At 67.4% G+C, this 57671-nt stretch carries 47 protein-coding genes and 3 pseudogenes (1 of these 50 running past the window's edge); 18 read left to right on the plus strand and 32 right to left on the minus strand.

All coding sequences use genetic code 11. From position 1 onward, the window contains the following. The 4 genes from AB0J95_RS20990 to AB0J95_RS21005 all read right to left on the minus strand — a co-directional run. Nucleotides 1–5594: amino acid adenylation domain-containing protein (locus AB0J95_RS20990; RefSeq protein WP_364760014.1), on the minus strand; the 5594-nt coding region annotated here is incomplete at its 3' end. Nucleotides 5595–5602: 8 nt separating this feature from the next. Further along, nucleotides 5603–5815, minus strand: coding sequence for an MbtH family protein (locus AB0J95_RS20995; RefSeq protein ID WP_364760017.1), 213 nt, complete (start codon nucleotides 5813–5815; stop codon nucleotides 5603–5605). Nucleotides 5816–5832: 17 nt separating this feature from the next. Next, on the minus strand, nucleotides 5833–6831 hold the full coding sequence (locus AB0J95_RS21000) for a M28 family peptidase (protein ID WP_364760020.1): 999 nt from the start codon (nucleotides 6829–6831) through the stop codon (nucleotides 5833–5835). Nucleotides 6832–6841: 10 nt separating this feature from the next. Then, nucleotides 6842–8806, minus strand: coding sequence for a fatty acyl-AMP ligase (locus tag AB0J95_RS21005; protein ID WP_364760023.1), 1965 nt, complete (start codon nucleotides 8804–8806; stop codon nucleotides 6842–6844). Between the two features lie 307 nt (nucleotides 8807–9113). Here AB0J95_RS21005 and AB0J95_RS21010 point away from each other — a divergent pair, with 307 nt between their 5' ends. Together AB0J95_RS21010 and AB0J95_RS21015 are read left to right on the plus strand one after the other, a co-directional pair. Continuing rightward, the gene (locus tag AB0J95_RS21010) at nucleotides 9114–9887 is read left to right on the plus strand and encodes an alpha/beta fold hydrolase (RefSeq protein ID WP_364760025.1); all 774 of its coding nucleotides are present in this window, start codon (nucleotides 9114–9116) and stop codon (nucleotides 9885–9887) included. Then, nucleotides 9877–13125, plus strand: a complete 3249-nt coding sequence (locus AB0J95_RS21015; protein WP_364760028.1) for an amino acid adenylation domain-containing protein — start codon at nucleotides 9877–9879, stop codon at nucleotides 13123–13125. The genes AB0J95_RS21010 and AB0J95_RS21015 overlap by 11 nt, the downstream gene beginning before the upstream one ends. Nucleotides 13126–13199: 74 nt before the next feature. On the opposite strand, the gene AB0J95_RS21020 is transcribed toward AB0J95_RS21015, so the two are convergent. From AB0J95_RS21020 to AB0J95_RS21035, 4 genes are all read right to left on the minus strand, one after another. Next, nucleotides 13200–14156 carry a streptomycin biosynthesis protein gene (locus tag AB0J95_RS21020; RefSeq protein ID WP_364760031.1) on the minus strand — a complete coding sequence of 319 codons (957 nt, stop codon included), beginning with the start codon at nucleotides 14154–14156 and terminating at the stop codon, nucleotides 13200–13202. A gap of 87 nt (nucleotides 14157–14243) precedes the next feature. After that, the gene (locus AB0J95_RS21025; RefSeq protein WP_364760034.1) at nucleotides 14244–15203 is read right to left on the minus strand and encodes a sporulation-delaying protein SdpB family protein; all 960 of its coding nucleotides are present in this window, start codon (nucleotides 15201–15203) and stop codon (nucleotides 14244–14246) included. Then, nucleotides 15191–15757, minus strand: a complete 567-nt coding sequence (locus AB0J95_RS21030) for a hypothetical protein (protein WP_364760037.1) — start codon at nucleotides 15755–15757, stop codon at nucleotides 15191–15193. The genes AB0J95_RS21025 and AB0J95_RS21030 overlap by 13 nt, the downstream gene beginning before the upstream one ends. Before the next feature lie 10 nt (nucleotides 15758–15767). Then, nucleotides 15768–15926, minus strand: a complete 159-nt coding sequence (locus AB0J95_RS21035) for a hypothetical protein (protein ID WP_364760040.1) — start codon at nucleotides 15924–15926, stop codon at nucleotides 15768–15770. Nucleotides 15927–16134: 208 nt separating this feature from the next. Here AB0J95_RS21035 and AB0J95_RS21040 point away from each other — a divergent pair, with 208 nt between their 5' ends. Then, nucleotides 16135–19152 (plus strand): BTAD domain-containing putative transcriptional regulator, encoded by a 3018-nt coding sequence (locus AB0J95_RS21040; protein ID WP_364760043.1) that lies wholly within the window; start codon nucleotides 16135–16137, stop codon nucleotides 19150–19152. Nucleotides 19153–19190: 38 nt separating this feature from the next. Here the strand turns inward: AB0J95_RS21040 and AB0J95_RS21045 are convergent, their stop codons facing one another. Next, nucleotides 19191–19490, minus strand: a complete 300-nt coding sequence (locus tag AB0J95_RS21045; RefSeq protein WP_364760046.1) for an isochorismatase family protein — start codon at nucleotides 19488–19490, stop codon at nucleotides 19191–19193. Nucleotides 19491–19673: 183 nt separating this feature from the next. Here AB0J95_RS21045 and AB0J95_RS21050 point away from each other — a divergent pair, with 183 nt between their 5' ends. Continuing rightward, the gene (locus tag AB0J95_RS21050; RefSeq protein ID WP_364760049.1) at nucleotides 19674–20006 is read left to right on the plus strand and encodes a hypothetical protein; all 333 of its coding nucleotides are present in this window, start codon (nucleotides 19674–19676) and stop codon (nucleotides 20004–20006) included. Nucleotides 20007–20316: 310 nt separating this feature from the next. On the opposite strand, the gene AB0J95_RS21055 is transcribed toward AB0J95_RS21050, so the two are convergent. Beyond that, a protein-coding gene (locus AB0J95_RS21055) for an IS3 family transposase (RefSeq protein WP_364760052.1) occupies nucleotides 20317–21482 on the minus strand; the annotation gives its coding sequence in 2 pieces (ribosomal slippage) (nucleotides 20317–21195 and nucleotides 21198–21482; 1164 coding nt in all). A 51-nt stretch (nucleotides 21483–21533) separates the two neighbouring features. Here AB0J95_RS21055 and AB0J95_RS21060 point away from each other — a divergent pair. Beyond that, nucleotides 21534–21703, plus strand: a pseudogene (locus AB0J95_RS21060) (transposase); the annotation flags it as partial. Nucleotides 21704–21719: 16 nt separating this feature from the next. Here the strand turns inward: AB0J95_RS21060 and AB0J95_RS21065 are convergent. Continuing rightward, entirely contained in the window at nucleotides 21720–22199 is a 480-nt protein-coding gene (locus AB0J95_RS21065; protein ID WP_364760055.1) for a hypothetical protein, read from the minus strand. A 294-nt stretch (nucleotides 22200–22493) separates the two neighbouring features. Between AB0J95_RS21065 and AB0J95_RS21070 the strand changes: the two genes are divergently transcribed. Continuing rightward, nucleotides 22494–22910 carry a hypothetical protein gene (locus AB0J95_RS21070; RefSeq protein ID WP_364760058.1) on the plus strand — a complete coding sequence of 139 codons (417 nt, stop codon included), beginning with the start codon at nucleotides 22494–22496 and terminating at the stop codon, nucleotides 22908–22910. 502 nt (nucleotides 22911–23412) lie between these two features. Here AB0J95_RS21070 and AB0J95_RS21075 read toward each other — a convergent pair. The 3 genes and pseudogenes from AB0J95_RS21075 to AB0J95_RS21085 form a co-directional block, all read right to left on the minus strand. Continuing rightward, complete coding sequence (locus AB0J95_RS21075) at nucleotides 23413–23856, minus strand: hypothetical protein (protein ID WP_364760061.1); 444 nt, start codon at nucleotides 23854–23856, stop codon at nucleotides 23413–23415. 537 nt (nucleotides 23857–24393) lie between these two features. Further along, nucleotides 24394–24798, minus strand: a pseudogene (locus AB0J95_RS21080) (hypothetical protein); the annotation flags it as partial. A 746-nt stretch (nucleotides 24799–25544) separates the two neighbouring features. Further along, on the minus strand, nucleotides 25545–25940 hold the full coding sequence (locus AB0J95_RS21085) for a helix-turn-helix domain-containing protein (protein WP_364760064.1): 396 nt from the start codon (nucleotides 25938–25940) through the stop codon (nucleotides 25545–25547). Between the two features lie 85 nt (nucleotides 25941–26025). On the opposite strand from AB0J95_RS21085, the gene AB0J95_RS21090 reads away from it, so the two are divergent. Both AB0J95_RS21090 and AB0J95_RS21095 read left to right on the plus strand, forming a co-directional pair. Further along, nucleotides 26026–26790: an SDR family oxidoreductase gene (locus tag AB0J95_RS21090; protein ID WP_364760067.1), complete on the plus strand. Its 765-nt coding sequence runs from the start codon at nucleotides 26026–26028 to the stop codon at nucleotides 26788–26790. A gap of 182 nt (nucleotides 26791–26972) precedes the next feature. Further along, the gene (locus tag AB0J95_RS21095; protein ID WP_364760070.1) at nucleotides 26973–27230 is read left to right on the plus strand and encodes a tetratricopeptide repeat protein; all 258 of its coding nucleotides are present in this window, start codon (nucleotides 26973–26975) and stop codon (nucleotides 27228–27230) included. Nucleotides 27231–27475: 245 nt separating this feature from the next. Here the strand turns inward: AB0J95_RS21095 and AB0J95_RS21100 are convergent, their stop codons facing one another. Next, a complete protein-coding gene (locus AB0J95_RS21100; protein ID WP_364760073.1) occupies nucleotides 27476–30394 on the minus strand; it encodes a glycoside hydrolase family 48 protein in 2919 nt (972 codons plus the stop codon). A gap of 944 nt (nucleotides 30395–31338) precedes the next feature. Between AB0J95_RS21100 and AB0J95_RS21105 the strand changes: the two genes are divergently transcribed. From AB0J95_RS21105 to AB0J95_RS21120, 4 genes and pseudogenes are all read left to right on the plus strand, one after another. Continuing rightward, the gene (locus tag AB0J95_RS21105; protein WP_364760076.1) at nucleotides 31339–33093 is read left to right on the plus strand and encodes a glycoside hydrolase family 6 protein; all 1755 of its coding nucleotides are present in this window, start codon (nucleotides 31339–31341) and stop codon (nucleotides 33091–33093) included. Nucleotides 33094–33104: 11 nt separating this feature from the next. Beyond that, a complete protein-coding gene (locus AB0J95_RS21110; RefSeq protein ID WP_364760079.1) occupies nucleotides 33105–34406 on the plus strand; it encodes a glycoside hydrolase family 6 protein in 1302 nt (433 codons plus the stop codon). Between the two features lie 753 nt (nucleotides 34407–35159). Further along, nucleotides 35160–36491, plus strand: a pseudogene (locus AB0J95_RS21115) (alpha-L-fucosidase); the annotation flags it as partial. A gap of 136 nt (nucleotides 36492–36627) precedes the next feature. Next, nucleotides 36628–36993, plus strand: coding sequence for an RICIN domain-containing protein (locus AB0J95_RS21120; RefSeq protein WP_364760082.1), 366 nt, complete (start codon nucleotides 36628–36630; stop codon nucleotides 36991–36993). A 424-nt stretch (nucleotides 36994–37417) separates the two neighbouring features. On the opposite strand, the gene AB0J95_RS21125 is transcribed toward AB0J95_RS21120, so the two are convergent. From AB0J95_RS21125 to AB0J95_RS21140, 4 genes are all read right to left on the minus strand, one after another. Beyond that, complete coding sequence (locus AB0J95_RS21125; protein ID WP_364760085.1) at nucleotides 37418–37570, minus strand: hypothetical protein; 153 nt, start codon at nucleotides 37568–37570, stop codon at nucleotides 37418–37420. Continuing rightward, on the minus strand, nucleotides 37540–37761 hold the full coding sequence (locus AB0J95_RS21130; RefSeq protein ID WP_364760087.1) for a helix-turn-helix domain-containing protein: 222 nt from the start codon (nucleotides 37759–37761) through the stop codon (nucleotides 37540–37542). Before AB0J95_RS21130 ends, AB0J95_RS21125 begins: the two co-directional genes overlap by 31 nt. Before the next feature lie 264 nt (nucleotides 37762–38025). Then, nucleotides 38026–38898 carry a cytochrome c biogenesis CcdA family protein gene (locus AB0J95_RS21135; RefSeq protein ID WP_364760090.1) on the minus strand — a complete coding sequence of 291 codons (873 nt, stop codon included), beginning with the start codon at nucleotides 38896–38898 and terminating at the stop codon, nucleotides 38026–38028. A gap of 1 nt (nucleotide 38899) precedes the next feature. Next, nucleotides 38900–39475 carry a redoxin family protein gene (locus AB0J95_RS21140; RefSeq protein ID WP_364760093.1) on the minus strand — a complete coding sequence of 192 codons (576 nt, stop codon included), beginning with the start codon at nucleotides 39473–39475 and terminating at the stop codon, nucleotides 38900–38902. A 326-nt stretch (nucleotides 39476–39801) separates the two neighbouring features. Between AB0J95_RS21140 and AB0J95_RS21145 the strand changes: the two genes are divergently transcribed. The 3 genes from AB0J95_RS21145 to AB0J95_RS21155 all read left to right on the plus strand — a co-directional run bounded on the left by AB0J95_RS21145 (nucleotide 39802) and on the right by AB0J95_RS21155 (nucleotide 42869). Further along, nucleotides 39802–40518, plus strand: coding sequence for an MIP/aquaporin family protein (locus AB0J95_RS21145; protein WP_364760095.1), 717 nt, complete (start codon nucleotides 39802–39804; stop codon nucleotides 40516–40518). A gap of 6 nt (nucleotides 40519–40524) precedes the next feature. Beyond that, a complete protein-coding gene (locus AB0J95_RS21150; RefSeq protein ID WP_364760098.1) occupies nucleotides 40525–40818 on the plus strand; it encodes a hypothetical protein in 294 nt (97 codons plus the stop codon). Between the two features lie 290 nt (nucleotides 40819–41108). Beyond that, nucleotides 41109–42869: a DUF1996 domain-containing protein gene (locus AB0J95_RS21155; RefSeq protein WP_364760101.1), complete on the plus strand. Its 1761-nt coding sequence runs from the start codon at nucleotides 41109–41111 to the stop codon at nucleotides 42867–42869. Nucleotides 42870–43144: 275 nt separating this feature from the next. On the opposite strand, the gene AB0J95_RS21160 is transcribed toward AB0J95_RS21155, so the two are convergent. The 9 genes from AB0J95_RS21160 to AB0J95_RS21200 form a co-directional block, all read right to left on the minus strand. Then, nucleotides 43145–43987, minus strand: a complete 843-nt coding sequence (locus tag AB0J95_RS21160) for a GNAT family N-acetyltransferase (RefSeq protein WP_364760104.1) — start codon at nucleotides 43985–43987, stop codon at nucleotides 43145–43147. A gap of 698 nt (nucleotides 43988–44685) precedes the next feature. Next, nucleotides 44686–45975: an ArsB/NhaD family transporter gene (locus AB0J95_RS21165; RefSeq protein ID WP_364760107.1), complete on the minus strand. Its 1290-nt coding sequence runs from the start codon at nucleotides 45973–45975 to the stop codon at nucleotides 44686–44688. Nucleotides 45976–45985: 10 nt separating this feature from the next. Beyond that, nucleotides 45986–46432 (minus strand): CBS domain-containing protein, encoded by a 447-nt coding sequence (locus AB0J95_RS21170; protein ID WP_364760110.1) that lies wholly within the window; start codon nucleotides 46430–46432, stop codon nucleotides 45986–45988. 27 nt (nucleotides 46433–46459) lie between these two features. Further along, nucleotides 46460–47665, minus strand: a complete 1206-nt coding sequence (locus AB0J95_RS21175; RefSeq protein ID WP_364760113.1) for a cation:proton antiporter — start codon at nucleotides 47663–47665, stop codon at nucleotides 46460–46462. Between the two features lie 577 nt (nucleotides 47666–48242). Next, entirely contained in the window at nucleotides 48243–48389 is a 147-nt protein-coding gene (locus tag AB0J95_RS21180) for a zinc-binding dehydrogenase (protein WP_364760116.1), read from the minus strand. A gap of 497 nt (nucleotides 48390–48886) precedes the next feature. Beyond that, nucleotides 48887–50077: an RNA polymerase sigma factor gene (locus AB0J95_RS21185; protein WP_364760119.1), complete on the minus strand. Its 1191-nt coding sequence runs from the start codon at nucleotides 50075–50077 to the stop codon at nucleotides 48887–48889. Nucleotides 50078–50079: 2 nt separating this feature from the next. Continuing rightward, nucleotides 50080–50451, minus strand: coding sequence for a YciI family protein (locus tag AB0J95_RS21190; RefSeq protein ID WP_364760122.1), 372 nt, complete (start codon nucleotides 50449–50451; stop codon nucleotides 50080–50082). An 87-nt stretch (nucleotides 50452–50538) separates the two neighbouring features. Further along, the gene (locus AB0J95_RS21195) at nucleotides 50539–50970 is read right to left on the minus strand and encodes an SRPBCC family protein (RefSeq protein ID WP_364760125.1); all 432 of its coding nucleotides are present in this window, start codon (nucleotides 50968–50970) and stop codon (nucleotides 50539–50541) included. A gap of 67 nt (nucleotides 50971–51037) precedes the next feature. Continuing rightward, nucleotides 51038–51964 (minus strand): TIGR03086 family metal-binding protein, encoded by a 927-nt coding sequence (locus tag AB0J95_RS21200; RefSeq protein ID WP_364760127.1) that lies wholly within the window; start codon nucleotides 51962–51964, stop codon nucleotides 51038–51040. A gap of 78 nt (nucleotides 51965–52042) precedes the next feature. On the opposite strand from AB0J95_RS21200, the gene AB0J95_RS21205 reads away from it, so the two are divergent. Beyond that, nucleotides 52043–52984, plus strand: a complete 942-nt coding sequence (locus AB0J95_RS21205; protein WP_364760130.1) for an RNA polymerase subunit sigma-70 — start codon at nucleotides 52043–52045, stop codon at nucleotides 52982–52984. An 18-nt stretch (nucleotides 52985–53002) separates the two neighbouring features. On the opposite strand, the gene AB0J95_RS21210 is transcribed toward AB0J95_RS21205, so the two are convergent. After that, nucleotides 53003–54337, minus strand: a complete 1335-nt coding sequence (locus AB0J95_RS21210; protein WP_364760133.1) for a hypothetical protein — start codon at nucleotides 54335–54337, stop codon at nucleotides 53003–53005. Next, nucleotides 54334–55923, minus strand: coding sequence for an NAD(P)/FAD-dependent oxidoreductase (locus AB0J95_RS21215; protein WP_364760136.1), 1590 nt, complete (start codon nucleotides 55921–55923; stop codon nucleotides 54334–54336). Before AB0J95_RS21215 ends, AB0J95_RS21210 begins: the two co-directional genes overlap by 4 nt. A gap of 537 nt (nucleotides 55924–56460) precedes the next feature. Here AB0J95_RS21215 and AB0J95_RS21220 point away from each other — a divergent pair. After that, entirely contained in the window at nucleotides 56461–56733 is a 273-nt protein-coding gene (locus AB0J95_RS21220; RefSeq protein ID WP_364760138.1) for a hypothetical protein, read from the plus strand. 41 nt (nucleotides 56734–56774) lie between these two features. Next, nucleotides 56775–57302: a site-specific integrase gene (locus AB0J95_RS21225; protein WP_364761108.1), complete on the plus strand. Its 528-nt coding sequence runs from the start codon at nucleotides 56775–56777 to the stop codon at nucleotides 57300–57302. Here AB0J95_RS21225 and AB0J95_RS21230 read toward each other — a convergent pair. Both AB0J95_RS21230 and AB0J95_RS21235 read right to left on the minus strand, forming a co-directional pair. Continuing rightward, nucleotides 57286–57417, minus strand: a complete 132-nt coding sequence (locus tag AB0J95_RS21230; RefSeq protein WP_364760141.1) for a hypothetical protein — start codon at nucleotides 57415–57417, stop codon at nucleotides 57286–57288. The genes AB0J95_RS21225 and AB0J95_RS21230 overlap by 17 nt on opposite strands. A gap of 68 nt (nucleotides 57418–57485) precedes the next feature. Beyond that, a protein-coding gene (locus AB0J95_RS21235) for a hypothetical protein (protein ID WP_364760144.1) crosses the window boundary here: on the minus strand, nucleotides 57486–57671 show its 3' portion. Its footprint extends 150 nt past the window's final position; only the last 186 of its 336 coding nucleotides appear in the window; its start codon lies off the right edge, out of view; its stop codon occupies nucleotides 57486–57488.

Below are 57671 nucleotides of genomic sequence, written 5' to 3' on the forward strand. Positions count from 1 at the left end.
CCACCCACACACAACTCACCCACAACACCCACCGGAACAACACCCAACCCACCATCCAACACAAAAACGCCCACATTCCCCAACGGACGACCAATTGAAGGCGCGGTTGCCGGATCGATGGGATGTGCGGTGGTGTCTACCGTGCATTCGGTGGGGCCGTAGACGTTGATCGCGTGGATATACGGGTGGGTGGCTAGTTGGTGCCAGAGGTTGGCCGTGATTGGTTCGCCGCCGATGAGCATCAGGAGGCGATGGGATAGGTGGTGGTGGTTGCCGAGCCAGATTTTGGCTTGGGAGGGGGTGGCGTCGATGGTGTCGATTTTGTGGGTTTGGAGGTAGGTGAGGACTTCGGTTAGTTCCTCGCGGATCTGGGCGGGGAGAATGTGCAGGGTTATGCCGTGTGCCAGGAGGACCAGTTGTTTGATTGAGGCGTCGAATGTCAGGGGTGCGTTCATCGCCGCTCGGTGTACGGGGATGCCGGCGTTGTCGATCAACTTGTTGATGTTGTGTGTGAGGTTTGTGAGGGCGCGGTGGGGAACGGCGACGGCTTTCGGCTCGCCGGTCGAGCCTGAGGTGTAGATCAGGTAGGCGAGGTCGTCGGGGCGGACCGTCGTGGTCGGGGCGGTGGCCGGGAAGCTGTGCCAAGCGTGTGACGCGTCGATGGGGAGGAATGACCAATCGCCCGCCGGGATGGTGTCGAGGAGTTCGGCGGTCGTGATCACGGCGGTGATCCCGGTGTCTTCGAGGATGTACCGCAGGCGCGCGGATGGGTACGAAGGGTCCAGCGGCACGAACGCAGCACCAGCCTTGAGCACAGCGAACACCGCGACGACCATCTCCACACCGCGAGGCATCGCCACAGCCACCCGCGAACCAGTAGTCACGTCGTGCGTGGCGATCAGGTGGTGGGCGAGTTGGTTGGCCCGAGTGTCCAATTCGCGGTAAGTCAGCACCTGGTCGTCGTGCTCGACCGCGGCCATGTCCGGCGTGCGCTGGGCGCATTGTGCGATCTGGTCGTGAAGGGGGACGGCTGGATGTTGAACTGCTGGGCCTGTGCCTTGCTGGATGAGGCTGAGACGTTCGGACTGGTCGAGCATGTCCAGCTCGGTCACCGGAACATCGGGATCCTCGGCCGCCGACGCCAGGAGATTGTGGAAATGAGTCAGCAACCGTTCCGCGGTCTCAGGTGAGAAAATCTCCGAACTGTACTCGAGCCGGCTGTTCAGGCCGCCGTCCCACTGCTCGAGCGTGAGCGACACATCGAACTTCGAGGAACCATTGTGATGGTTCAATGGCGCGAACTTCAAGCCACCAAACTCCAGTGGTGGCAACGGAACATTCTGATACGCGATCATGGCTTGGAACAGCGGGGACCGATCCAGGTCCCGTTCCGGAGCCAGTTCCTCGACCACCCGCTCGAACGGAACCTGCTGGTGCGCGAAGGCATCAAGACACACCGACCGAACCCGCCGCACAAGCTCCCGGAACGACGGCGCGCCGGACAGATCCGCCCGCAACACCACCGTGTTCACGAAGAACCCGATCAGCTTTTCGAAATCTTCGTGGTCCCGGCCAGCGACCGGCGTACCCACAGCCACATCAGACTGACCAGCATGCCGAGACAACACGCTCACATATCCAGCCACCAAAACCATGAACAGAGTGACCTGAGACGAATTCCCCAGCTCGGTCAAACGATCGAGCAAGTCATCGGGGATTCGACGCTCCACCGTTCCACCGGCAAAGGTTCGCCGATTGGAGCGCGGGTGGTCTACCGGTAGATCCAGCGACGGTACGCCATCCAACTGGTCACGCCAGAACTCCAGCTGATCGGAAACGTCCAGATCGCGCTGCCAGGCGGCGTAATCACCGTACTGAACCGGCAACTCCGGCAACACCGGCGCACGCCCAGCCAGCCCTGCCTCGTAAGACGAAGCCAACTCCCGGACAAAAACACCCAACGACCACCCATCCGCAACCACGTGATGAAAAACAACCACCAAAACCCACTCCCCAGCACCCACCTCAATGACAAGACAACGCACCAACGGCGGAACCGAAAGATCAAACGGCCGAGCAACCTCCTGCCGAACAACCCCGGCCACCTCATCACCCGACACCGACGAACCCGGCAGGGTCACCACACGAACCGGAACCTCAACTCCCGCAACAACAACCTGAACGACCCCATCGTCCGCACCCGCCACATCGCCCATGCCCACGACGGAAGACCGCAACACCTCGTGCCGGTCCACCACCGCACCCAGCGCAGCCCGCAACACATCCACATCGAGACGCCCCAAGACCCGAGCAACCACCGGTATGTGATAAGCCGCCGACACACCCAACCCACTCAAAAACCACAACCGACGTTGACCAGCCGAAGCCGGAAAAACCCAACCCCCATCCACCGCCACCCGAGAAACCCGCCGACAAATCACACCTGACCCACCCCCAAACCCACACTCCGACACCAAACCCGCCACAGTCGGAAACTCAAACAACTGCCGCAAAGACACATCCAAACCAGCCTGAGCCACCCGCGAAACCACCCGAGCAGCCAACAAAGAATGCCCGCCCAAGTCAAAGAAATTATCGTGCACCCCAACCCGATCCACCCCCAAAACCTCACACCACACACCCGCAACCAACACCTCGACCTCAGACCGAGGCGCCACAAAACCAACACCCAACGCGGGACGCGAAACAACGACGTCCGGCAGCGCAGAACGATCCACCTTCCCATTCGACGTCAACGGCAACTCGTCCACCCACACCACAGCTGACGGCACCATATATTCCGGCAACCGCTCCCCCAGCCACCCCCGCAAAACATCATCGCCCACACCCGAGCCCGACGGCACCACAAAAGCCACCAGCCGGGTACCCCCATCACCACGACCCACCACCGCCGCATCACGCACCGCAGAATGCCCCCGCAAACAAACCTCCACCTCCCCCAGCTCCACCCGAAAACCACGCACCTTCACCTGACCATCCACCCGACCCACAAACTCCAAACACCCACCAACCCACCGAACCAAATCACCCGTCCGATACAACCGACCCCCACCACCAAACGGATCCGGAACAAACCGGTCAGCAGTCAACCCACCCCGACCCCAATAACCCCAACCAACCCCCACACCACCCACACACAACTCACCCACAACACCCACCGGAACAACACCCAACCCACCATCCAACACAAAAACGCCCACATTCCCCAACGGACGACCAATGGGGACCGAAGCGCCTTCCCCGGACGGCTGGAATGTGTGGCAGGTGGCGAAGGTGGTGGTTTCGGTGGGGCCGTAGCCGTTCACGATGGTGATGTCCGGTGCGGCGGCGAGCAGCCTCGCGCAATGGTTCGGTGACAGCACGTCCCCGCCGGCGACCACCTGCTTCAGGCCGTGCAGGCGGGTGTCGTTCAGGTCCACCAGCTGGTGGAACAGGCCGGTCGGCAGGAAGGCGGTGGTCACGCCGTGCCGGGCGATCGTCTCCAGGACGTCTTCGGCCGTCAGGTCGTGCACGTCCGGGATGACCAGACGGGCGCCGTTCAGCAGAGCTCCCCAGATGTCGAAGGTGGCGCCGTCGAAGGACAAGGACGAGACCTGCAGGAGCCGCTCGGCGGGGTCGAGGCGCACATGGCCGATGTGTTTCACCAGCGAGACGACGCCTCGGTGGGCCACCATCACGCCTTTGGGTTCACCCGTCGAGCCCGAGGTGTACATGATGTAGAGCAGGTCGTCCGCCCGGAGCCGTGGCAGTACGCCCGACGAGGCGGTGGGCGATGGTGGGATACGGGTGAGGGCGGGCCCGGTGAGGCCGGGCCGGTCCCGGTCGGTGATCACGTGGGTGATCGCCGAGTCGGCGACCATGTAGGCCAGCCGGTCGGCGGGATACCCCGGGTCCAGCGGAACGTACGCGGCTCCGCTCCGGGTCACCGCGAGGATGGCCGCGACGAACTCGGGAGACCGCGAGAGGCAGACGCCGACCGGGGTGCCCGTGGTGATCCCCAGCTCCCGAAGCCGGGCGGCCAGGCCCGCGGACCAGCGATCGAGCTCGGCATACGTCACCTGACGGCTGCCGCACTCCAGGGCGATCGCGTCTGGCGCCTGTGCGACCTGCGCGAGGAACTCGGTGACCACGTCGTTGCCGGCCGGGTCGCTGACCTGGCCGGTGCCCCACGCCAGCAGCGTCTGTTCCTGGACCGGATCGACCACCAGCCGAGACAACGGCACATCACGGTGTGCGTCGACATCCTCGAGGATGCTCACGAACTGCCGGGCGGCCTCTTGAGCGGCGCCGTGTCCCACCAGTGAGGGGCGGTAGTTGAGCTCGGCCCGGATCTCGTCCTCGAACTCCCACATGAACAGCGTGAGGTCGTGCCGAGCCCCGCCGGTGGGCAGGCCGAGCGGCTGAAGTTCCGCGTCGCCCAACGACATCACGGGCAGCTGCCAGTTCTGCAGCACCAAAGCCGCCTGCGCGACCGGGCTGTGGCTGCTCGTGTACTGGACACCGAGCGAACGCATGATGTCCTCGAACGGGATCTCCTGCCGTGCGGCGGTTCGCAGCGCGAGCGAGACCCGCTCCACGTGGTCCCCGAAGGACGTCTCACCGTGAAGGTCCAGCCGTACTGGCAGCAGGTTGGCGAACGGTCCCACCGTGCCGTGGAAATCGGGCGGCCGGCCGGCGGTCGCACAGTTGACCGCGAAGTCCCGGAGCCCGGACCACCGGCTCAGCTGCACGCTGAACGCGGCCAGCAACGTCACGTACAGCGTCACGCCATGCCGCCGGCTGAACTCCCGCAGCCGACGAGTGGCCGCTGTGGACACCGTGAACGGCACGCATGGCCGCTCCCGCGGCGTATCGGCACCCCGCACGGGCAGGGTCAGCACGGGCAGCCCGGCGAGCTGGTCGTTCCAGAACGCCTGTCGTTGCCGCCAGCTTTCGCTGTCTCGCAACTGCTTCTGCTGACGTGCGTAGTCGATGTACTGCGGCCGGCCCGGGCCAGATGTGTCCACAAAGGACGCAGAAGTGCAGAACCGCGCGAGGTCCGCCATGACGACACCCAGCGACCAGCCATCGCAGACGATGTGGTGCGCGGCGAACGCGATCAGCCCCGGTTCGTCGTCGACGAGCCACAGCCCGACCCGTGCCAAGGGCCCGTTCGCCAGGTCGAAGGGACGCTCACCGAAGGCACGCACGGCATCCAGCGCCTGCTCCGCCGGGCCTAGCCGCATCACTTCGACGGAAGGACGCAGATCGGCCCGGACGACCTGGACCGGTGCCCCGTCAATGTTCTTGATCGTCGTGCGCAACGCGGAATGCGACGCACCCACCGCCGCCACCGCGGCGGCGAGTGCGTCAGCGTCGACCGCGCCGATCACACGGGCGCAGAAGTACACATTGCCGGCCGAACGGCCGGCGCCGAGCTCGTCCCAGAGCCAGATGCCTTCCTGCACAGCGGAAAGCGGCGACTCGGCAGCCGGCCGCGCGGAGACATCCGGGCTGCCGCCCCGCCACCGCTCGAGCAGCCGCGCGCCGGCGAGCATCGTCTGGTCATGTGTCACTTCTGGCCGTTCGGTCATGACAGTCCTTACGAACCACTGAGTTGGTCGGCCGACCGGAGGCTGCGCGGCCGCATGTCCGTCCACACCTCGTCGATGTGGGCCAGGCACTCCGCCTTGCGGCCCACCACCCCGCCGTCGTGCCAGCCGCCGGGCAGCGGGCGGTCGGCGAACCAGATCGAGTACTGCTCCTCGTCGTTCAGCACGACGCGGTATGTGCGCGTGTCATCCTCGGCATCCACAGTGGACCCTCCTCGATTCATTGATGGCCGGTCATTCGCGCCAGCGCGTCGGCGACGCACTCGCATACTTGGGCCAGGTAGTCGTAGTTGAGCGTCTCCGGCAGGTCGCCTTCGCGGTGGTAGTTCGGGTTCCGGAAGTTCGCGGTGTCGGTGATCGCGAGCGCCGGTGTCCCCGCCCGCCAGAACTCCCGGTGATCACTGCGGGAGACGTTGAGGGAGGGCGCGAGCAACCGGATCACGCGGCCGAGAACCGGGATGTCCAGCGGATCGCGCACCGGCAGCACGTGGTGCCCGCCCGCGACCGACCTGGCCGCGTCCGCCAGGGCGGCCGCCGCCTGGCGGGATGCCTTGCGGTACACCACAAGGCTCCAGTCGCCGCGGCTGCCCGCCCGGCGCAGCGACCTGCTCACCGCGGGCCAGAGCAGGCCGAACGCGACCGGCATCTGCTGGGAGCCGGGAGTTTCCGAGTAGAACCCGACCGATTCGAGCACCAGGGCGGTCCGGACCTGCCCTTGGCCGGCGCGCACTAGTTCGGCGGCCCCGAGGCAGCCGATCTCCTCCATGTCGAAGGCGGCGAACATCAGATCCGCCGCGAACGGCGAACCGCGCAGGACCCGGGCCAGCTCAAGGAGAGCGGCGATGCCCGATCCGTTGTCGTCCGCGCCCGGGCTGTCGCGCACGGTGTCGTAGTGCGCCCCGATCAAGATCGTCCGGCCCGGATCGGCCGGTTCCCCGGTGAGGCTGGCGATGATGTTCGCCCCCGAGATGACCTCCGGCAGCTCACCACCGGCTCGCTCGCGAGCGGCATGGTGGACATCCACCGCCGCGGTGGCCACTTCCAGGCCCTGCCGCCGCACCTGCCAGCCCGCCTCGGCGAACTGCGCCGCGATGTACTCGGCCACCACACCGTGGTGCCGGACGGCGTTGAGCGCGTTGCGTGGCCCGGACACCATTGCGACATGCCGTTCCAACCGGCCGGCCTCGACCGGCGGCACCGCTTGCTGACTCTGTTCCACCGGATCCGCCCTACTCGCTCGACACACCGGCGGGCACGGCCGGGGCGCCGAGCCTGGTGCGGACGTCGTGACCGCTGAGTCCCCGCGCGCTGGCGTCCGCGACGAGCCGCCCGGCGACACCATCCGGGGTCACCTCCATCAGGAACGTGTCCGCGGGCACCGGAAACCCCACTGCCGCCTGGAGTGCGGCGGCCCCCTCGGCGGCTCGCAGCGAGTCGCCGCCGATCTCGAGGAACGACTGGTCCGTGGCGCAACTGTCCACTTCGCACACCGCGGCCATCAGCCCGGCGACGACCCGGGCGACCGCCGCGACACCGGCGTCATCCGGGGGAACCGTAGCCGGACCGGCACCGTCCACTGTGAACCGATCGTACTCACCGGCCAGAAACCGTTGCCCGCACTTGTGCCGCTGGACTTTGCCGCTGGCCGTCCGGGAGATCAGGCCGGGTGGTCCGGCGACGACGACATCGGGGCTCAACCCGGTCTGCGCGAGCACTCCACTTCGGACCCGCTGGGCCAGGTCTGCACGGCCGTCCGGCGGGACTCTGACTTCAAGCAGCACAACAGCACGTACGCCGTCGTCCGTGTCCACCGCGAACGCGGCGGCCGACGAACGGAGCGAAGCCAGCGCGGCCTCGGCCGCCTGCTCGATGTCCTCGGGGTGGTAGTTGACGCCCCGCTTGGTGAACCGGTCCCGCAGCCGGCCGAGGACCACAAGCCCGCCCCGGTCGAGCCGGCCCAGATCGCCCGTCCGCAGATACCGCACACCATCGAGCCGGCCGAAGGTGTCCGGTTCGGTCCGGTCCCAATGGCCGTCGACAACACTCGGTCCACGCAGCCAGATCTCGCCCGTCGCCCCGGCCGGAACAGCGGACTGCGCAGCTGGGTCGACGATTCGCACGGTCATGTCGTCCAGCGGTGGCCCGCACGGCACGGGCGCGGTGTCCTTTTCGGACGCTGGATCCCAGTGCCCGCCGGAGACGTACAGGGTCGCCTCGGCGAGCCCGTAACACGGATAGAAGGCCTCCGCCCGGAACCCGGCCGGGGCGAACCGGCTGCTGAACTCCCTCAACGTGGACGCGCGGACCCGTTCGGCGCCGTTGAACGCGAGCTCCCAGCGGCTCAGGTCCAGTTCGGCGACCTGCTCGTCGGTCACCCGGCGAACGCACAGGTCGTAGGCGAAGTCGGGCGCGCCGCTGACGGTCGCGCCGAAGTCCGCGATCTGCCGCAGCCAGTCCACCGGCCGCTTCAGGAAGTCCAGCGACGACATCAGCCGGACCGCGATCCCGGCGTACATCGGCGTGAGGATCCCGCCGATCAGGCCCATGTCGTGGAACGGCGGCAGCCAGATCACCGTCCTGGACTCCGGCGTGAGGCCGAACCGGGCGGCGATCGCGGCCACGTTCGAGTCCAGGTTCGCGCGGCTGATCACCACGCCTCTCGGCGCCCTGGTCGTCCCGGACGTGTACTGGACGAGCACCGCGGGATCGGCGTCACCGCCATCGTGGCGTTGCGTTCCGGCGGCCACGCAGTCCTCGATGGTGACCACCCGGGCGTCGATCTCCCCGGCGACCGAATCGTGCTCGAAGGAGCCGGCCAGGTCGCGCGGCGCGAGGACGACGCTGGGGCGCGCGTCCGCCATGACAGCGCTCAGCCGCGACAGCGCGCCTTTCCGGCGCCACGCCTCCGGCGGATGGGCGGGGATCGCGGGCAGTCCGGCGTACATACAGGCATAGAGCGCGACCACATACTCGATTCCGGCCGGATACTGCAACAGGACCGCGGGGCGTTTCGCCGGCCGGCTCACAGCGCGCAGACCGGCCGCCAGCGCCATCGCCCTGGTGAAAAGTTCGTCGTAGGAAATCGCCGTCAGTCCCCCATCGCCGGAGACGAACTCATAAGCAGTCCGCTGGGGATCCGCCGTGGCGCGATCGTGAAGTATCCGCGCCACTTGAGGCGCCGCGTTCCAGCTCATAGCCGCACATCACACCCATATCAGGAATGACTCCGTGGACATGGCCCAGAGGAGATATCAGAAGTGCACTGACAGAGATCTAGCATGCTGCCGACAGCACGGTCAACCACGACCGATGACACCGTTCACCTGCATATACCCGCACGTCTGGCCGGTACTCGCCCGCACCGGAATTGTCAACGACAAAGGAATGACACCCCCGGCTGCCCTATACCTTGACAAAGGAATGACGCACCGATCAGCCTGGTTCACCGGATTCGCCGATCCCATCTCGGCAGTTTCATTGTTGAGGTCAACGGGAGGTGTCGTGCGCCTGGCCGACCCATGGCTGAGATGGTTTTCGCCGCCATCCGGCACAACGCCGGTCGTGTTGTGCCTGGCTCATGCGGGCGGAAGCGCGTCTTTCTTTCAGAACTGGCCCGGGCACGCCCGCGAACTGGCGGTCTGCGCCGCCCAGTTGCCCGGCCGGGAGAATCGGTTCCTGGAAAGACCGGCGACCAGCATTGACGAGGTCGTCGGCGGCTTGCTCGGTTCGATGACGTGGCTCGGCCACCGTGACTACGTCGTGTTCGGTCACAGTCTCGGTGCCCTGGTCGCGTTCGAGCTGGCCAGGCGGCTGGCCGCGGCCGGCGCACCTGGCCCGGCCGCTCTCTACGTCTCCGGGATCAACGCCCCGCACCTGCCCCTGCCACCCCCGGTCTTCGATCTCACGCCCGTCGACCTGATCGAGTACCTGCTGTCCCTGGGCGGGCTTGACCAAGAGGTGCTGGACAACCCGGCCCTGCTGGACCTGCTGTTGCCCACCCTGCGTGCCGACCTGCAGTTGTTCGACGGCTACCGGTACCAGGAGCAGGCCCCGTTGAGCTGCCCGATCCGGGGTCTGCACGGCACATCGGACCATTCGGTGTCGGCGGAGGGCGTCCACGCGTGGGCCCGCCACACGACCGCGGGCTTCGCCGCCCATGCCTTCCCTGGCGACCACTTCTTCCTGGTGCCCCAGGCGGAGCAGGTGATCTCGTGGCTCGACCAGGACTTTTCGGCTCTCCGACGAGATGAGGGGGTTATCCCGCGTGGCCACTAACCGACAGCCGCCGAACGGCGCCTACGTGTTCGCACCGTCGCTCGGCCAGGAACGCCTGTGGTTCCTGTGCGAGCTGAACCCCGAGCTGAGCACCGCCTACACCATCTGCGGCGCCATCGAGCTGGCCGGGCAGCTGAACCGGGTCGCGTTGCAGCAGGCGCTCAACCAGGTGATCGGCCGGCACGAGGCACTGCGCACCGGTTTGCTGCTCCAGCGCAGTGAACTGCGGCAGTTCATCCTTCCCGGCAGTGACGTCGTCATCCAGTTCCACGACCTCACCGGGGAACCGGAACAGACCCGCGGCGCCCGTGTCACGCAGATCATGCGCGCCGAGGCCGGCCGGCGGTTCCAGCTCGACGAGCCGCCCCTGGTCCGCGCCTCGGTCATCCGCACCGAGGCACACCGGCACACGTTCCTGATCGCCATGCACCACGTGATCACGGATGCGTGGTCCCTCGGCATCGTCCTGGCCGAGCTGGCCACCAGTTACGACCAGATCGTCCACGGCCACGGCGCGAAGGCAGCCGAGCCGGCCATCCAGTACGCGGATTTCGCGGAATGGCAACGGGAGCAGCTCGACACGAACGCCTGGTCACGCGATCTGGCGTACTGGCGGGACCAGCTGGCCGGCCTGGAGAACCTGGACCTTCCCGGCCGCCGGCCCGAGCGTGCCGGGTCGTCGGACGGCGCGGTGTGCACCGCCGAGCTCGGCCGCGGTGTGGTCGATCGGCTCACCGAACTGGCAGCGCAGTCGGATGCCACCCCGTTCATCACCGCCCTGGCCGCATTCCAGCTCCTCCTCGCCCGCTACACCGGGCAGAGCGACATCGCCGTCGGCACAGTGGTCGCCAACCGCCGCGGCGCCGAGGTGCAGGACGTCGTCGGGTTCTTCGCCAATACCTTGGTGCTGCGCGCGAAAGTCGACCACGCCCAGTCCTTCCGCTCGCTGCTGCGGCAGGTCCGGGAAGTGTGCGTCGCTGGCTACGACCATCAGCAGGTTCCGTTCGCCAAGGTCGTGGAGGCTCTCCGGCCCCGCAGGGACCTGGGCAGGTCACCGTTGTTCCAGGTGGTGTTCTCCATGCAGAACGCACCCGCCCCGAGCCAGGACGGACGGCCCCTGCGGATCACCTCGGTCGACGTGCCCGCCACGGCCGCCAAGTTCGATCTGTCGTTGTCGATCGTGCCCACGGCCGACGCGTTGACGGCCAAACTCGAGTACCGCACGGCCATGTTCGACGCCGCCTTCGCCCGCCAGCTGCTGAGGCACTACGTCACACTGCTGGAAAACGTCTGTGCCACACCGGATATCTCCTGTGCGGCGGTCCCTTTCCTGGACGAGACGGACCTGGGTCAGCTGCGCGAACGGGGTACCGGCCCCGCGCCCGAATCCAGCGACCGAACGGTCCTCGACCAGTTCGCGCACCAGGTCGCGGTTCGCCCGGACGCGCCCGCGGTCATCGACAGCGCCGGAAGCCTCAGCTACCTCGAACTTGACCGGCGCGCCAACGCGATCGCCGCGCACCTGTACGCGAATGGTGTGCGCCGCAACGACATTGTCGCTCTCTGCGTCGACCGGTCCGCCGACCTGCCAGCCGCGCTGCTGGGAATCCTCAAGGCCGGGGCGGCATATCTGCCGCTCGATCCCAGGTATCCGCGCGCCCGTTCGACGGCAATGGTCGAAGACGCCCGTCCCAAGGCGCTGCTGACCCAGCGCGATCTGGCGAGCAAGGCTCCGGACCACCCGAACCTGCTGCACATCGACGATGTCTCGGTGGACCGGCGCGCACCCGCGGCCCAGCTTCCGGAGCCGCAGGACGCCGCGTACGTCATCTACACCTCGGGCTCCACCGGACGGCCGAAGGGCGTGCGGATCGCTCACTCGGCGCTCGGCACTTTCCTGGCCGCCACCGCGGCGACGCCGGGACTCCGGCCGCGGGACGTCCTGGTCGCCGTCACCACGATCGCATTCGACATCGCCGCGCTGGAGTTGTTCCTCCCGTTGACCGTCGGTGCCACGGTCGTCGTCGCCGACGCCACGACGACCAGCGATCCGGAACGTCTCAGTGCGCTCATCGAAACCCATGCCGCCACCGTCGTGCAGGCCACGCCCTCGACGTGGCAGATGCTGCTGGACCAGGGCTGGACACCCGGCGCCGGGTGCAAACTCCTTTGCGGTGGCGAGGCATTGTCCACCACTCTGGCGGACCGGTTGCTGAGCAGCGGCGCGCAACTGTGGAATCTGTACGGTCCGACCGAAGCCACCATCTGGGCCAGCGCGGCGCGCATCACCGATGCCGCGCGGATCGGGCTCGGCCGGCCGTTGGCCGGTGTCTCCTTGTGGATCCTCGATCAGGCGGGCCAGCCGACGCCGCCGGGCGTACCCGGTGAGCTGCACATCGGTGGCGCGGGACTGGCGCAGTGCTATCTCAACCGTCCTGGGCTGACGGCGGAACGATTCGTGCCCGACCCGTTCGGCGGCACCGGAACGCGGCTCTACCGCACCGGTGACCGGTGCCGGTACCGCGAGGACGGATCGCTCGAATACCTGGGCCGCGACGACCATCAGGTCAAACTCCGCGGGCACCGCATCGAGCTCGGCGAGATCGAGCACGCGGTCCGCGATCACCCGGGCGTCGCGGAAGCCGCGGTCCGGCACATCGCGGGCAACGACGCCACCGGGGACTACCTGGCCGCGTATCTGGTGGCACGAACGACATACGCGCACCAGGACCACGACCTCACCGATGCCGTACGCCAAAGCCTGCGGGCGGTTCTGCCCGAGTACATGGTCCCCGCGCACTTCGTGGTTCTCGACCGGATGCCGCTGACCGCGAACGGGAAGATCGACCGGAAGGCGCTGCCCGCACCAGGACCGGCCGCGAGTGGTTCCACCAGTGAGCCGCCCGCGACCGAGCAGGAGCACGCCATCGCCGAGGTGTTCACCGAAGTCCTTGGCACCGGCCGGATCGGCCGCCACGACAACTTCTTCGACCTCGGCGGGCATTCGCTGATGGTGACGAAGCTGGTCGTCCGGCTGCGCGAGCAACTCGGCGTCGTGGTGTCCTTCGCGACGTTCTTCGCGGGCCCCACTGTGGCCGAGGTGGCCAAGATCGCCGGGGACCGCCGGACCGACGACACCGACATGTTCATCGGCGACCTGAGCGAGGCGGAGATCGACGCGCTGCTGTCCGATCCCACGATCGGCAAGCAGCTCGAGTGGCCGGCGGACCGCGCCTGACGAACGGACTAGTGTCCACTAAGGACCTTGTGAGGGGCCGGATCCAGCCCCCACAAGGTGTTCAACCGGTGGATTCACCCAGTTGTACGGTTGTAGTTCCGCAACGCCGTGGCCAGCTCCGACCAGTTCTCCGCGCACCTGCGCGCGATCGCCTCGATCACCTCGACACAGTGCGGCGGGACGGCCGCGGCCACCGCCGTGCACTCGTCGCCGCCGATGACGTGGCCGTCGAGCCAGCGCAGCAGGGCGCGCCCGGATTCGGTCAGCCGCAATGAAGGATCGCTTCGCAGGCCGCGCACGGTCGCCTGCACGTCGACCACCTCGGTGAGCCGGCCGGCCGGTCCGGTGTCCCGGCGCAGCCGGTCCGGCACCGGATCCTCCCCACGCCGCAACCGATCCCGCACATCCCGAGCGGTGGCCACCGAGATCCCCGCCGCCTTCGCGATCTGCCGCAGCGACGCGTCCGGGCGGGCCGCGATCTCCTTGCTGGCCAGCACTCGCCCGACGCGGCCGTCGACCGGACGGCTCCGGCCGTCCTTGCCGACCCGGGCCGCCGGCTGGGGCAGGTCCGGGCCGCCCCGCCGGCGGATGGCCCCGATCGTCGTCCAGGCAAGGCCGGTGCGTTCCGCGATCGTCCGGTCCGACCAATGTGGATGGCTGGCCAGCACGCGCGCCGCGGCGGCCTCACGGTCGGCGGGCGACAGCGGCAGCCCGTGCCGCATGTTGATCTCCACCGCCATCAGGAAAGCGGCGTCGTCGTCACCGTCGAAGTACCGGACGGCTATCGTCTCGTCGCCCCGTATTCGCGCGGCGCTCAACCGATGCATGCCGTCGATGACCCGGTTCGTCCGGCGGCTGACGATGATCGGCGGCAGCTCGGTGCCGATCTGCGCGAGCAGGCGGACGTACTCGGGATCCTCGCCGGCGAGTCTCGGTGACTCGGCGGGCAACGGTACCCCGACCGGCACCCGGTCCACCACGGATGAACAGGCCGCGTCCGCCCGGCCGCAGCTGTCGATGTTCTCCGGCACGAAGTCCCCCAACACCTTGGCGACGAACGATTCCCTGCCAGTTCCCCGGCGTCGCGGGCCACGACAGCCAACCGCGACGACACCGACTCACTCGTCCGACGCTAGAACGGTGTTCTCTCCACCGGCTCTCAACCCGGACTCCACCGGGCGCGAGCCGGCCTCTCCCCCGGATATCCGGCCTGCTCCGGCGCAGGCGATCGCCCACAGACCTGCCATGGTCATCGCGAATGTCGTGAACCCCATCAGCACCGCGATCGAGCCGTGCATGCCGATCGCCAGCGCCCAGCCCGCCCTGCGGATCCGTCCGGAGCCGAACAGGCACAGCGCCAAGGTCAGTTCGGTGGCCAAGGCACCCCAGGTCACGACCGACACACCGATCCGCTCCTGCAGGATGGTCCCGAGCGGCGACTGGATCGCGATGGCCGAGCCGTAGTGCTCGTGCACCAGCCAGTAATAGCCCGCGGTGCCGTCCCGCCACTCCGGCACGGCGAGTTTGCTGAGGGACGCCTCGGCGTAGATCGTCACGCCGAGGACGCGGACGAACAGCTGGGCCGCGTAGGCCCGGCCCCGCCAGGCGGCGCTCAGCGGGACGGCCGGTGCCGGCCACTGCCATCGCCGGTCGTCACCGAGGCAGATCGGGATGAGCAGCAGGGTGAGGATGCGGATGACCTGCTCCCCCGCGTCCGGCAGGGCTATCGCCGCACTGAGGCTGTAGGTCACGTACCAATGCGGGATACAGGTCCACCGGGGCCGGTAGCCGAGCGCGACGACCGCCAGGACGGCGAGCGCGATCACCCGGCAGACCAGCAGGTTCACGCCAGCGGACTCGGCCAGGCACCACATCGACACCCGGCCGATCCCCTCGCAGACCGGCCCATCGGTGACACCGGTCGTTCGCGGGAACAACGCCCGGTCCGGGCTGAACACCAGCAGGCACCCGCTGGCCAGGGCCAGCAGGGACCGGCTCACCGCGAGCGGCCGGCCACGCGGCTCGAACCGGTCCGCGGCCTCGGTCAGGCCCGTCCACAGTCGTCTCAGTGACCACATGTCAAGTCCAGCAACGAGATGGCGGTGATCCGGCGGGTCCGGCCCGCGGTGGGTCTGGCGTCCTGCCAAGGCAGCGGGGTCTCCCGGGAGAACACGATCCGGCCGCACACCGTCGCGTCGCGGGTCGGGTTCGCCAGCGGGAACGCGGAGATCGACCCCAGCACCGGACGGCACTGCTCGATCGCGTCGGCCGCGCAGTCGTGCCACTGGTCGGCGGGAATGACGCGGTCCACGGCCGCCATCTCCATCCACTGGGCGTAGGCGATCCGGCTGAGACCCCAGCGGTTGCCGGAACTGGTGGCATACATCGTGATCAGCGTCAGGTCACGGGCGTCGTAGGCGACGGTGTCCGCCCCGATCGGCACCCGGGTGAACACCCGCCAGTCCTGGTGCCAGACGAGGCTCGCCGTCCTGGCCTGTGCCGCCCACTGGTCCGAGGCCGACCGCGACGCCGTGACCTGGACCAGCCAGGTCACGGCGAACACCGCGGTCAGCGCGGCCAGCATCGAGACGAGACTTCTCGTGCTCGATGCCGAGGGAGCCGGTCGGGTCATCGGCGGGCTGCTAGCAGGCCGGGTTGCAGACCGGTCCGCGCAGGTTGACCATCATCGGGTCGGAGCCGGACCGGACCTGCGAGGGTCCTTCGCTGGTGCTGGTCAGGCCCAGCACCAGGCCCAACGCGGCCACGGCCACGGCCAGGCCGGTGGCGACGGCTTTCCGCATACGCACTCCTTCTGTGGACGACTCGCGGCGCGTCATTGGTGGTATCCGGCCGCGAGGCTGGAAGATCCCCGGACAGCGGCCCATGGTGGCAATGGGTTCTCTCAGTTTTCTCTCGGGCCGCGCTGACCTGCTCTTCGCGGCGTCTCCGGGTCGCGTTGATCGGGCTACTCTGGGTTGGGGGGTGCGACACGGGATGGGGTCGTTGCGCATGGACTTCCGGATCCTGGGGCCACTCGAAGTGCGGATCGGCGGAGAAGTCGTGCGCCTCGGCGGCCGCCGCCAGCAGAAGCTGATGGCGATGCTGCTGATCCACGCCAACGAGGTGGTCACCCTGGACCGCCTGGTGGACGGCCTGTGGGACGAGGCCGTCCCGCAGACGGCCCAGGCCCAGCTGCACAACGCGGTCTGGGCGCTGCGCCGCGCGCTGACCTCGGCCGGCGGGGACGGTGACTCGATCGTCACCGAGCCGGCGGGCTACCGGCTGGTGTTGCCCGAGGGCTGTCTGGACCTGCACCGGTTCTGGGCGGAGACCCAGGCCGCGGAGAAGGCCGAGGCGGACGGGCGGCCGGCCGAGGCCGCGGCGGCGCTGCTGGCCGCCACCGGTCTGTGGCGGGGACCGGCGGTCGCCGGGCTGCGGGCGAGCCGCGCCATCGACACCGCGGCCGCCGGGCTGGACGAGCAGTACCTGGTCGCGGTGGAACGGCTGGGCGCGCTGCGGCTCGGGCTCGGCCAGGCGGAGGACCTCGTCAGCCAGCTGATCGGCCTGGTGGGCGAACATCCGTTCCGGGAGCCGCTGCGCGCGTTGCTGATGCTCACGCTCGCCGCGCTGGGCCGGCAGACCGAGGCGCTGACCGTGTACGAGGAAGGCAGGCGGCTGCTCGCCGACGAGCTGGGCCTGGACCCGGGCGAGCACCTGCGGGAGGCCCATGCCCAGGTCCTGCGTGGCACCGTGCCCGGCCCGCCGCCCCCGGCGCTGTCCCGGCCGCGCCACCTGCCCGCCGGCCCGAGCGACTTCGTCGGGCGGTCGGCCGACATCGACCAGGTGGTCGCGAACGTGCGCCGCGACCCGGCCGGGCCGCTGGTGATCACCGCGATCGACGGGATGGGCGGCGTCGGCAAGACCGCCCTCGCCGTGCACCTGGCCGAGCTGCTGGCCGGCTCCTACCCCGACGGGCTGTACTTCATCGACCTGCAGGGCTTCTCGGTCGGCAAGCAGCCGCAGACCCCGGAGGCGGCGCTGGACGTCCTGCTGCGGCAGGCGGGCATGCCGGTGGAGCTGATCCCGCCCGGGCTCACCGAACGCGCCGAGCGGTGGCGGTCGATGGCGGCGGGCAAACGGATCCTCGTGGTGCTGGACAACGCCGCCGACGCGGCACAGGTACGGCCGCTGCTGCCCGGCACGACCGATGGCGTCGTCCTGGTGACCAGCCGCCGCAGGCTGACCACGCTCGACGGTGGCCGGCCGGTTTCGCTGGACGTGCTGTCCTCGGCCGAGGCGGTGGTGCTGTTCCAGCGGATCGCGGAGCGGGCCACCGACGACTCGGCCGCGGTCGCCGACGTGGTCGAACTGTGCGGCCGGTTGCCGCTGGCGATCCGGATCGCCGCGTCCCGGCTGCGGCACCGGCCCGCCTGGACCGTCGCGGACCTGGCCGAACGGCTGCGCGAGACCCGCCGCCGGATGCACACGCTGACGGTCGACGACCTCAGCGTGTATGCGACGCTGCAGCTGTCCTACACGTCGCTGCCGGACCTGCACCGGCGGACCTTCCGGCTGCTGGGCATCCATCCGGGCCAGGACATCGACCGGTACGCCGTCGCCGCGCTGACCGGCCTGCCCGTGGACGAGGCCGAGGAGCAGCTGGAAAGCCTGTGTGACTGCAACCTGCTCATGCAGCCCGCCGCGGGCCGGTACCAGCTGCACGACCTGATCCGCGACTGCGCGAAGCAGCTCGCGCAGACCGACGAGAGCGAGTCCGGCCGCCGCGAGGCGGCCGCCCGGCTGTTCGACTACTACCTGTACCTGGCGCACGAGTACTGCGATCCGATGACCGGCCGGATCTCGCGGTTCGAGCCGGACATCCCGTCCGGCCCGGTGGCGGTCCCGGCGGCCCGCGACGAGGTCGGCGCGATCGGCCTGCTGGAGACCGAGTACCAGAACCTGATGGCGGTGGCCACGCAGGCGCGGGAGTCCGGCTGGCCGGTGCACTCCTGGCAGCTGCCCTGCGTGTTGCGGCCGTTCCTGGAGCGCAGGAACTTCCGGGTCGCCTGGCTGCACCTGTTCGAGGGCGCCTTCGCCGCGGCCCGGCGGCTGGACGACCAGCGCGGCCAGTCCACCGCGCTGGCCAACATCGCCGTCATCCACCGCGAGCTCGGCCGGCTCGCCAAGGCGATCGACCTGCTGAAGCAGGCCCTGGTGATCAGCCAGGCGGCCGGTGACCAGGCCGGTGAGGCGCGGCAGACCTCGGACCTGGGCATCACGTACCTGCGGATCGCCCGGTACCGGGAGGCGCGGGAGTGCTTCCGGATCGCCCTCGAGCTGGCCGAGCGGCTGGGCAGCGAGCGGGACGTCGGCGTCCTGATCAACAACCTCGGGTTCGTCGCGGCGGACCTCGGCGAGTATCCCGACGCCCTCGAACAGTTCGAACGGGCGCTGGTCATCAACCGCGACACCGGCTCCCGGCAGGGCGAGGTGCTGTCGCTGGCCAACATCGGCCGGCTGCACGGGCGGTTCCACCGCTACCAGCAGGCCAGGTCCTATCTGACGCAGGCGCTGGTGCTCAGCCGGGAGGTCGCCTACCGGTTCGGGGAGGGGTGGGCGCTGGCGTGGCTGGCCGCCGTGCACCGCCGGGAAGGCGATCTCACCTCGGCGATCCGGCTCGGCCGGCTGGCTTTGGACGTGGGCAAGGCGGCGGGCGTGGCCGACGTCGAGTGCGCCGCGCTCAACTGCCTCGGCGAGACCTACCTGACGCTGGGCGACGTGGAGATGGCCGCCGATCTGCACCAGCGGGCCGAGGCGCTGGCCACCAGCCGCGACTTCACCCTGGAGATCGCCCGTGCGGTGGAGGGCCAGGCCCATGTAGCGCTGCGCCGCGGCGAGCTGGCCAAGGCCCGCGGGCTCTGGGAACGCGCGCTGGCCCTCTATCCGGAGCGCCTCGCCGACGAGGCCCACGCCCGCTCACACCTGGTCGCGGAGGACGCCAGGTGCGAGCGGTGCGCGGTCGGCTGATCCATGCAGTCCCAAGGAACATAGCCGACGGATGTGGGTCAGTGACGCACTGCGACGTTCACCCGTAGTCCACTCTGGACTGTCCTGGTCGTCGGGGTCGCCGCGCACCTGCGTGCCGCGTAGTCCAATGTGGACAGGTAGTCCGTGCGGGTGAAGTCCGCGATCGCGTCGGCCACCAGGAACGGCTGGATGTCCTGTGCGAACGCGCCGGCCGCGGTCATCAGGCAGCCGACGTGCGCGTAGATCCCGCACACGATGAGCTGGTCGCGCCGCCGTTCGCGCATCAGCTCGGTCAGGCCCGTGCGGGTGAACGCGCTGTAACGCCATTTGGTCAGCACGGCGGGAAGAAGTCGACGAAGTACTGCTGCATGTCATGGATCAGCAGCACCGCGCGGGCCGGGTCGGGCCCCACCGCACGAGTTGTTCGGGCAGTTCGTGGTCCGCGGGCAAGGGATAGGCGGAGATGGCCGGTATGCCCATGGTCATGCTCCCAGTGCGGCGCCGCCGTCGACACACAGGTCGTGCATCGTGATGTGCCCGCCAGTTTCGAAGCCAGGAACACCACCGCTTCCGCCATGTCCGACGGCGTGCCCACCTCCCACCGCTGGAACGCCGGCCAGGCAGAGCGTTGGCTACGGTTCCTCGCCGACCATCTGACCTCGCTCGACCGACGGACGCTCGGACTCGTCGGCGGTCTGGCGGTGGTGGTCCCGGTCGCAGTGGTGATCATCGCGACCGTAAAGCTCGCCCGGCTGATCATTCGCCCGCCGCAGCCCCACCACGCTGTCATTGAGCGCGAACAATTTCTCCACCGGCCGGTGCGCGGCATGCGCCGCCGCGTCCGTAGATGGTGATGCCGTCACTGGAACAGCGGACTGAGTTACTTTGTGGTAGCCCGATTTGTTGTTTACGACTGCTACATGGCTTCGTAGCGGGCCACTCCGTGGCTCTGTAGCTATAGTTGCGCTTCTGCACTAAGTCCATGTACCAGCCCGACCATGCGTCGAAGTCCCACACCCGGGCGATCTTTCCCCGGGAGCGCATAGCGTCGAGGACCGCATCCGATGCGGCAAGGACACTGGCGTCGGCCGCTTCCCTCCCGCGTGTTCGCCATCAACGCCGGCTAGCTGGAGGGTCTGCTGCACCGATAGGTGACTGTTGTAGTCACGCAGCCTGGCTGGCTGGCGTGGTCATGATTGCTTCGTATTCGATGGGGGTCAACCGGCCGAGGGCGGCCTGGCGTCTGCGGCGGTGGTAGGTGCGCTCAATCCAGGTCACGATCGCGGTCCGCAGTTCGTCTCGGGTGGACCAGGTGCGCCGGTTGAGAACGTTGTTCTGCAGCAACGCGAAGAAGCTTTCCATGGCGGCGTTGTCGCCCGCGGCGCCGACGCGGCCCATCGAGCCGGTGAAGCCGTGACGAGCGAGCGCACGGACGAATTTCCTGGATCGGAATTGCGATCCGCGGTCGGTGTGCACCACACATCCGGCGACCTCATCGCGGCGGGCGACCGCGTTAGTGAGCGCGGTGACGGCCAGACGGGACTTCATCCGGGAGTCGATGGAGTAACCCACGATCCGGTTGGAGCAGACGTCCTTGACCGCGCACAGATACAGTTTCCCTTCTGTGGTGCGGTGTTCGGTGATGTCGGCCAGCCACAGCCGGTCCGGCGCGGTGGCGGTGAAGTCGCGTCGGACCAGGTCGTCGTGGACCGGGGGGCCGGCCTTCTTGCCGTTGCGGCCGCGTTTCTTGCCGAACGCGCTCCACCAGCCCATGGACGAGCAGATCCGCCACGCGGTCCGATCCGCCATCGACACGCCGGCGTCGCGGGCCTCGTCGGCCAGCAACCGGTAGCCGAACTCCGGATCGTCGCGGCGCGCGTCGAACAACGCGTTCGCCCGACGAGCCTGCTCGAGTTCTGTCTCGGTGACCGGCCGAGCACGCCACCGGTAGTACGGCTGCCGAGCGATGTTCAAGGCCCGGCACGTCACCGCGACCGGGATACCGTCCGCGGCCAGCTCGCTCACGAGCGGGTAAAGCCTTTTCCCGGCAGGTTCGCCTGCGACAGATACGCAGTCGCGCGGCGCAGGACCTCGTTCTCCTGCTCCAGCAACTTGATCCGCTTGCGCGCTTCGCGCAGCTCGGCCGAGTCGTTCCTGCTCACACCGGGTTTGACGCCTTCGTCGATCTCGGCCTGGCGCAGCCACTTGAACAACGTCATCGGGTGCACCCCGAAGTCCTTGGCGATCTGCTCGACCGTCACACCGGGCTCACGGTCACGAGCGACCCGCACGACATCGTCGCGGAACTCCTGAGGGTAGGGCTTGGGCACAGCGACATCCTCCCAGCTCACCATCACGGCAAGCCAACTCAGATGTCACCTATCAGCGCAGCAGACCCGAAGAAGCTGCGTTACCGCCTGCTACACGTCGCTGCCAGGATCACCCGCAGCGGCCGACGAAGCGGTTATGCCTACCGCAGAACTGGCCCTGGGCAACACAACTCACCGCAGTGTTCGCTCAGTTGGCTGCGCTGCCGCGACCCGTCACCTGACACACGCCACCCAGGCTCAGCGTGGCCAGGCGATCGCGTCGAGGAACTCGTCGATCGCGGTAAGCACGCGGCCAAGCACGGCAACCGACTCGCTGACCGGGCCAGGAACCTGCATGCCGTGATCGGCCTCCCTGACCTCCAGCAGGTACGGCGATAGCCGACGAGCCCTGGCACCGTCCCACATCGCATCGCCCGTGCCGCCCACCAGCAGCAATGGTGCGGTTGCCCGCTCCAAAGCGGCGACCACCCACGGCACGGTGAGAATCGGCGTCAGCCACACCGCCGGCAGGCTCCGCTCGGCGGCCAGCGTGGCAGCATTCGTCCCGAGTGACTTCCCGATCAGCAGGGCGCTCCCACCGAGGCGGTCGAGCAGCGGCCTGATCTGGTCGCACACCCAGCTTTCGATCTGCGGCTCGAACGGTTGCGACGGCGGCTGTGACCACCAATGCCGGTGCACTGTCACGCCGCGTCGCTCCGCCACCACCCCGGCATACATCAGCAGTCCCGCTGCCGGCCCAAACCCACCACCAGGAATCACGACAGCGTCAGCCATGCTGCCGACCCTAGCCACACCTATCCGAAGCCCTCCACCGCGAACAGTGGAAGATCACACGCCGGCCGTCCCACCAGTCGGCCCATGGACCCGACAAGCCCATGATCAGTTCTTGATGATGAAAGACGGAGGCTAGTGGACCGACACCTCCTGTAACACGTTCCACCTACGCTCCGATCTTGCTCGTACCCGCACGGCTGGGATGTGGGTTGGGGAGGCAGTGGCTATGGGTACCCGATGGAGGTGCAAGCGGGGGCAGCCAGGCGCAGTGGGAACAAGCGAGAGGTGCTGCCTACGTCTGCCGCGCAGCGGCTGCTCTCCAACCTGGTGTGGATCGAGCTGGTGATGTGCCGCCCACGCCTCGTGCCTGTCGCTGATCCTGCCGGAGTACTACGCCATGTAGAAGCCTTGGCCGGGCACATCGCTGATCTCCTCGCCGGTGATGGCCGCGGACTACCACCAGACAATAGTGTCGTGGTGACCGCGCGCGAGATACTGGACGTGTGCTGTGAGTTCATCGAGCAGTGGGACGGCGGACAAGCGACACACAGTGCGGCGTTCGAGGCTGAGGTGAGCCGGCTGCGGACACGGTCAATCGAGATGATGAAGTGGCTGACTGGCGAGAGTGTTGTCGTACAAGACAAAGCGTCGTGATGGACGCACCGTGGGATGTCCCGGATACGTCGACAAGCAGCTGTCAGGCAGTGCCAGGCGCCCAGTCTGATCCGCAGTGCTTCTCAGCGCGACCGACCGCGCTGGAACGAGTAGGTGGAGCGGCGAAGGGGCAAGACGTGTCCGTTCCGGCTGAACTCGGCGGAGGGCGGTATGTCTGACCTACTTGGCGAATCGAGTCGGTGGACGGGCTTGGGAGATGGCGTCACGCTCCTACGGCTGGTCACGCGCAGGGGTTGTCCCGGATCGCCCAGTGGGCACGCGCCCGGTTGTCACGGCGTGCATGCAGATACAGAGTTTTTGACTCCGTCGCCCCTCATTCTGGGGCCTCGACGAAGGGGCATAGCGACTGGTCGGCGGTAGGTCTTACCGCCGAAGGTCTTTTCGGTGCGGGAGTCGCTGTGTGGGATGGCGAAGTGCCGCCAGCGTCGTTTGTCGATCCAGTACGCGACGATATCGCCGGTGCAGGCGGGGTGGAGGTTGGTCATCCCGAGCCGAGGGCCGAGTTCGGTGATGACCTGGCGCTGCTGGTCGGGTGTTCCCTGTCGCGTGACCTCCTCGTCTGGGCGATACGGATGACGACATAGGTCACGAAACACACTGCGAAGCCGATGGCGAGCGCGTCGCGGACTACACCCCATGCTGATGAGGCGATGTCGAAGAGCGAGGTGATGAGGTTCGCCGCGAACGCCAGGCCCAGCAACACCAGCCCCGTCTGGCCGACCTTGCTCTTGACTACTCGCTTGCTGCCGCCAGCGTTCAAGTACATCAACAACGTCAGTATGAACACAACGCTGCAGACCTGCCAGGCGACTGTCCACCAACCCGGACGCCATCCCGCCACTCGGACCAGGAACATAACCAGCGTCAACACGAACATCGCCAGAACTGCCCGCTCCAAGAAGTTCAACCACCGGCTTTCTCTCATATGGCGAGGATTACCCAGCGTTGGTGTGGCTCATGCCGGTACGGCATGAGCATTGCCGTCGTCGGCGGGTACTGGCATCTACTATCGGAAGCCAGCGACGATGGCCCGTCCCTACCCCGTTGCACAGTGACGTCGGTGATGGTCCTCGTTGGCATGGTCGTCTTCTTCGCTAGTTACACCATGGTGAACAGGTGATGGGTGTCGGCAACGAATCCAACGGCGGAGATGTCGTAAACGGAGCTCCGCAAGTGACCTGATGCCGCTGGCTCATCCCCCTCTTCTGGTCACCTGAGGGGTCGCGTGGTTCACGGCAAGAGCCGCGAACCACGCTGGACTGCTGCCCTCCATGTCAGGCAGATCGGACCAGGGCAACTATGTGCGGCCCGTGCTTGGGGCGACGGCTCGCGCCGGTCGAGTCAGACTCGATCTGGTATCGGGCTCGGCCAGCGAGCTGAGCGCGCATTCGGCGACGAAGTGTTGCGAGGGAACCGGCCTTCGACGCTCCGCTGACTTTGGAACCACACCAAGTAGAACCCGTCAGCCTTCAGTTGTGCACCATCCGGATCGTCGCCGACCAACCATGACTGCTACCTCGTCTCGGTCTCCGAAAACCTTGCCACACAGCGAAAATGGCTGCCACACCGCACACAGCGGCTGCCACCCTTCCTTGGTCGACCGTGGGCAGATCTGGACCGACTGGTGACCGGCGGCGGTGAGCAAGGCCTCGACGACCACCGCGCCGGCCAGCGACTGCCGGGCGCGGTGCCGGGAGATCCCTGGTAGCTGAGCGCGTTGCGACGCGCGAAGGCTGGCCAGCCGGGGAACCCACTCGTGCAGGTCGGACAGCTGGAGATACCGGGGTACGAAGGGGCCTTCGCGTTGCGGGCGTGCTCCGGCGAGCCTGGCCAGTTGTTGCAGCACTTTGGAGCAGCCGACAGCTCGCCTTTCGGATCCTGGTAACGCTGGGTGTCGAACCCGCGCCGCTGCTGGACGCCGCTCGCGCCCGCGTCGCCCGGCGTGCTCCTTAAGCGGTCGCACAGATCGAGGTGGCTGGCTGGCCTGGATGTGGTGCAGGCACAGGCTTAGCGATCATGAAGTTGCTGAGGCTTCGCGATCACCAGGAGTACCCGTGCCTGCCCTGCCATCATGGCTGACCAACCCCTGTGGGACCAATTCGCCGCACTGCTGCCCACCCGAGCACCCGATCGAGGACGAGGACGATGAACCCGTTGCCGCTCAGCCGTGTCGCGCTGGTGATCCGTACCGACTTCTCCGACCAGCAGACGTGGGAAGCGATCAGGGCGGCCATCAGCCAGCCCACCCAGGAGGACTTCCGTGCTCATGTCGAGTTCGTGGACGATGACGCCTACCGTGGCCTGACCACGGAGCAACTGCTCGACCTCCTCCCGGACAGCGACACGCGCGCGTTCTTCATGGTCGTCGACGACATCACTGTCCGTGAGCCCGGCAATCCCATCCTCGTCGTCGGTCTTTGGCGCGACCGCGGCCGCCTGTTCCGTGCGATTCCGGCTGCGGTGCAGTCGATCGAGAACAACCTGTCGATCTCGAACATGGACTTCGCGGAGTTCGCCGACATCCGTTTCTGCCGCGAAGAGGCTGCCTACCGAATGATCACCAAGGAGACACGCACATGCCGATGGGCGGAAGTGCTGCTCGCGAGCCTGACGTCAGTTCTGGTGGTCGTGCCGTGCCTGGGCGTCCAGGATGGCGCCGCCGTGGTCGGAGACCCAGCGCATGAGCTGGCGCAGCGGTCTGGCGACGCTGTGGCCCATGCCGGTGAGCGCATAACTGACCCGCGGCGGGATGGCCGGCTCGACGGTGCGCTCGATCAGTCCGTCCCGGGCGAGCAGGCGCAGTTTCTCCGACAGCACCTTCTCGCTGATCCCGCCGATCTGGTCGCGCAGCTCGTAGAACCGCAGCGGACCTTCGGCCAGCTTGACCAGGACCAGCGGCGCCCAGCGGCTGGTGATGCGGTCGAAGACGATCCGGCCCGGGCATTCGCTGTGGAACAGATCACTGTGCCTGTTGCGCGGAAGCCGCTTGGCCTCAACATTTTCGCCCATGTTTGTAGCTTACAGAAAGGTAAGTCCTTACCTTGAGTAAGCCCTACGGCTAGCGTCGGACCTCGATGGCACACAAGGAGGATCGATGAGCACAGTGGCACTTGTCAGCGGAGCGAGCCGCGGTATCGGGGCAGCGATCGCACGTAGCCTGGCGCAGCGCGCGCACCATGTGATCGTGAACTACCACCGCAACGCCGATGCGGCCAAGCAGGTGGTCGCCGACATCGAGGCGGCAGGCGGCACCGCCCAGGCCGAACAGGCTGACGTGTGCGACGACGCTTCGGTGACCGCACTGGTCAGCCGGGTCCATGCCGCGTATGGGCGCGTGGATGTGCTGGTGTGCAACGCGAACACGGTCCCGCCGCCGTTCGAGCCGCTTGCGTCGCTGCCATGGGACGCGTTCGCCGGCAAGGTGGTCGGCGAACTCGCCGGTTCCTACCACCTGACCCAGCGTGTCCTGCCGATCATGCGCGAGCAGCGTGCCGGACGGATCATCTACATCTCCAGCACCCTCGCGGACAAGGTCGGCATGATCGCCGCGCACTCCACCGCGAAGGCAGCGCTGAACACGTTCAGCCGGCATGTCGCCGCAGACGCCGGACAGTACGGCGTCACCGTCAACACGATCGCGCTCGGCGCGGTGAACACCGACGCCACAGCCGGCTTTCTCGACGACGACCGACGCGCATCCTTCGCGCAACGGTCGGTTCACGGCCGGGTTCTCGAGCCCGAGGACATCGGCGCCGCGGTCGCGCTGCTCGCCGATGGCGGCTTCGGCTCGGTCACCGGCCAGGTGATCCGCCTCGACGCCGGATTCGACGTGCTCAGCCAGCAACTGGCCCCGTCCTGACCACGCTCCCGCAACCGGCCGAGGGGTCACCAGGACCGCGCCCCACGGGGGCGGACCCGCCGCGAGTCACAGGAACGCACTCTCATCAGCGTAGGCGTTGTGTGTCAAGCGTTTGGTCGGTGCCTCGTCCGTCGTCTGTCCCGGCATAGCGGGCTCGCCTCGACCGCCTGCTTGCTTGCGCCGTGATTAGGCGGCGACTGTGGTGGTGGTTATGGGGGTATCGCTGCGGTTCAAGTATCCAGGACCAACGAGGAGACGAGGATGGGGCGATCCAGCAGCACGAGTACCCGCTGGACCTCGCCCGCCGGAGCGGCCACAACTACAGCACGGCTGTCGTGCTGAACAATTTCGGCCAATGCCACGGGGACCGTGGCCGTTACGCCGCCGCCTCCGACTGCTTGCGGCAGAGCCTGACGATGGCCTACGACCAGGCCGCGTAGATCGACGGATTGCCAGCGTACGCGCCGTTGGCCGGCACGTTGTGGTTGCCCGCGGGAATGGTGAAACCGTTGTCGGAGACGCTGATGCACTAACCGTCGTTCGCGCCTCACTCGTTGTTGTGGACGGCCCTGGATCTTGATCTGGCGCTCGGCCCTGAACAATCTCGGAGCTGCTGCGAACGAAGCCGATGGGCCCGAGCGTCCCCGGCACATTTTCGTGCCGGGGACGCGTCGGCATCTACCTGCTATCCGAACAGTTGCGCGTGCAGCGAGAACGCCGTGGCGATCTCGGCCTGTGCCCAGAACCGGTGGTAGGTGAAGGACGGGGCCGGGCCGCCATTGAGGTAGGACTGCACCTTCGGCCACTCGGGGTCGTTCTTGTAGAAGGAGCGGATCGACAGGAACGTGGAGGTGGCGTTGATCGCGTCTCCGTTGGGCATCTTTCCGGTCCAGCCCGGCGGCACGTACGTGCCTTCGCCGGAAGTGGTGTCGTACTGATCGTCGAACCGGTTGTAGTCCGTACGCGTTTCCGGCACGGTGATGCCCTTGGCGTCCTGGTGTGCCAGCAGAGCGGTCAGTAGCCCTTCTCCCATGGTGCGGGCCGGGGTGTTGCCGGACTTGGCCGCGTAGTTGAGCAGGGTCTTGGCGAACGAGGCCGCCACGCCCACGTCCTGGCTCTTGTTGAGCACCGTCACCCGCAGGTTAGCGTTCGCTCCCGGCGAGGTGGCGTTCCAGGTGTCCGGGCTGCCGCTCCACTGCAGGTCCGACGGGATCTGGAAGGCCCCGTTCGAGCCCACGGTGGTGTTCGCGATCGCCCAGGGCACCCACTTGTCCAGGATCTTCTTGGCGCGTGGGTCCCCGGTCTGCTGGTACAGCGCCGCGGTGCGCTCCATCTGCCAGACCTGGAAACCGAACCAGCGGTTCGATGGCGGGTCGTGCCAGACCGGGTGCGCGTCGTAGTACATGCCGTAGAAGGTCGGCGTCCCGACGGGCGGGGGCCCGTAGTTGCCTTCCCAGCTGTTCGTCACGCCGCCGGCGATGGCGCCGTCGGCGGACTGCAGCCACTGCAGCAACTCAAGTTGGCGGTCCAGCGACTTGGCCCAGTCCTGCGCACCGGTGGCCGACTTGGGCTTCAGCACATTGGAAAGCGCGTAGGCCGCCAACGGGTTCTGGTAACCCTGGTGCGATGCGCCGTCGCCGATGCGCCACGCCCAGCCCGCTGAGGTGTCGTACGCGCCGCCCCACGCGTAGTACCAGGACAGCAGGTAGTGCTCGCTGTCCTTACCGGCGCCAGCGGGGCAGCTCGGGCTCGCGCAGTTGCCGATCTTCTTGAAGTACTTGTCGAACAACGCGTACCGCAGGTAGTCGCCCATCTTCGCGGCCTTGTCCAGCTCCGGCGCGATGGCGGACTGCTTGCCCTGGGCGGTGGCCCACTGGCTGGCGAGGTAGGCCACCTGGACCACGCGCGCGTCGGCGTCCGGCGCGTCGGTGTACTTCCACTGCTTGGCGTACGAGGAGTCCTTTGTGAACAGGTCGAGGTAGCCGTTGGGGCCACCGGCCTTGAACGTGTCGCACGACGGCTGCGGGATGGTCTCCCACACCGACTCCGAGGACCCGCGCTGGTAAGTGTTGATGTAAGCGGGAGCCGTCGTGCCGTCGCCGCAGTGGCCGAAGCCGTACGTGTTGTCGACGTCCAGCAGCCAGTGCATGCCGTAGATGTCGTCGGTGCCGTAGGCGGACTTCAGCTCGGCAGCGATCGGGTCCTGCCCGACCGGAACGCCGGAGTCGAGCTGCGAGGGATACTTGTCCATCCGCGGCCACTCGGGCGCGTACGTCGCGGGCTTGGCGGGGTTGTACTTGTCGTTGGTCGGCTGATCGGCGTGGGAAGGGATGATGAACTTCTCCATCGACGCCCACGCCTGCTTGAACGGCGTCCAGTCGCCGGTGATCTGGCCGTAGCTCGCCTCGAGCCACAGGTAGTAGCTGAACGCCTCGGAGGTCGTTTCGTGGCCCTGGTCGGGAGCCTCGACCATCAGCGTCTCCACCGAGTGGTAGGGCACCAGCAGGTCGCCGAACTTGCGGAAGTACCCGTTCGCCGGATCCTTGATCTTGTTGTACTGGTCGAGGAACGCCTGCTGGAAGTCCGAAGTGGACGCCGGGATCTCCTTGACCGTGATGTTCGCGGCGGTGTAACCCGTCGCGCTCGCGGTGAAGATCGCCGTGGCCAGGTCACCACCGTTGTCCGCCGAGGTGACGGTGACGTTCTGCGCGGTGTTCCAGTTCGCCGTGGTGAACGTCAGGGTGGTGGGCGCCGTGGAAAGGTCGGTGCTGCCCGAGGACCGGACGACCGAAACGTCCACAGAGGATGGAGGCTGGCTCGCCAGCGTCACGCCGAAGGTCGCCGTGCCGCCCTGTTTGACATTGACCGTGGCCGGGTTCGCCACGACCGTCGGTCCGGTGAGGACCTTCACCGGGACTGGCAGGCTGGTGCTCGTCGCACCCTTGTTGTCCGTGGCCCTGGCGGTGATCGTGTGGTCTCCCACCGCGGCACCGCTCCATGTGCCCTCGTACGGCGAAGTGCTGTCCGTGGCCACGACCACGTCGTCGGCGAGGAACTCGACCTTGGCGACCGAGCCGTCGCTGTCCGAAGCGGTGGCGGACATCGAGATCGACTGTCCACTTTGGTACGACGTGCCGGGCGTGGGTGCGGTAAGCGCCACGGACGGGGCCTTGTTCGCACCGGTGCACGAGGTTCCGTTCACCGCGAAGTCGGTGGGCTTGCCGTTGGCCGCGCCTTTCCAGCCCTGGAAGCCGAAGCTCGTGCTGCCGCCGGCCGGGATGCTCTTGTTCCAGTCCGGCGCGGTGACCGTGACCTTCGCACCGGACTGGCTGTAGCCGCCGTTCCACAAGTTGGTCACCTGCTGACCGTCGGGGAAGGTCCAGGTGAGCGTCCAGCCGTTGATGGGATCGCCGTCGTTGCGGATCGCCACGTCGGCGACGAACCCGTTGCCCCACTCACTGGTGAGGTTGTAGTTGACCGTGCAGGCCACGGCCGCGTGCGCCACCGGCGCGACGACCGGTAACAGGCCCGCGACGGTCGCCGCCACGGTGCTCAGCGCGAGCGGCCCGGGCCGTCGTCGCCTCGATTTGGTCCAGTACCTCAATGCATCCTCCTCCGTCACGGGTCAGCCGTTGACCCGCACGACCTTGGGTTGGGTGGAGTCGGTGCGGGGCGCGGCGTGTCTCACGCGCCCCACACCGAGGCCGGTCCGAACTCGACGCCTCAAACGCGTGGCGAGCTCGGGTAGGCGGTCACGTGACCGCCTCAACGTGCCGCAGGACTGGGACAAGCAGTCAGTGATGCCGGAGGCCGGGTTCGCCAGGTACTCGCGTGCCTCGAAGTCGCCGCTCGAGGACGGCCGTCACCACGCTGGACGTGCGGCTTCGCATGTGTGCCTCCGATTGCAGGGGTCGGGCACAGAAACTGGGAGCGCTCCCAGTTCGGGGACTGTATCGGTCACGAAGCGTTCTGAAAAGGGGGTTGTTCAAGAATGCGATCGGACACGGCGACGATCGGCCCGCGCGCTGTGCCCTGAATGCCCTGGCGCACTAGGCCGAAAGCGGCGGCAGTCCGACCGGAAGCGCCGACGGAACGGCCCGTCGGCGGCGCCGCCGCGACAGGCGGCCAGAACTGAAGGTGACGATCGCGACGTACATCCCAGCGGCCGTCCCACTAAATGGGAATGCGCTAGACCGTTCGACCCTATGAACCCTCCGCCATTCAGCGCAATACGGATGAAAGTAGAAGATCATTTACCGATTGGTCGACTTCAGAGCGTGGCCACTCCAATGGCCTAATCGACGGAGAAACGGGATACAGCTGGTAGATCATTGAAACGTTTCGGGACGAACACTGCCGAGGCATACCCCCGAAGATCAGCGGGCAGCCGTCACGGAACGTGCAGAAAAGTGTGCGCACCACTGTGGAAGTTTCGAGTCGCTGACTTCCGGCCCCTTTTCCAGCTGGTTGCCCCCCGGTTACAGTCACGATCCGGTCTGGGAGCGCTCCCAGAACCGGAGGACGGCAACGACCCTGCGAGGACCCTTGATGCGATCGAAGACGCTGCTGCATGGCGGAACAGCCGTCGCGGCGCTGACGCTCCTTTCGAGCTTGCTGGTGCTGGCGGGCAACCAGGCAAGCGCGACCGCCGGATGTTCGGTGGACTACCACGTCAACCAGTGGAGCACCGGGTTCACTGCGAACGTCACGGTGAGAAACCTGGGTGACGCCATCGACAACGGCTGGACCCTGGACTGGGACTTCAGCGGTGACCAGAGGATCACCAACGCCTGGAGCTCCACCACCACGCAGTCCGGACAGCATGTGATGGCGAAGAACCCGGACTGGGCGAAGTCATTGGCGCTCGGAGCGTCCTCGACCTTCGGCTTCCAGGCGACCTACTCGGGCACCAACAGCGTCCCGAACGTGTTCAGGCTCAACGGCACGCCATGCACGGGCGGCCCCGTCATCACTACGCCGCCGGAGACGACCACTACGACAACGCCTCCTGGCAACGACGATGGCGACCCCCGCGTGGCGAACCCCTACGCGGGGGCCAAAGGTTATCTCAACCCCGACTACGTGACCCAGGTCGATGCGCTCGCCGACAGCACCGGCGGCTCGCTGGGCGCGGCGATGCGCAAGGTCGCACAGAACTCCACCGCCGTGTGGATGGACCGCATCGGCGCCATCACCGCGGGACGCGGTCTACGCGGGCACTTGGACGAGGCGCTGCGCCAGCAGGCCGCCGCGGGTCGGCCGGTCGTGATCCAGATCGTCGTCTACGACCTGCCCAACCGCGACTGCTCGGCGCTCGCGTCCAACGGCGAGCTCCAGGTCGGGCAGAACGGCCTGGCCCGCTACAAGACCGAGTACATCGACCCGATCGCCGCGATCTTCGCCGACCCGGCGTACGAGGACCTGCGGATCGTCGCGGTGGTCGAGCCCGACTCGCTGCCCAACCTGGTCACCAACACCTCGAAACCCAAGTGCGCCGAGGCACAGTCCAGCGGTGCTTACGTCCAGGGCGTCCAGTACGCGCTGAACAAGCTGAGCGCGATCCCCAACGTCTACAACTACCTCGACATAGCGCACTCCGGCTGGCTGGGCTGGGATGGCAACATGGGCCCGGCCGTGCAGCTGTACACCAACGTGGTCAAGGGCACGCAGAAAGGCTTCGCGAGCGTCGACGGGTTCGTGTCCAACACCGCGAACTACACGCCGAGCGAGGAGCAGTACCTCACCGACCCGGCCCTCACCGTCGGCGGGCAGCCGCTCAAGTCCGCGAAGTTCTACGAATGGAACCCGTTCTTCGACGAGACCGACTACGGCGCCGAGCTGTACAAACGCTTTGTCGCAGCGGGCTTCCCAAGCGGCATCGGCATGCTGGTCGACACCTCCCGCAACGGCTGGGGCGGCGCGAACCGGCCCACCGGCGCCAGTGGATCCACTGTGGACGATTACGTGCTCTCCGGCCGCATCGACCGCCGCCTGCACCGGGGCAACTGGTGCAACCAGGCCGGCGCGGGGATCGGCAGCCGTCCGCAGGCCTCGCCGCGGCCCAACTTCGATGCCTACGTGTGGATCAAACCGCCGGGAGAGTCCGACGGCATCGCGACGAAGACCGAGGGTCCCAACGAGGAGGGCAAGCAGCACGACCCGATGTGCGACCCGGCCTTCCGGGGCGACCAGCAGGCCAACGGCGGCAACCTGACCGGCGCGATGCCGGGCGCGCCGCACGCGGGTGTGTGGTTCCCCGAGCAGTTCACCATGCTGGTGCGCAACGCCTACCCGGCACTGTGAGGAGAAACCCTATGCATAGCAGTACAATCACCGCCGGTGCCGTCGCGGCCGCGCTCGTCGCGAGCGTCGCCGTCCTCACCGCCGGAGGCAGCGCCCAGGCCGCCACGTCGCCGTTCTACGTCGACCCGAACACCAACGCGGCCAAGTGGGTCGCGGCGAACTCCGGTGACTCGCGCGCCCAGGTGATCCGTGACCGCATCGCCGCCGTGCCGCAGGCAAGGTGGTTCACCACCACCAACACCGGCACAGTACGCGGCGAGGTGGACGCCTACGTCGGCGCCGCGGCGGGCGCGGGCAAGATCCCGATCATGGTCGTCTACGACATCCCCAACCGCGACTGCGGCGGGGCCAGCGGCGGCGGCGCGCCCTCACACGAGGCGTACCGGGCGTGGATCGACCAGGTCGCGGCCGGGCTGGCGGGACGGCCCGCGGTGATCGTGCTGGAGCCGGACGTCCTCGCGCTCATGACGAACTGCCAGAGCGCCGACCAGCAGGCCCAGACCAAGGCGTCGATCGCCTACGCGGGCAAGCGGCTCAAGGCGGGGTCGGCGCAGGCGAGGGTGTACTTCGACATCGGCCACTCGGCGTGGCTGGCGCCGGGGGAGGCCGCGGCACGGCTGCGGTCCGCGGACATCTCCAACAGTGCCGACGGTATCTCCACCAACGTGTCGAACTACCGCTCGACCCCGGACGAGATCGCCTACGACAAGGCGGTCCTCAACCAGCTCGGCGACGGCCGGCTGAAAGCGGTGATCGACACCAGCCGCAACGGAAACGGCCCGGCCGGCAGCGAATGGTGTGACCCCGCCGGGCGCGCGATCGGCACGCCGAGCACCGACCAGACCGGGGACGGCCAGATCGCCGCTTTCCTGTGGGTCAAACCGCCGGGTGAGGCGGACGGATGCATCGCCGCAGCGGGCGAGTTCGTGCCGCAGCGGGCGTACGACCTGGCCGTCGCGGCCGGTCCGCCGCCGTCCACTCCGCCCACGACCCCGCCCTCCCCCGGCGGCTGCAAGGTCACCCACCGGGTGGTCAGCACCTGGCCGACCGGTTACACCGGCGAGATCGTCATCGAGAACGACGCGGCGCCCGTGGACCGCTGGACACTGACGTTCTCCGCGCCGGGCGTGACCGTCACCCAAGGCTGGAACGGGACGTGGACCGACACCGGCGACATCGTGACGGTCGACAACGCGTCGTGGAACGGCCGGCTCGCCACCGGTGCGACCGTCACCATCGGGTACACCGCCAACTACAACGGCGGCACACCACCATTCCTCTCCCCCGTATTGAACGGTGTGCCCTGCGCCTGAGCGATGACGGGCTCTGACGAGCGCCCCCTCCGCGTGCCACTTTCGCGGAGGGGGCGTTGTCCGTCAGCACGACGGTGCGGTCATGTCCACACCGGACCCGCCTTGGCGCCGCGGCGGACCCACTCGAAATATGTCTGACTTAGTGGTCCCCATGTTCCGAGGTGTACCGAACAAATCATCGGATCACTGTGATGGTGAGACGTGCCGACGACGTTGCTTGCCACTGCGAACTCCGCTTGTCCTCCACCGTATGCGTGAAAGTTTCACGCTCAGTGGCAGTGTCTTGACGCGCAAGTGGCGGTTACTTACTCTGCATTTATCCGATGTATGACGCTCTGTAAGTAGATGGAGCCTACTTATTCGATGGACAGTCCCAGTCCTCTGTAGACAGAGCATTGTGGCTGTCCCTATAGGACACACCAGCACAGGTGGCCGCGCCACAACGTTTCTCCCTGTCCGCCGCGATCGAACCGGTGGCTCCACGAAGCCGAACACCGCGGCCTGACCGAGGACACATCCATGGACCCTGTAGATCGACGCCGATCAGCACCGGCGATGCGCACCCTTGCCAAGCGGACGCTGTCCGTGCTGGGCGTGGCCGCACTCGCCTTGACCACGCCGGGAACCGCCTCCGCGGCGTCCCCCGCCCCGGTGATCGCCGTGGCTCCGTCGGACTCGCCCGCCACGATCATCGCGAACGCCGCGAATGTCGTGCCGTCGCCGCGTCAGCTGGCCTGGGAGCGACTGGAGACGATGGCGTTCATCCATTTCGGCGTCAACACCTTCGACGGCAGGGAATGGGGCACCGGCACCGAGGACCCGAACATCTTCCAGCCCACCGGTCTGAACACCGACCAGTGGGCGGCCTCGCTGAAGGACAACGGGTTCAAAGGGGCCGTGCTCACCGCCAAGCACCACGACGGCTTCCTGTTGTTCCCGTCGAAGTACTCGACCTTCGGGGTGACGTCCGACCGTGCCTGGATGGGCGGAAACGGTGACGTGGTGCGCAACTTCGCCGATTCCATGCACAGGTACGGGCTGAAGGCCGGTATCTACCTCTCGCCTGCCGACCTGCACGAGAACCAGTCCGGCGGGCGGTTCGCCAACGGCAGCCCGGCCAGGGCGGTGACCATCCCCAGCGATCCCTCGGAGGTCGTCAACGGGGTCACGTTCCACCTCAGCTCCGACGATTACAACACCTATTACGAGAACACGCTGTACGAGCTGATGTCCCGCTACGGCAGCATCGACGAGCTGTGGCTGGACGGCGCCAACCCGACCGGCCGCAACCAGCCGTACAACTTCAGCGACTGGATCAGGATCGTCCGCGGGCTGCAACCCAATGCGTCGATCGAGAACGATGGCGGGCCGGACATTCGCTGGGTGGGTAACGAGAACGGCTACGCCCGCCAGTCCGAGTGGTCGGTCGTGCCCTACACCGGCAACGCCGCGACCGCCGCCGACACCATTATCAATCCGCCCGGCGGCTACGCCGCCCCTGATCTGGGCAGCGACAGCCTGCTGTCGCAGCGCAAGTCCGATGGGACCAGCGCGTGGAACCTGCTGCGCTGGTCGCCCCCGGAGTGCAACGGGACACTGTCGGCGCACCACAACTGGTTCTGGCAGCCCGGCGACACCTGGCGGGGCACGCAGGAACTCGAGGAGATCTACTACAACTCGGTGGGCCGCAACTGTAACTTCCTGCTGGACGTCCCGCCCAACCGGACGGGTGTCTTCGACCAGTCGGCGGTGACGGCACTGTCCCAGCTCCACAACAGACTGTCCGGGACGTTCGGCACCAACCTCGCCAGCGGCGCGAACGCCGCCAACGACACCGGGTCGACCAATACATCGGGGCACCCCCCGAACCTGGCGCTGGACGGCAACCTGGACACCTCCTGGCAGCTGACCAACACCACTGGTGGACTCGTGCTCACCCTGCCGCAGGCCCGTACCTTCGACGTCATCTCCACCCAGGAGGACCTGAACATCGGCCAACGGGTCAAGTCGTACGCCGTCGACGCCTGGAACGGCAGCTCCTGGAGCCCAGATCGCGACCGACACCACGATCGGCCAGAAGAAGCTGATCCGGCTGCTGTCACCGGTAACCGCCAGCCAGGTGAGGTTGCGTATCACCGGATCCAGGGCCGCTCCGGCGATCGCCGAGCTCGGTCTGTTCCAGCGGCCGGGCGGAGGCGGTGCGCCAGGGACCATCACGTCGGTGTCGGCCGGCAGGTGTGTCGACGTCAACGGGGCGGGGACGGCGAACGGCACCGCGGTGCAGTTGTGGGACTGCAACGGAGGCAGCAACCAGCAGTGGAACTACACCTCCGGCAGGCAACTATCGGTCTACGGCAACAAATGCATGGACACCCAGGGCGGCGCAACCAGTCCCGGCACCGCAGTCGTGATCTGGGACTGCACCGGCGGCGCCGGCCAACAGTGGAACGTCAACTCCGACGGCACCATCACTAGTGTCCACTCCGGACTGTGCCTGGACGCCTACGGCGCGGGTACCGCGAACGGTACGAAGATCATCATCTGGACCTGTCACGGCGGGACGAATCAACAATGGCAACGCCACTGACGAGCACATAGCCCACCCACCCGGGGCCAGGCACGCACGGCACCTGGTCCCGGGCAGCACAGCGCCGCGTCGTTCGACCTCGGCTTGCTGTGTCGGGGAGATCGAAGTAGCCAACCAGTACTTCACGGCGGCTCCAGCCGCCCTTGGCCAAGCCCCCCGACGAAGTCCGCAAAGCCGGGTGCTTCGAGTGGGTACAACGTCCGGCATACCGCAGACCACGTCCAACGTCCAGTTCGGACAGTTGAACACCCATGCGTCGACCACACGTCGCTTCCGGCCTCGGACACAGATTCGTAGCATCTGAGCTACATCCCAAGTGCCAGTGTTTGAAGGCACATCAACACGCAAACCATGAACACCCTCGCCTCACGCGGGGGTGTTCGGCATGACCGGACCCATCATCGCCCCGGTCGTCCTCCCGGCGCTAGACACGGTCGCCCCGCCAGCACGCGAGCGCCTGGTACACCTCACCGGCCTCGCCCGCCTGCCGGACGTTCCCGATAAGACCGACGAAACGCAGCAGATCGGACTCGTCCTCGGTCGGGGTCAGCCGGTACCCGCCGCGGTCGGGGGCCACCGCGTCACGGCGCACCAACGCCCGGAGCCGGGCGATGTTGGCTGGACCAGGCCGGTGTACGAGGCGAGTGGTTCGCCGCCCCACAGCATGTCGACGATCTCTTCGAGCGTCACGACCTGGTTGGGCTGCACCGCGAGCAGGCCGCGCTGCTTGACCGGTCCGGCATCGACCGGTTCGTCCCCGATGCACACCTCGAGCGGACCAAGAACCGAGACATGAAGTCCCGCAACGGTACTGCCCGCTGCTGCACCTGCCCGACGGCAAAGACGCCACATCGGTCGCAAAACACTCGGGTGGCACACCCGCCGAACAACTCACCGCGCTACTGTCCCCACCGGACCGTGTTGCGACGACCCCTTGAATCCGCCCCTGAGATAACGTGCTCGACTTGCGCGCATCGCCCTATCGGAAGGGATTCCCAGCAATGCGTGCGCCTCCTGGTGGTGATGCGGCGCCTATCCGGAACTGTCCTCAGAGGACACGTGGGAGCGGCGTCGGGTCCGCAGGCGGGCAAGCAGGACACCTGTGCCAACGAGCACCGTGAGGCCAGCCACCAGCGGCACCGGCCCAATCTGATCCACCCATTCGGCGAGCAGTGCCTGTACCTGACCGGCGCCGTCCACGATCCGGTCCTCCGCCGAGCCGCTGCCGTGGAACAAGCGCAGTTCGTACACTCCGTAGTAACCGATGTAAAGCCCGGCCAGGACGAGGATCGCGCCGCCGATGCGGTTGACGTGGGGCAGGATTCGCCGGATCCCTGTGGTCACCGCATTGCTCGCGAGGGCAACCGACACGGCCAGCACGCCGACCACGAGCGTCATCCCCAGTCCGTACACCAGGTATGCCGCGATCCCGGCGATCACGGAACCGCTGCGGAAGGTCGCACTGGTCACCGCGAGGAATGGTCCGATCGTGCAGGACAGCGATACGACCGCGTAGGCCAGGCCGTAGCCGAACATCGAACTCAGCCGCGCGGTCGGTGCGCCCTTGCGGGGTTTGGGGATCAGCAGCGTGATCTGCTTGCCCGCCAGCATCCACCCACCGAGCCCGAGCATCGTCACGCCGACCACCACGGTCACCACCGGCAGGTATTCCTGCACCGAGGAGCCCAGCGGCGCCACGACCAGCCCGAACGTCCCGAACACGGCGAGGAACCCCAGTGCCATCAACCCGGTGACCGCCAGCGCCCGCCAGACCGCCGTCATCGTGGGGCGGGAGTCGCCCGCTACCACCAATGTCAGGTAGGCGGGCAGCATCGCGAACCCACACGGGTTGACCACGGCCAGCATGCCGGCCGCCAGCGCGAACCCCAGTGTGTCCAGGTCCATCTCAGGCCGCGATCAGCGCATCAAGCCGGTCGGCCAGCGCGGATTCGGACAGCTGCTGTTTGACCACGTCCACCTTGCCGTCCGGGCCGATGAAGGCGTACGCGGGCTGTTGCGTGATCCCGAACCGGGTCCAGATCGCGGCATCCAGATCGGCCAGGTGGGTGAATCCGCCGACCTTGTAGTCGGCGACGAACTTCTTCATCGCGGGCAGGTCGTCCTGCGCGGCGACCCCAACGAAGCTGATCTTGCCGGTGTTCGCTTGTGCCGCAGCAGCCACTCGGGGTGCCTCCGCGCGGCACTTCGGGCACCACGGTGCCCAGAACCACAGCACGACCTTCTTACCTGCCAGGCTCTCGCCGGAGAAACTCTGCCCGTCAGTGGTCTGGACGGTGAACTTCAACTGCTCCGGTATCGCCGCGGCAGCGGGTCGAGTTGCGGTTGCGTTGGCCGAGGTGGTCGTCAATGTGCTCGTCGTCGTGACCGGCGCCGTCGCGCCCGGCTGCGCGCCGCACGCCGCGAGTGGGACGGACAGAACGACGGCGAACAGCGCACCCACAGTCCGACAGCGGCGAAACATTTCGGCTCCTCCTTCGGCTGATGGCCCTCGATCCTTGCGTACCCACGGCCCGGACGGGACACGGCGGCATATTACGGAGTTATGACGTGACAGGTCCCGAGGCAACACGGTTTCCTTACGGACACTGGACGTGGGTGGCAGGCCGAGCTGTGTCGAACCGGTCGTTCCAGGACGTGCCAATGAGTGAATCATTGCTGCGTAAGGGATCCGTAAGACTATTTAGGGGGTTCGGCGGTATCAGGCGACATCCGGATCGCGGCAGGTTGGCAGAGCAAGCACGTCACCCGGGCCACGCCGCGGCCCCACAACGGAAGGAACTCCTCACCGTGCATGTCGCACTGGTTCACCGTCTCATCGCGGAACTGGCCGGCACCGCCATCCTGTGCACGTTCGGTATCGGCGCCGCGGTCTCCGCGGTTGCCGGCGGCGGTGGGCTGCTGATCGTCGCGCTGGCACATGGTCTCGCGCTCGCGGTGGCCATCTACGCCTTCGGCGCGGTATCCGGCGGCCACTTCAACCCCACCGTCACCCTCGCCCTGGCCGCTCGCGGCAAGTTCGCCTGGCGCCAGGTCCCTGGATACCTGCTGGCTCAACTGCTTGGCGGCATCCTCGCCGCGACACTGGTGTACGCGGCCTACCCGAACACCGCGCTCGACGCCGGTCTGGGCGCGACGACCTTCGCCCCGAGTGTCTCGTGGGGACAAGCGATACTCGCCGAAGCCGTCGGGGCGTTCATCCTGGTCACCGCGGTGTTCGCCTTGGCCGTCACGCCGAGCGCGCCACGTGGCGTGCACGGGTTCGGCATCGGACTTGCCCTGGCCACCCAGATCATGGTGTTCGGACCGCTCACCGGCGCCTCGGTGAACCTCGCCCGCACCCTCGGCCCGGATGTCGTGCTGTCCCTGGCCGGCCGCGGCGTGACCTGGTCACAACTGGCCGCCTACCTGCTTGGCCCGCTGATCGGCGGCCTCGTCGCAGCATTCCTGCACGACCTCGTCACCCGCCAGGTATCGGCGAAAACCGTGACCACGAAGCAGGTCTGACCCGCCATGACCGACGACCCGCCGACCCCGGCACCGACACCGCGCCTGTGGGTGCTCCTCGACGCGCACCTGATCTGCGCCTTCAACTGCCAGGCGATCGCTCAAGGCTGGCAGATCGACGGCGTCTACGTCACCGCGTCGCAAGCGGCGGCCAGGCAGGCCATAGCCTTAGGCACACGGTGTTGGTGTTGCGGCACCGACTATCCCGAGGCGCAGTTGGTCCGCCTCGACCAGCACCCCGAAGTCGGGGTGTGCGTGCAATGCACCCAATCACTGCGACAACAGGCGATCCAGCGCTAACGGCCACCACGGCGACATTGTCTTCCGCCAGCAACACCCCACAGCGTGAGGTTGCCCCGTTTCGACGGAAGTGCCCGCCAAACGGGGCAAGACCAAGCCATATCCGCAATCCGTAAGGAATCTGTGATGGGTTCGGTCGTGAGCACCTTTCATCGCAACGGTATCCGGCAGGTCTGGGCCGACGAGTTCTTACCGATCGATGACGCGCACGCCTGATCCGCGTCCCTCTCCGCAGAGCGCCCGTACTACCCGGTGACGCCCAAACCCCCGAGTGGGCGGAGGAGGAACTGATGCAACACAGGGTCGTACGGACGCGGGCCCGCAATGTCCGCGTGCTCCTGGCGCTGATCGCAGTGGCCACAGCGGGCACGGCAACGGCCGCGATCGCCGCCAATACAGGCAAAGACCAGGGCAAGCCCGCGCCGCTGTCGGCGTTCGTCCGCATCCAGGACGTCCAGGCGAACGTGCGAACACCGGAAGTCCGGCGAGGTGGTTCCACCGGTGTGTTCACGGTGGACTGTGGGACCAACGGAAACCGCAAGTTCAGCCCGGACAACCCCGTCGCGCAACCCGGTGTGAAGAACGGCGCCCAGCACGTCCACGACTTCGTCGGCAACCTCTCCATCAGCGCCGAATCCACCGACGAGAGCCTGGAGGATTCCGACACCACCTGCCAGAACGGCGACAAGTCGTCCTACTTCTGGCCGGTCGTGCGCATCAACAAACAGGCCAACCGGCAGATCGGCGCCAACGCCGACACACTCAAAGCCGCGGGAACCCCGTCGATCAACTGCCCGACCGTCGCCGACCGGCTGCCCGCGGTCCCCGACCAGGCACGCGCCGAGGTCGACCAGAACCTGCAACTGCTGGACAAGCAGATCAGCGAAGCCAACCAACGACTGACCCGCGAACAGAACCAGGGCGACCCGAACTTCATCAACAACGCCATTCTCGGTCCCCTGCGCAGCAAACGAGTCGCCACTCTCGACCGGATGGCGATCGCCATAGGCCGTAGCGCGCCACGCCCGGCGAACCTGGTCTCGCTGGCGGACTGCGATCTGAGCTACGACGGAGCCCACGCCGGGCACGGCACATCCGGCGGCCATGGCGGCGAAACATCATCACCGCCCGCGGTCACCCCGACGATCAACTGCCCGACCGTGCGAGACAAGCTACCCGGCATCCCGGCCCAGGCCGTGGACGAGGTCGACCGCAACCTGACCCTGCTGGACAAGCAGATCGCCGAAGCGAACCAGCGTCTGGTCGCCACCCAAGGCCAAGGCGGAGCGAACTTCGTCGACAACGCGATCCTGGGGCCGCTGAAGGACAAGCGAATCGCCACGATCGACCGCATCACCATCGCCATCGGCCGCAACGCGCCCCGGCCCACCGGACTGGACCGGCTCGCACCCTGCACGCTCAACAACGCCAGCCCCGGCAACAACAACGGCAACGGCGGTTCCGCCACCGCCGCACCACTGCCCGGTGTCCAAGGCCCCAATCTCGAACTCGCCGGCAACGTCGGCGGCATCGTCCGCCCGGCCAGCGTGACGATCGAATACCGCGGCAACACGACCAGTTCCGTTGTGGCGATGCCGAAGTTCCTCAAAATGATCACCGGCGAGGCGAAACCGACCAGCCGCGGACCGGCCAACGCCCGCACCACCTGGACCTGCAGCGGCTTCACCGACCGGTTGTCGGACAAGTACGTCATCTGCCCCGCCGGCAGTCAGGTCATGCGGGTGCACGACTTCCCCAGCTGCTGGGACGGACGCAACACCGACAGCGACAACCACCGCAACCACATCGCCTTCCCCGATCCCAAGACCGGTGCCTGCCCCGCAGGCACGAAAGCCGTGCCACAGCTACGCATCTCCATCGCTTACAACATCCCCGGCGACATCCAGCAGCAGGGCCAGTACCAGCTCGACTCGTTCCCCGAGGAGAACCACAACCCGTCCTCCGACCACAACGACTTCGTCAACGTCAACTCCGACCGGACCATGGCCAAGATCGTCGACTGCATCAACACCAGCAAGCAGTGCAAGTAACACACCACCGAAACTGTCCACAAATGACAGATGAACCAAGGGCCGGGTGGCTGCGCTGTGCCCAGAGGTCCAGTTCTGCGTCTGCCTGAGACCGACGGCGGGTTACCCGGCCTGAGCGCCGGGTGACCCGCCGTCACTTTCCAAGCCTCTGAGACGAGCGACGTTTCTTCTACTCGGTCGCGAATGGCCGTGCCCATGCCCGGAATTACTTGCTGGTCCACACTTTCCGTGCCTGGGAGGGCTGGCCCGCCGGTACCCGGCCGGAAACCCCGAGTTCAGGGCTGTTTCACCAGCACGGCGCGGGTGTAGAGCAGGTCGAAACCCTGGCGCTGGGCGTTCTGCTGCGACTTGGACCCCGGTTGGGTCGTGATGACCGCGACGTCGCAGCCCGCGGCCCTGGCATCGGCGAGCCGGGCCGCCAGCAGTGCGGACTGGACGCCGCGGCGGCGGTGCGCGGGTGCGGTCGCCGCGCCCGCGAACTGTGCGATGCCCTCCGACACACGCAGACCAGCCCCACCGACGAAGGCGCCGTCGCGCACGGCGACGTAGTGTTGCTCGCCGGCCGCCGCGGAATGACGTTGGGCCCGCAAGTAAATCTCGCGTGGAAACTCCTCGTGCCAGGGCAGCCCTTGGGTATCGGGGTGGGCGGCACCGTCGGCCACGACTTCGAGCCACTGTTCGAACTCGTCGTCGCCGCTGCGCCGGATCACGAACCCGGGTAGCGCGACCGGCTCGTACTCGCCGTCGAGGGCGAGGCCGAGCACGTTTTCGAACGATTCGAGCCGGTAGCCGCGTTCGGTGAGCAGGACACCGATCGCGGGATCGGCGAGGTGCGCGAGCTCGACCTGCACAACGGCGCCATGGGCGGCGAACGCCTTCTCGACGTCGTCAAGGTCGGCCGCGCTCGGCACGCCGTGGAAGCCGAGGCCCGCGACCTTGTTGTACGGCGAGCCGTCCTCAGCGAAGCTCGCCACACCACCGGCCAGGACATGCACGAAACCCGGGCTGTCGCCACGCTGGGCGGCCTCACAGCATTCGGCCATGAGCCGTGCCTCGGCCCGTTCGATCCGCTCGGCGAGCACGGTGTCACAGAAAAGGGGTGTTCGGCTGGCGTTCATGTGGTTTCCCGCGTTCGTTCGAGGACTTGCCATCACCTGAACGAGACGGCAGTGTTCACCTTGCCCGAGCCGCACTGCGCGCGGAACCGGCAACTGCTTACGTGACACTTACCGATGGCCGACTCGACCCCGCAGTTCGGCGGCAGGCGTACTCGGTGCCGAGCTGAGCCGGTGAATCCTCAGCCATCGCAACCCGCCGCAGGCCGACGCGGGGTGGCTCGATGAGGCCGTCCGGTCCGGGGGAGCCGGAGATGACTTCACCACGGCGGCGCCCGGCAGGTCACCCCCGCCCCATCACGACAGCGGACACTGTCCACTATGGATGTTTATCGGCCAGATCCACTTGCTGTCGAGGAATCCGGCAGAGACATCGGATCTCGCTACTTCCTCAAGGGAGGCAGCACGACCGAAATGGCGAGACCCAGGACGTTATGCGAGACGTTTCAGCGACTGCCGCCGTGGATCCGGAAGCGTCGAGATGACCCACGAGAACCTGGCACTTTCGGCATACCTAATCATGCAGAAGCAACTTTTGCACTAGGCAAAGTATGGACGGGCGGCCGCTACTGGCCTCGTTTGTTCACAATGCGCAGCGTGAGAGCGACGGTCGCGAACACAGCGACCATGACGAGTGGATAGACGACACCGGCCATGCTCACGGCTCCTCCGTGCGGCAACAGTCCGAGAATAGTCGAGGATCAGTTCCAGACGAAGTAGCGCAGCCACAGGTACGGGGCGGCGATCACGATGGTCATCACCGTGACCGGGGCACCCTTCCTGGTGAACTCCCAGAACGAGATCGGCGTGCCCTCCCGTTTGGCCATACCGAGCACCACCACGTTCGCGCTCGCGCCGACCGCGGTCATGTTGCCGCCCAGATCCGCGCCCAGTGCCAAGGCCCACCACAGGGCCTGGGAGTGCGATGGGTCGCTGATGTCGTTCGCGAGTTGCAGCACCAGCGGACTCATCGTCGCCACATACGGGATGTTGTCGATCACCCCGGACAACAACGCGGACACACCGAGGATCAACATCACCGCGACCAGGGCGTTGCCGCCAGTGGCGTCGGCCGCCAGCCTGGCCAGCTCGCCGATCACCCCGGTCTTCACCAGCGCACCGACCATGATGAACAGCCCCGCGAAGAACAGCAGGGTCTCCCACTCCACCGCGGCCAGATAGTGCCTCGGCGCGACGCCGGAGATCAGCACGAGCGCTCCAGCGCCCAGCAGCGCCACCACCGACGGTTCGATGTGGATCACCGAGTGCCCGATGAACCCGGCGAACACCGCAAGCAGCACCAGGCCGCACCTGATCAGCAGGCGTGGGTCGCGGATGGCTTCCCGTTCGTTGAGCGCCAGGACTCCTTCCACCCGCCGCGGGTCCACGGCGAACGAGCCGCGGAACACCAGCCGCAGCACCAGGGTGAACGCGACCAGCTCGAGCGCCACGATCGGGGTCATGTGCACGAGGAAGTCGTTGAACGACAACCCCGCGCGGCTGGCGATGATGATGTTCGGCGGGTCACCGATCAGGGTCGCGGCCCCGCCGATGTTGGACGCCAGCACTTCCGCGATCAGGAACGGAACGGGGCGCACATCAAGACGCTCACAGACAAGCAGCGTGACCGGCGCGATCAACAGCACCGTGGTGACGTTGTCCAGGAACGCCGAGGCGGTCGCGGTGATCACCACCAGCAAGACCATCACGCGCAGCGGCGAGCCGCCCGCGCGTTTGGCAGCCCAGATCGCGACGTACTCGAACACCCCGGTGCGGCGCAGCACCCCGACGATGATCATCATCCCGATCAGCAGGAAGATGACGTCCCAGTCGATGCCGGTGTCGTGCGAGTAGAACACGTCCCCGGAGTCGACGACGTTCAGCGCGAGCAGCACCCCGGCACCACCGAGCACGGCGATCAACCGGTGCACCCATTCGGTGGCGATGAAGACGTAGGCCACCACGAACACGGTGACCGCGACCGCGGTCACCGTGCGCCCCTCAGCAGCCCAACGCGCGCTGCAGCAGCCTTGACGCGGTGATCACACCGACGATGTTCTTGTCGTGGTCGATGACGGCGACCAGTGGGCAGCGCGTGCGGGCCATCACCGCGGCGACCTCCACCACGGTGTCGTCCGCGTCGGCCACCGCGAGTTCGATCGGGTCGTCCGGCAACAGGTCCCGGACCGTGCGCCCGGTGAGCTTGTCGGCCACCCGGTCGGCGAACTGCTCGTCCACCACACCCGCCAGCGACGGGTCGTCCTGGACATAGCGGGGCACCAGGAACCGCACCACCTGCGAGGCGCCCAGCACCGAATGGGGCCGGCCGTTCCGGTCGGTCACCACCAGGCCCGGCATCCGATGCGTGGCCAGCGACCGGGCAGCCTCGAATGCATCGGAGTCCAGGCTGGTGACCGGATACTCCTCGGCCATCTCTCGTGCTCGCACCCTTGCAGGGTACGACCAGAGTGAGGGTCATGCTGTGCTCCTGTCCGAAGCCGGGGAACCAGAGGGCAGACAGTCAGGTGGCTCCACGCGCAGTGCCCTGGCGACAGGGACGTCGGTGGAGGAATGCAGGACGATCGACAGCGCGATGGTGATCGCCACCAGGTCGAACACATGCTCGCCGTCGGGAATGGCGGACTGCAGCGCCAGCAGCCCGTAGACCACCGAGGCGAATCCCTTCGGCCCGAACCACGCGGCTGCCGTGCGTTCACGTGCCGGCAGTGGAGTGCGCAGCAACGACAGCAGCATCGTGGCCGGGCGCACCAGCAGGATGGCCAGCACCGCCACCGCCCAGTCGCCGACACTCAGGTGCGAGATGCGTTCCGGCGTGATCAGCGCGCCGAACACCAGCAGCGCCCCGAACTTGGTCAGCTCCGACAGCAGGTCGCCGAACGGTTCGAACCGCTCGGCCGACACCTTGTCCATAGTGGCCAGCGTGGAGCCGGCGATGAAGGCCGCCAGGTACGGGTTGGCGTGGGTGAGGTGGCAGGCGGCGTACAGCATCACCGCGATCGCCAGCGGCCCGAGCGCCTGCAGTCTCGGCTCGGCGGTCAGCAGCCGTGTCCGCCACGCCAGCGCCACCACCGCGGGCAGCGCCACGCCCAGGACCAGTCCCAGCCCGAGCTCGGCGGCGACCTGGCCGAGGTGCGACTGCTGCCCGCTCGCGGTGGCCAGGAAGATCAGCACGAACGGCAGCGCCAGCCCGTCGTTGAGCCCCGACTCGACGTTGAGCAACCGGCGCAGCCGCAGGGGCACGTCATCGCGGCCCACGATCGCGGAGGCGAACACCGGGTCGGTCGGCGAGAGGATCGCCCCCAGCAGCAGCGCCGTCGGCCAGTCCAGGCCGGCGAGGAAGTACGCGGGCAACGCGATTCCGGCCATGGTCAGCGGCATCGCCAGCCCGAGTGCGCGCCCGGACAACCGCCAGCCCTCACGCAGGGCGGGGAGACTCGCCCGTTGCCCGTCGGTGAACAGCACCGTGAACAAGGCGATGTCCGCCAGCCCGGTCACCAGTGGACTGTCCGGCACGACGTGCACGAGACCGAAGCCGCCCTGACCGATCAGGGCACCCGCGAGCAGGAACAGCAACGCGGTCGAGAGCACCGTCCGGGCGGCCACGCCCGAGAGCGACACGCTGATCAACAACACCACGCCGAACGCCAGCACCAACGGCACGCCAAGACTCCCATCACCACAACACCACTCCCCGGACGGGAGTGGTGTGCCGACCAGACTTCCCGGCGCTCCGCGCGTAAAGATGCCGTATGAATCGCGGGATGGCAAACCGGCGCCGCGCCCGCAGCAGCGATGATGCGGCCGGTCGTCGGGAGATGCTGGCCGCGCTCCGCGACGAAACCCGAGCGGCGCAGGAGATCGCGGCCGCAAGACGGACCGCCGGGCAGCCGGGTACGAACGAGGCGGGCTCGCCCCTCCCTCCGGCACTCCAATGCTCGCGCTGGTGTACAGCACGTCCACGCCGCCTTCCGCGGCCGACGCGGTCTGCGCCAAGTGGTCGAGGTCGATCGACGATCCGAGTGGGCCTGGTACCGCCGTGACCAAGGCCGTCAAGATCCTCGACGCGCGTGCGCAGTTCATCGTCGGGATGTCCTGTGGCGTAGACATGTGCGCCTTCGGCGGCGAACAGCCGGGTGATCGCCAGCCCCATGCCTGCGGTGATCACAGCGACCTTGTTCTCGAGCAGTCCCATGCTGAGTCTTCCTTGTCCGACGGATGTTTCGGTGTCCGAGTCGGCTCACTTCACTTCGATGACCTGCTTGCCAAGACCCCCGCCGCGCTGCAGTTTGTGGTGCGCGGCAACGATGTCGTCAATTGGGTGGCGGGCGTCGATCACCGGGTGCACGTCGCCGCGGTCGACCAGCCTGGTGAGGTCGGCCGGCACCGTCGCGTTCGGCGGGCTCTGGACGAACCACTCGGCGTGTGCGGAACATCGCCGAAGTGGGCATGTAGACGACCTGCCTACGCCGCACCATCGGCGCAGGCGAACGCCATCTCGGCCTCCCCGCGGACTTCCTCATCGACCCCACCGGCCGAAGTCATCGCGGCCAAACACAGAAACCACGCCTACGACCAGTGGTCCGTCGACGAGATCCTCACGCTCGCCACGAAGTTCCGCACACAGCCGACCTGATACGTCGAACCCGACTGCCACAACCGATCGGCTCGGCCGCCGCGTTCTGGTCCAGCGATTACGCCGTCGTGTTCGAGCAGGGTCTTCACCCCGATGCAGGCATCAGCCGCGACACCGTCTGCCCGCGCAGCAGAACCTGTTCGCCGCCTTCGGTCTGCTCACGCAGATCGACAGCGCTGGCTGACAACGCTCATCAGAGCAAGAGGTACGGCGACCGCTGCCCCTGGTCTTGCGTCATCCCGGTGAGATCATGTCGTGCTGCGCTCCCGCGGTTCGGGATACCTGCCCCCGTTGCTGAGGAAGACGCGTTCCGCTTCTGTGGGAGCGAGGGCGCCGGCGCGTTGGTAGGCGGCGCTGGCTTCGGAGTGGCGGCCAAGTTGGTGCAACAGGTCGGCTCGTGTGGCGTGGAAGGCGTAGTAGCCATCGAGATCGAGGGCATCGATGAGAACCAGCGCGCTCGCCGGTCCGTGAACCTCGGCGACTGCGATGGCACGGTTGAGGGCGACGACCGGAGTGGGCGTGAGCGCGTACAGGTGGTCGTAGAGGGTCAGGATCTGCGGCCAATCGGTGTCCTGTGCGGTGGCGGCGTCGGCGTGCACGGCATTGATGGCGGCCTGGAGCTGGTACGGCCCTGGGTGGTCGCGGCGCAGGCACCAGCGCAGCAGATCCTGCCCTTCCTGGATGAGAGCCTGGTCCCACTGGGTGCGGTCCTGCTCGGCGAGGACGACGAGGGAACCATCCGGTCGTATGCGGCTCGGGCGGCGGGACTCGATGAGCAGCATGAGCGCGAGCAGGCCGGCGACCTCGGGTTCGTCGGGCATGAGCTGGTGCAGCAGGCGAGCCAGCCGGATCGCTTCTCCGCACAGATCGTTGCCGGTGTTGTAGATCAGATAGAGCACCGCCTGGACCGACCGCAACCGGCCAGGGAGGTCCTCGGGTTCGGGGATCCGGTATGGAATGCGGGCGGCGGTGATCTTGTGTTTGGCCCGGACCAGACGTTGCGCCATGGTGGACTCGCTGACCAGGAACGCCTGGGCGACCTCCACAGTGGACAGCCCGCCGAGCAGCCGTAGCGTCAGTGCCACGCGAACTTGGGCCGATAGGGCCGGGTGGCAGCAGGTGAAGATCAGCCGGAGCCGGTCGTCCGGCACCGTGTTCACCTCCTCCGGCGTGGTGAGCATGGCGGTGGCGTGCTGCAGTTCGCGGCCGCGCTTCTCGCGCCGGAACCGGTCGATGGCGCGGGTGCGGGCGGTCGTGGTGATCCAGCCGCCCGGGTTGGCTGGCAGACCGGTGTCCGGCCAGGTGCGCAGGGCGAGGGTGAACGCGTCCTGCACGGCGTCCTCGGCTACGTCGATGTCGCCGCAGAACCGGATCAGCGCGGCCACCGACCGGCCGGACTCCTCGCGGAAGATCCGGCCGATCAGGGCTTGGTCCACCACCCTCAGACCATCGGCTCGTCGGCGAACCCGGCGAACGGCCGGACCTCGATCGGCACCCCGATGCATGCGGTGACCTTGCCCGCCCACCCGAGCGCTGCATCCAGGTCCGGCGCCTCGATGACATAGAAGCCGCCGAGGTGGTCCTTGGACTCGGCGAACGGCCCGTCCGTGGTCAGCACCTCGTCACCGGCCATCCGCACGACCGTGGCGGTGTCCGGGTCGTGCAGCCGCCCGGAGAACACCCACGCCCCCGCCTCCGCCATGTCCCGTTCGATGCGCCCCAGCCGCTCATGGCTTTCCCGCATCCGTTCCTCAGGCACCGGTTCCACAGTCACGTTGGCGCGGGTGTGCACCGACAACAAGTAACGAGTCATGGGCCTACTACCTCCAGACCGAGCGGGTCCGTCCCGCCGCACACCCCACTACGAACGGCAACCCATCCGGATCGACATCGCCCGGCCTCAGCTTTCCAGGCATTCCCGCAGCCGCTCCAGATCAGCGGCGATGTGCTTGTGCACCTGCTTGGCCATCAGAGGAGTGGCCCAGCGGAAGAACCAGCCGGGTTGCCCACTGGCATGGATCGTCACCTGGGTCCCGCCGTCCACATCGGCCAGTTCGTAGCGGACGGTCATCGGGAAAGGCCGCTCGACCTGAAGCTCCACCAGCCGGTCGGGGTCATGTTCAGTGACCACGTATCCATAGGTGAAGGACCGGCCGAGGAAGCGAGCCCTGCGTTCGACCGTGGCGCCGGTGACCAGCGGTCCGGCCTGGGCAGGCGTGCTGGCCGTGATTCCGCCGGTCCACCGCAGGTCGTTCGCCGGGTCGAACATGAACGCGGCCACGTCCGTCCTGGGCCGGTGGATCAGCACTCTCGGGCGGACATCGACGGCCATGGCGAACTCCCTTTTCCGGCGTGCGCGAACAGTGCACCACGATGGCCCTGTTCGCGCACGCCGCCTCTCAGCCGCGCCTGCCCAGGTGGCCGAGCAGCGCGGTGAACGGATCCGCATCCGGCCCCACTGGCACGACCGGCCCGAACGGACCGCCGCGAGACGCGTCACCGATTGCTGTCATGGCGTACTCCCCCACGGCCGTCACTACGGTGTCGTCCGGTTTGTAGGGCACCTCCGCACCGCTGGCGATGTCCCAGCCATGGACCAGGACCTCAAGCGTGCTGATAGTGGCCAGCTGCAGTCCTGTGGTTCCCGGTGCGGGGATGTCGAACCGTTGTTCCAGCACAACGGGGTCGCTGAAGGTCTCCGCAGCTCGAGCAGCCGCCCGCTGGAAGGAGGCGACCGGATCGGTTCCGAGGTGGTCGGTGTCCGCGGTGCGCTGGGCGTCGACCTCGGCCGGATCGATGGGTTCCCGCCGGGCGATCCGGCCCAGCAGGAGCAGGCCGCCGACCAGGTGGTTCCCGGCCTGCCGCACCGTCCACCGGGCACACCCGCTCGGCGCCGCCCAACCGTTGCCGCCGATCGACCCCAACATGTCGGCGGTGCTGCGGCAGGCCGTCTCCAGCAGGGCGACCGCGGGCGGGCGGGCCATCGCCTGACGCAGGTCCTGTGCGTCGTAGATCAGCTCCCCACGCACGATCTCACCGTCCCGGACCTGCAGGATCTCCGCCGCGGTGAGCGTGCCGGGCAGCATCGACATCTCCCAGTCGATCACCGAGCAGACCAGGTCACCAGCGGCGAACTGGTGGCGGACGCGGAAACCGCGCACCGCGGCCCCGGCCTGCCGGGCCATCGCCCGGTAGCCCTCGGCCGTGGTGAAACTCGCGACCGGGCCGGTGAACACGAAATCGCCCGCGAGTGGCACGCCGGACATGTCACCAGCGTGGTGTATCCAGGCGTCGTAATACCGGTTCACGATGCTTTTGTTGTCCATGCGCTCCTCCAAGGTGTGGTCAGTTCACCCCGTCTGATCCCGGCCGGAGCGCGAACTCATCGGCGTAATCTCACCGGCGTGAGCACGCAGCTGCTGTCCGCCGCCCGCATCGGCGACCGCGACGCCTTCCACCGGCTGGTCGAGCCGTATCTGCCTGCCCTGCAGGTGCATTGCTACCGGATGCTCGGCTCGTACCATGACGCCGAGGACGCGACACAGGATGTGCTGATGCGCGCCTGGCGCTCACTGAACACCTACGAGGATCGCGCGCCCCTGCTGCACTGGCTCTACCGGATCGCCACCACGACCAGCCTCAAGATCATCCAGAAACGTGCCCGGCAACCCACCACCGTCGCGGAGATCGACTATCTGGAGCCCTTCCCCGACCACCTGCTCGACCCGGCGCTCCTCGCCGAACAACGGGAATCGGTCTCGCTGGCCTTCATCACCGCACTGCAACTGCTCCCGGCCACCCAGCGCGCCGTGCTCATCCTGCGTGAGGTCCTGGTCTGGAGCGCAGCGGAGGTCGCGGACCTGTTGGGCACCACCGTTCCCGCGGTCAACAGCATGCTCCAGCGCGCCCGCGCCACCCTGCACGGCACCGTCCACAAAAGACCCCTGACCGACGTCGACCGCGCCGTACTGGCCCAGTTCGTCGACGCGTGGCACCGCCGCGACATCACCGGCCTGAGCGCGCTTCTCCGCGCCGACGCGGAACTACGCATGCCGCCCGAGACCGCGGAGTTCCTCGGCCGCGACGCGGTCATCGGCTTTTTCGCCACCGTGCCAGGCCAAGGCCGGCTCGAAACCATCCGCCTGGTACCCACACAGGCCAACGGCCAACTCGCCGTCGCCGCCTACGACACCGGCGAAGACGGCGACTGGCGGCCGTACGGCCTCATGGTCTTCGACTTCGACGGCGACCTCATCACCCGCATCACCGGCTTCCCCAGCTGCGAACTGTCCCAAAAGCCACACTGCGCACCCGCCGCCGCGTTCAGTGTCCTGCCCGACAGCTGAATCGGTCTGGTTCGCCTGTTATCGAGGGATGAGGGCGGGGATGACGACGGCGATCAGCACGGTCAGCGTCCACAATGCCGGTGCTGAGCCGAGAGTGTGCCTCCGGCGCGTGTCCACTCTGGTCTGCTCGGCCGCGTTCCTGGTCTGCCACCAGGGATTGGTTCGCGCTTCCAGCACGTGGTAGACAACGCCCAACGCCGCACCATAAGCCAGATGCCCAGCAAGGGAAGGGAATCCCGCCGCCAGGGCGGCCGGGCTCCAGTCCACCGGACGACCGGTGAGAACCGGCAGCAGCGTGAGATTTCCCAGTACCCACCAGAAGAACCCGTAGCTCATCCCCCAGCCCATACCGGAGATCAGGTCGTAGCTCTGCCGCCGGAACAGCACCGCGTAGGAGATCCCGATGATCTGGGAGATGATCAGGTGCACGACGAGTCCGACGACCGGGTTCTGTGAACCCACCATGAGCGCGACGGTCGGCAGCACGCCCACGACCACCATCACCGCCGTGAACACGGCACCGCCCGCGAGACCCGCTACCACGCCGTACCCGAGAGCTCGGACACCCCTGGATCCCGGCGACTCCACCGGGAACATCCTGACATCGTCGACGAATAGCACACGCGACAGCGATCCAAGCCAGGTGTAGCAGACGGCTGTCAGAGCGCCCAGCAAGATGTAGCCCGGTAGTTGGTCGACCGGCGGTTGCGCCCAGTCGAGCTTCAGGTCCATCAGCAAAGGCTCGGCGGTGAGGCTGAAGAACACCCACCACAGCACGCCGTAGACGGACCCGCGAACCAGTGCCGGGCCGGTGTTCTCCCGTTCGCGGAACACCACCGGGTAAAGCACACCCGCGGCGGCCCCGATCAGGAACCCGTCCGGCAGCAGGCTCAACAAACCCGCGATCCCACCGGCGATCCCGCCACGGACCAGCACAGCCGTGGGCGGGCGGGAATCCGGGATGTCGGCCCGAAGGATCTTGATGGTCACCGCGATCGTGAGGCCGTAGCACAGGTGTCCGATCAGGCTGGGCACTAGGCCCTGCGCACTCGGAAGATCCCACGTCACCGGATGGCCGCGAAACAGCGGCAAGAGCGTCAGTGGTCCGAGAAACCACCAGAACGCCCCGTACAGCAGTCCCCACACCACGACCTCACGCCGTGCGGCCACGATCACCCCGAATGCCGCACCGATGATCACTGCGAACAGCATGTGCATGGTGAAACCCACGGCCGCCGAGCCGGTCCGCACGATCGAGGCCACGGTCGGCAGCGTCCCGTAGAGCGCCATCGAGCCGCCGAACACCAGACCGCCGGCGACACCGGCGATCGCGCCGTCCGACAAGCCCTTCACCGGGACACCTCGTCCCGCCCGGTCACCACGATGTCACGCGGGAACACCAGGTCCAGGACCCAGTCGAACAGCACCCGGATCCGTTTGTCCATTCCCGGCAGCTTCGCCAGATAGACGCCGCGCCACAGCAGCCACGCCGCGAACCCGGAGAACTGACGGCCGCGGACATCCGCCGCCGCGGTTCGATGACCGAGCGCGACCAGCAGACCCAGAGTGCGGAACCGGAAATCCCGCGGCTGGTGTCCTTTGAGGACCGCCGCGATGTTGTCGGCGACGACAGTGCCTTGCCTGAGCGCATGCTGGGCCGTGGGCGGGTAGTGCGTGCCGTCCGGGGCCGGGATCCTGGCGCAGTCACCGACCGCCCACACGTTGTCCAAGCCCACGGCCTTCAACCGGGCATCCGTTTCGATCGCTCGCTCACCGGCCAACGGGTTGGGGCGGTTGCCCGCCGTCCAGACAAAAGTACTGGTACTGAACGACTCCCCGTTGTCGAGCCAGACTTCCGACGCTGTCGCCTTGGCAACGCGGACGCCCAGGAGACACTCGATGCCGCGGGACTTCAGCCGCTGCAACGCGTAGTCCGCCAAGTTCGCGGGCATCTCGGGCAGGATCCGCTCTCCCGGATGGACCAGCAGGAACCGGAGTTCGCCGGGATCAACGCCCGGGAAGAAGTGCACGATCCGGTGAACGAGGTCGAACAGCTCCGCGATGGTCTCGGTTCCGGCGAACCCGCCGCCGGCCACCACGAACGTCAGCAGATGCTCGCGGGTCGCGCCATCCGGTTCGTTGTCGGCCAGTTCCAGGCGCCCGATCACATGGTCGCGCAGCCTCGTCGCGTCGACCAGGCTCTTGAGGGTCCACGCGTGCTCGGCCACTCCAGGCAGGCCGAACGAGTGCGGCACCGAACCCACCGCCAGGACAAGATGATCGTAGGGGATCACATCGTCACCAACCTGTACCAGCCGGGCATCAGCGTCCACCTTGGACACTCGACCGTTGCGGAACATGGTGTGCGCCACCGCCGAACGCACCGGTGCACTGATGTGGGCCGGTTCCAACGCGCCGGACGCTACCTCGGCGAGCATCGGCGTGAACAGCAGGAAGTTGGAGTCGCTGACAAGCGTGACGTCGATACCGGCGCCACGGAGTGCATGCCGTTCGAGCCGTTTCGCCGCGCTCACCCCGGCGAACCCGCCGCCCACGATCACGATCCGGACCGACTCCCGGGTGGTATGTCCTTTTCGGACACGCGGTACAAACGCGAGGACAAACCCGGTCAACCCACCGTGCAACACATCCGCCACCAGAACCGGATAGCCGCGCAGCACAGCGCCGGCCGACCAGGCCGGGATCTCACCATGCAGCAGTGGCACCAGGCTGAGCTGTACCAACAACCAGCCCAGCACCCCGATCAAAGCACCGCCCGCGACTCCCACCGCGACACCCGTGCGCCTGTGCCCGATCAGCACACCGACCACGAGCGCATAGACGACATACCCCGCCCCCAAACCACGTTGCACGATGAGCTCAGGGAGCGAGCACAACACGCCTGCACCCGCGCAAACCACGACATCCCGCTTGGTCACACACGAAATCCTGGCATGACGTAGGCAGAAAAGTTCTTACAGAACAATGAGACCTGATCTCAGGTTGTTGATCACCGCCGAGCGTGGTCAGCCCGTGGTGGATGATCCGTCGCGGCACGCCAAGCCCGGGACCGCCTGGCAACTCGCCAGGAGTAACAGCCCTTCGGATAGGTCGCCCGTTTGACGCAGCGGTCCGCCTCGGACGAACTATGGTCGGATCCAACGTACCGTAGCCGGGACAGGGTGCCCTTGTCTCTCTGGTCAGCTGGAGCAATGCGGTCAGCAGAGCGTCGCTGAAGTCGGCCGCGATCCAGACCTGTCGGGAGAAGCGGCGGGTTCGGTCGACGCTGCTCACCCTCGCTGGACAGCCTCGTAGTCAGCATCACCGGAGTTAGCCCTCAAGTACTCCCAGGCCGGGGTGAGCCGCCGGCACATAGAGGACTACAAGCCCTGACTGGCTTCCCGCCCCGGCCGCAGCAGCGGGCGGGTCACTGTCAACACGATCGCGCACCGGCTGGCACGTTGCGGATGTTCTTCGTGCGCATCGACGAGTGGGACTGGGACGAGGCACCGGGCCGGGCACCGATCATGACGGGTGACCTACCGCGTCAGGACCGGCCGCTGCCCAAGGCACTGGATGATCCCGCCGCGGCCCGGTTCCTGCGCGCCGCGCAGGCCGAGCCGCGGCACCTAACCCGGGTGGTCTGCGAAGTGCTGCTGCGCACCGGATTGCGGTCGGCGAGTTCACCGCTCTCGCCGCGGACGCCGTCGCGCTCATCAGGATCGGTCACTGGCTGCACGTCCCGCTAGGCAAGCTGCACGACGACCGCTACCTGCCCCTGCACACGCACCTGGTCACGCTGATCGATGACTACCGCCGAGGCCACGTCCGCCCGGAGCATCCTTTGCTGCTACCACGGGAAAACGGCCGCCCGCTCGACCGGCACACCGTCACCTGGCTGATCAACAAAGCCGCAGCTTCCGCCGGACTGGGCCACATCCATCCGCACCAACTACGGCACACCCTTGCCACACAAGCGATCAACCGCGGGATGAGCCTGGAAGCCATCGCCGCGCTGCTGGGTCACCACAGCCTCGATATCACGTTGCGGTACGCGAAAATCGCCAACCTGTGCCGCTCGAAAACCCGTCTCGCCTGGTCAGATCAGCAAACTGGCGGCGTTCACGCCACACAACCCGGAATGACAAGACGCAGACAGCGAACATGCGTCAGTTCCACTCGGAATCATCCGACCGCGGCGGTATCCCACCAAGCGCGGGTGGTCCGTCTCCGACCCGAGCAGGAGGTCCCGCAACACCAACCGCCGCGAGACCACCAGGTACCGGCACACGTATCCCGCGTTAGCACCCGGTACTGAACGCCTCCGGCGCGAGACCGTGAGCATCCGGATCGAACAGACCCGTGCCGTCGACCGCGGTCACTGCGAACCACGTCCCCTCGAAGCACACCTCGTCAGGTCTCTGTGCTGTCACGCCGGGGACACTACGCACATGTCGCGCGAGGCGGCCCCAACGACAAGGGGCCGCCTCACCTCATCCGATCAGGGCCTGCGGATGCACTGATAGAAGTCGGGGCCGCCGGGCGTTCCACCGATGCAGGCATCCTCACCACGCACGCTGCCGCCGGTGGTGAGGTTGCCGCCGCCCGGCGGCACCAGGACGAAGGACAATTCCTTGCCCTCGACCGTCCAGAGGCTCACCCAGGCCGTGCTGGGTCCCCAGCCGCG

The sequence above is a fragment of the Actinocrispum sp. NPDC049592 genome (assembly GCF_040675465.1).
Classification (GTDB): domain Bacteria; phylum Actinomycetota; class Actinomycetes; order Mycobacteriales; family Pseudonocardiaceae; genus Kibdelosporangium.

Excerpts from the sequence above, each read along its gene's own strand:
- AB0J95_RS21150 (WP_364760098.1), top strand. The coding sequence starts at position 40,525 with ATGACCGACGACCCGCCGACCCCGGCACCGACACCGCGCCTGTGGGTG.
- AB0J95_RS21035 (WP_364760040.1), bottom strand. The coding sequence starts at position 15,926 with ATGCGGAAAGCCGTCGCCACCGGCCTGGCCGTGGCCGTGGCCGCGTTG.
- AB0J95_RS21025 (WP_364760034.1), bottom strand. The coding sequence starts at position 15,203 with ATGTGGTCACTGAGACGACTGTGGACGGGCCTGACCGAGGCCGCGGAC.
- AB0J95_RS21065 (WP_364760055.1), bottom strand. The coding sequence starts at position 22,199 with ATGTATGCCGGGGTGGTGGCGGAGCGACGCGGCGTGACAGTGCACCGG.
- AB0J95_RS21090 (WP_364760067.1), top strand. The coding sequence starts at position 26,026 with ATGAGCACAGTGGCACTTGTCAGCGGAGCGAGCCGCGGTATCGGGGCA.
- AB0J95_RS21135 (WP_364760090.1), bottom strand. The coding sequence starts at position 38,898 with ATGGACCTGGACACACTGGGGTTCGCGCTGGCGGCCGGCATGCTGGCC.
- AB0J95_RS21075 (WP_364760061.1), bottom strand. The coding sequence starts at position 23,856 with ATGAGAGAAAGCCGGTGGTTGAACTTCTTGGAGCGGGCAGTTCTGGCG.
- AB0J95_RS21105 (WP_364760076.1), top strand. The coding sequence starts at position 31,339 with ATGCGATCGAAGACGCTGCTGCATGGCGGAACAGCCGTCGCGGCGCTG.
- AB0J95_RS21195 (WP_364760125.1), bottom strand. The coding sequence starts at position 50,970 with ATGGCCGTCGATGTCCGCCCGAGAGTGCTGATCCACCGGCCCAGGACG.
- AB0J95_RS21200 (WP_364760127.1), bottom strand. The coding sequence starts at position 51,964 with ATGGACAACAAAAGCATCGTGAACCGGTATTACGACGCCTGGATACAC.
- AB0J95_RS21005 (WP_364760023.1), bottom strand. The coding sequence starts at position 8,806 with ATGAGCTGGAACGCGGCGCCTCAAGTGGCGCGGATACTTCACGATCGC.
- AB0J95_RS21070 (WP_364760058.1), top strand. The coding sequence starts at position 22,494 with ATGGAGGTGCAAGCGGGGGCAGCCAGGCGCAGTGGGAACAAGCGAGAG.
- AB0J95_RS21085 (WP_364760064.1), bottom strand. The coding sequence starts at position 25,940 with ATGGGCGAAAATGTTGAGGCCAAGCGGCTTCCGCGCAACAGGCACAGT.
- AB0J95_RS21030 (WP_364760037.1), bottom strand. The coding sequence starts at position 15,757 with ATGACCCGACCGGCTCCCTCGGCATCGAGCACGAGAAGTCTCGTCTCG.
- AB0J95_RS21110 (WP_364760079.1), top strand. The coding sequence starts at position 33,105 with ATGCATAGCAGTACAATCACCGCCGGTGCCGTCGCGGCCGCGCTCGTC.
- AB0J95_RS21190 (WP_364760122.1), bottom strand. The coding sequence starts at position 50,451 with ATGACTCGTTACTTGTTGTCGGTGCACACCCGCGCCAACGTGACTGTG.
- AB0J95_RS21160 (WP_364760104.1), bottom strand. The coding sequence starts at position 43,987 with ATGAACGCCAGCCGAACACCCCTTTTCTGTGACACCGTGCTCGCCGAG.
- AB0J95_RS21155 (WP_364760101.1), top strand. The coding sequence starts at position 41,109 with ATGCAACACAGGGTCGTACGGACGCGGGCCCGCAATGTCCGCGTGCTC.
- AB0J95_RS21140 (WP_364760093.1), bottom strand. The coding sequence starts at position 39,475 with ATGTTTCGCCGCTGTCGGACTGTGGGTGCGCTGTTCGCCGTCGTTCTG.
- AB0J95_RS21040 (WP_364760043.1), top strand. The coding sequence starts at position 16,135 with ATGGACTTCCGGATCCTGGGGCCACTCGAAGTGCGGATCGGCGGAGAA.